The sequence below is a fragment of the Corynebacterium minutissimum genome (assembly GCF_000805675.1).
GTDB lineage: Bacteria > Actinomycetota > Actinomycetes > Mycobacteriales > Mycobacteriaceae > Corynebacterium > Corynebacterium minutissimum.
In genome coordinates this window covers 1-53,570 of record NZ_JSEF01000013.1, presented here as the reverse complement: position 1 = coordinate 53,570, position 53,570 = coordinate 1, and the positions used below count along the sequence as shown (strand labels likewise).

Sequence of the window (53,570 nt, the reverse complement as noted above, 5' to 3'; positions counted from 1 at the left end):
CCAAAAAGCCACTAGACATCCCGTCCAAAAACATCCTGGACTCCGTGTCCAAAAAGTCGCTAGACATCACACTGGTAGCAGCTTTCTAGCACTAGCCTTCTGGCGCGCACGCAGAACTGGTACAGGGTAAGCTCGCTGCCCATGGGGGTTCTTGTATTCCTGGCGTGGGGGTGCGCCTTAATCATCTATGACATCCGTTTCAAGCGGCTGCCCAATTACCTCACTCTTCCTGCAGCGCTGATATCGCTGTGGTGGTTCAGCCCAGTTGGGTTGATATGGCCTGGGCTCTATATCGCGCTGGCGCTTGCCACCCAGCGCGGCAGCATCGGCGGCGGGGATCTCAAGCTGGCGATCCCGCTCGGCATGGCAACAGCCCACGTTGGGGGAGTGATAGGGGTTCTGGGGGCGATCATGGGGGCGTCGATAAGCACGGTGCTGTGGGGCCTCGTGATGCGGGATCGCGCACCGGCACACGGCCCTGGCATGCTGATCGCCACTGGGCTTGTCCTGATTTTCAGCCCCGACACGGTGTGATACACAGCCCAGTGGCATCAAATCCACACCTGGCGTGCGATAATGTTGCGCATGCTTCGTTGGACTACCGCAGGTGAATCCCACGGCCAAGCGCTCATCGCCATGATGGAGCACATGCCGGCGGGGGTGCCTGTCTCTCAGAATGACATCGCTCTCCAGCTTTCTCGGCGGCGCCTTGGCTATGGTCGCGGCGCACGTATGAAATTTGAGGCTGACGATCTCACCCTGCTTAGCGGCATCCGCCACGGTCGAACTCTGGGCAGTCCCATTGCGATCATGATTGGCAATACTGAGTGGCCAAAGTGGACCACCATCATGTCTCCAGATGCGCTGGATATGGAGGATCCGGAGGTAGCCAAGGCGATGAATTCCGGCCGTGGCGCCCCTTTGACCCGCCCGCGCCCGGGGCATGCTGATTTTGCCGGCATGGTGAAGTTTGGACACGAGGAGGCGCGTCCTATCCTGGAGCGTTCCTCTGCCCGTGAGACGGCCGCTCGTGTGGCGGCCGCGACCGTGGCCCGTAATTTCCTGCGTGAGACCCTTGGTGTCGAGGTGCTCTCCCATGTCATTTCCATTGGTGCCTCTGAGCCTTACGAGGGTGCGCATCCCAGCTTTGATGCCCTTGAGGATATCGATGCCTCCCCGGTGCGTGCCTTTGATAAGACTGCCGAGGAGTCCATGATTTCTGAGATCGAATCCGCCAAGAAGCAGGGCGATACCCTTGGCGGCATCGTGGAGGTCATCGTCGAGGGTCTCCCCATTGGATTGGGCTCCCACACGTCCGGTGAGGACCGCCTGGATGCACAGCTTGCGGCAGCTCTTATGGGTATCCAGGCCATCAAAGGCGTCGAGGTCGGTGACGGTTTCGAGGAGGCTCGTCGTCGCGGCAGCGAAGCTCACGATGAGATGGTGCCTGCGGGTGGAGGCGTGGAGCGCGAAAGCAACCGCGCGGGCGGCCTGGAAGGTGGCATGACTAATGGTCAGACCCTGCGTCTGCGCGCGGCGATGAAGCCGATTTCCACTGTGCCGCGCGCACTCAAGACTGTCGATATGACTACCGGTGACGCCGCGACAGCTATTCACCAACGCTCAGACGTGTGTGCCGTGCCGGCAGCCGGCGTCGTGGCTGAGGCCATGGTGGCACTCGTACTCGCGCGCGCAGTGCTGGAGAAATTCGGCGGTGACTCCTTGGAGGAGACCAAGCGCAACATTGCCTCATACCAGGAGTATGTGGCGCGCCGCCTCGAGTGGGGTGAGGCATGAGCTCCCCACACGTTGTCCTCGTCGGCCCACCGGGTGCCGGGAAATCCACCATCGGCCGCCGCCTTGCCCGGGCATTGAATTGCGACCTCGTGGATTCAGATGAGCTTATCGAGGCGCGCTATGACAAACCTTGTGGAAAGGTTTTCTCCGAGCTGGGCGAACCTGCATTTCGCGAGGTCGAGGCCGAGGTTGTCCGAGAGGCATTGACGACCAAAGGCGTCGTCAGCCTTGGCGGTGGCGCCGTGCTGACTGAGTCCACGCGCACACTGCTGGCTAACCTCAACGTTGTCTTCCTTGATGTCACCCCAGAAGAAGGCGTGGCACGCACCTTGGGTGATAGCAACCGCCCGGTTCTCGACTCCGCAGACCCGCTTGCACATTATGCCCAGCTGCTCGAAACCCGCCGTCCGCTCTACGCGGAGGTCGCTGACCTCAAGGTGCGCACCGGAGTGCGCTCCCCGCAGCAGGTAGTGGGCGACATTCTGAGCTTCCTCGAATCGCTGTAATCCTTTCCCCGCGCCCGCATTCAACAAGGAGCGTCCCACCATGCACACCATCCCAGTCAACGGACCATCGCCCTACGACGTCACCATCGGCACGGATTTGAGTCAGAGCATCGTGGAGCGCGCCGCATCCATTGGCGCCGCTAAGGTAGCTATCATCCATCAGCCTCCGCTTACTGCTGCCGCCGAAGCTTTAGCCGCCGCTGCAGCCGAACATGGGCTGGAGGCCACTGTGGCCGAGGTTCCCGACGCCGAAGCGGCCAAGCAGCTCGACGTCTTGGCCGACCTCTGGGACGTGTTGGGCAAGGCAGGATTTAGCCGCCGCGACGCCGTCGTGGGTCTTGGCGGTGGAGCCGTGACAGACCTTGCCGGTTTCGCGGCAGCGACCTGGATGCGCGGTATCTCCGTCATCCAGGCGCCGACGACGCTCTTGGCCATGGTGGATGCAGCAGTGGGAGGGAAGACCGGCATCAATACCGCCGCCGGTAAGAACCTCGTGGGTGCATTCCACGAACCTGACTCGGTATTTGTGGATCTGGATCGGCTGCGCACTCTGCCGGAGGATGAAATCGTGGTGGGGTCAGCTGAAATCATCAAGACCGGCTTCATTCACGATCCCGTGATTATCGAGCGATACCTCGATAATCCAGTGTCTTGCCTTGATCCGGACGGTTTCCTGCCCGAACTAATTGAGCGTTCCATCGCCGTGAAGGCACACGTTGTGGGCCAGGACCTTAAGGAATCTGGCTTGCGGGAAACCCTCAACTACGGGCATACCTTCGGCCATGCCGTGGAGCGCCGTGAAAACTACATCTGGCGCCACGGACGCGCAGTTGCGGTGGGCATGATGTTCATTGCCCATCTATCGCGCGCTCGCGGTCTCATCAGCGCTGAGCTGGTCCAGACGCATCGCGATATCCTCACCTCTGTAGGGCTGCCCACGACGTATGAGCAAGGGCACTTCGAGGAATTGCTTGACGCTATGCGCCATGACAAGAAGAATCGCGACGGCCAGATCCGCTTTGTAGCCTTGACCGCTATCGGGAAGACGACGCGCATCGAAGACGCTTCCGACGACGAAGTGCGTGCCGCCTACGCGCAACTCAGCGTGTGAGACCACAGCCATCGCATCAACTACCGCATCCGCAGGAGAACATCATGACCATCCTTGTCCTCAACGGCCCCAACCTTAACCGCCTGGGAAAGCGCCAGCCCGAGATCTACGGCAGCGAAACTCTCGAGGACATCGAGAAGCGTATGCGCGCGGCAGCAGGGCAGGAGGACATTATTTTCTTCCAGTCCAACCATGAAGGTGAACTCATCGACCACGTTCACCGCGCGGCGGATGAGGGCTGGCCGGTCATTATCAACCCTGGCGGCTTTACCCACACCTCAGTGGCCCTGCGTGACGCATTGGCGGAGGTCGCCGATGGAGCAGGCTTCGTTGAGGTGCACCTATCCAATGTGCATGCACGTGAATCCTTCCGCCAGCATTCTTATCTCAGCCCCATCGCCCGTGGAGTCATCGCCGGTCTGGGTTCCTATGGCTACATCGCGGCTCTGAGGTACTTCGTGGCGGATTAGCTATCATGGAGTATCGCCTTTAGGAAGATTGGAGTGGTTCTCTCATGGCACTAGCCGATACTCGTTTTAGCAACCGCCGCCGTAAGCTGGCCTCAACGCTGGCTGGTCAGCGCATTGATGGCGTAGTGATTACGCACTTGACGCACGTGCGCTACCTGACAGGCTTTTCCGGCTCCAATGGTGGGCTGCTGCTACGCAAGGATCTCTCCGCGCTGATGGCGACTGATGGCCGCTACACCACCCAGATCGCAGATGAGGTTCCGGATATCGAGGCCGTGTTGGGCCGCGACGTAGGGCCGCATCTTCTTAGCCAACTGGACGGCGAAATGCGAGTGGGCTATGAGGCGGATTATGTGAGCGTGTCACAGCTCAAACGTATGGAAGAGGCTGCGCCTGAAGGCGTCACGTTGGTGCCAGTAAGCGGGGTTATCGAGGATATTCGCCTTATCAAGGACCACATCGAGCTGCAGAAGCTCGAAGAACTTGCCGCTTTGGCTAACCAGGCTCTTACCGAGCTCATCGAGGCAGGGGAGGTTGCCGCTGGCCGCACTGAGCGCCAGGTTGCCGCTGATTTGGAGTACCGCATGCGCATGCTCGGCTCGGAGCGCGTAAGCTTCGATACCATCGTGGCTTCTGGTGAGAACTCCGCGAAACCTCACCATGGTGCTGATGACCGTGAGCTACGCAATGGCGATCTTGTCACCATCGACTTCGGTGCCCACCTGCGTGGCTTCAATTCAGACTGCACCCGCACCTTTGTTATTGGTGAGGTGAGCGATTTCGCACAGGAAATCTACGACATCGTGCTGCGCGCCCAAGAGGCGGGCGTCAAGGCGTCGGTGCCAGGTGCCTCGCTTGTCGACGTCGACGCGGCATGCCGCGACATCATCACTGAGGCAGGCTATGGCGAGTATTTCGTTCACTCTACTGGCCACGGTATTGGCCTCGATGTTCACGAGGGGCCATCGGCCGCGAAAACCGGTAAGGGTGAACTGGCTGAGGGGATGACGCTGACCATCGAGCCAGGCATCTATGTCCCTGGTAGAGGTGGAGTGCGTATCGAAGACAGCCTCATCATCACCTCCGGTTCGCCGAAGATTATTACTGCCTACCCGAAGGACCTGCAGGTGCTTTAGGCCCTCTGGCAGGCGGGAGGAGCTGGAGACATTCTAGCGGCCCTACCTACAGTGCCCACATGCCGTACGGTATGCTTAGACACTGTTTTCATAGTTTCTACTTCAATGTATTCAGGAGAGTCATTTCATGGCAGATACCACTGACTTCAAGAACGGCCTCGTTCTGAAGATCGACAACAAGCTGCAGCAGATCGTTGAGTTCCAGCACGTCAAGCCGGGCAAGGGCCCTGCCTTCGTGCGCACTAAGCTCAAGGATGTCGTCTCCGGCAAGGTGACGGATAAGACCTTCAACGCTGGTGTCAAGGTGGAGACCGCTAACGTAGACCGCCGCGACATGACCTACCTGTACAACGATGGCCAGAACTACGTCGTCATGGATGACAAGACCTACGAGCAGTTTGAGCTGCCGTTTGACAAGTTCGGGGACGCTGGCAAGTTCCTGCTGGAGAACATGCGCGTGCAGGTCTCCTTCCACGACGGCGAAGCTCTCTTCGGCGAGCTGCCGATTTCCGTTGACCTCAAGGTCGAGCACACTGAGCCGGGTCTGCAGGGAGACCGCTCCAACGGCGGCACCAAGCCGGCCACCCTGGAGACCGGTGCTGAGATCCAGGTTCCGCTGTTCATTGAAATCGGCAACATCCTGAAGATCGATACCCGTACCGGCGAGTACCTCTCCCGCGTCAACAACTAAGATGACCCAACCTGAGCCAAACTATAAGCGCCACACGGCGCGCTACCGTGCGCGCCGTCGCGCTGCTGACATCCTCTTCGAAGCTGAGTCTCGCGACGTTGATCCAGTAGCTATCGTCGAAGACCGCGTGGTCCTTGCCCGCGACCCAGAGAACGGTGTTGCTCCCATTGCTGACTACACCCGCGTCATTGTGACGGGTGCTGCTGAGGAGCTAGACGCCATCGACGAGGCGATCGCCCGCTACCTTTCCGATGAGTGGTCACTGGAGCGTATCCCAGCAGTTGACCGTGCGATTATGCGTGTGGCTGTGTGGGAGATTCTCTTCAATGAGGATGTCCCGAACGCCACGGCACTCGTCGAAGGTGTGGAGCTTGCTTCGGAGTACTCCAACAATCAGGCCGCGCCGTACATTCACGCGGTGTTGGACGATGTTATCCAAGCACAGTCTGCTGATAACCCGATGACGTCCCACACTGAACAAGCGGAGGATGAGGACGCAGAAGAACCTGTGGACCCGACTGCGGGCCAGACCGAGGACCCCGCCGCGGATCTCGCCGAAGAGTCGTCGGATTCTTCCGATTCTTAAAAGCAAAAGTCCGGCCAGATCATGACGATCTAGCCGGACTTTGGTCGTTTTATTCCGTTTAGAGCAGCGAGGACAAGAAGTCCTTGGTGCGCTGGTGCTGCGGGTTGTCTAGGACCTCCTCCGGAGTGCCATACTCGACGACGGTGCCGCCGTCCATGAAGAAAATCTTGTCCGCAACTTCGCGAGCAAAACCCATCTCGTGGGTCACGACGAGCATGGTCATGCCATCGGCGGCAAGTTCCTTCATGACGCGCAGAACCTCGCCCACGAGCTCGGGGTCAAGGGCGGAGGTTGGCTCGTCGAAAAGCATAAGCTTGGGTTCCATAGCCACAGCGCGGGCAATGGCTACGCGCTGCTGCTGGCCACCAGACAGCTGCACTGGGTAAGCGTCAGCCTTGTGGGCTAGCCCGACCTTGTCCAGCAACTCCATGGCGCGGTCCTTGGCCTGCTGGGGATTCTGCTTCTTGACCTGGATAGGCGCTTCAATGATGTTTTCCAGTACCGTGCGGTGGCTAAACAGGTTGAACTGCTGGAACACCATGCCGATGTCCTGGCGCTGAATGGCGGCCTCCTTCTCGGAGATCTCATAAAGCACGCCATCGCGTTCGCGGAAACCAATGAGTTCTCCATCAATGTAGAGACGTCCCGCCGTGACTTTTTCCAAGTGGTTGCAGCAGCGCAAAAACGTGGACTTACCCGAACCAGAAGGTCCCAGCAGACATGCAACCTCACCAGGCATGACGGTGATGTCGATGCCTTTGAGCACCTCCAACTGACCGAAGGACTTGTACACGTTCTGTGCGGAAATCATGGGAGTCGTCATTACTTCTTAACCTCCGGGATGACGGACACGTTGCGGGGGATGGTGCCTTCGGCGTCAGCCAACGCCGCAAGCTGGCGGCCGGTAAGTTCACGCGTGGCGCCGCGCTCAAAGCGGCGCTCGAGGAAGTACTGGCCCACCATGAGTAGGGAAGTGATGACGAGGTACCACGTGGCAGCGACCATGAGGAGCGGAATGGGCTCGAAGAGAGCCGCCGAGATATCCGTGGCACGGCCAAAGATTTCTGCCGTGTAGGGGATGGCCACAACCAAAGAAGAGGTCTTGAGCAAGGAGATGAACTCGTTGCCGGTCGGCGGGATGATGATGCGCATGGCCTGCGGCAGAACCGTGCGGCGCATGGTCATCCACCAGCCCATTCCCAGCGCCTTGCAGGCTTCTTTCTGGCCTTCCGGAACCGAGGAAATACCGGAGCGCACAATCTCGGCCATGTAGGCAGCCTCATTGAGGCCCAAGCCCAGTACCGCGAGCAGGAATGCGTTGGTGAGCACGGCGGTAAGAGAAATCTCCGTAAAGCCCAAGTTGATGGACTGGTAGAGGGCAGACAGCAAGCCCCAGAACACCAGCTGGACATAAATAGGAGTGCCGCGGAAGAGCCACAGGAAGACCCAAGACACGCCTCTGAGCACCGGGTTAGGGGACATGCGCATAACGGCGAGGGCGGCGCCACCCACAACACCGATGATCATGGCCAAGATAGTAATGGCGATGGTGTGCAGGGCCGCCGTGGCGATGCGGGTGTCGAAGAGATACTGCGCATACGTGCCCCACCCAAAGGCCTCATTGCGGGCCGAGGCAATAATGAACCAGACGGCCAAGAGGATAAGAACAGCCGCGAAAACCCAGCGCCATGGGTGGCGGAGCGGGCGGGCCTCGATTTTAGGTGGGGGTGTAGCGGATGCCGGAGAGGAAGAGTTAGTCATTGATCGGCCTTTCATTAATCATGGCGTGCTCGACGAGGCCCTCGTCGACGCCCCATTGTTGAAGAATCTCTGTGTACGCGCCGGTGTCGATGAGGTGCTGGAACGCCGCGGCCACAGCTGGGCCCAAGTCGGAGTCCTTGGGCACGGCGAAGCCGTAGGGGGCGGCATCAAACATTTCGCCGACCATCTCCATGCGGCCGTCCGAGCGGTTCACCGACCAAGCAGAAACGGGGGAGTCGGCAGAAAGCGCATCGGCGCGGCCCATGAGGACGGCGAGGGCGGCATTGTCGCTCGTGTCATACGGCAAAATAGTGAGGTCACCGTTGCATGCTTCCTGCTTAGGGCGGAGGTCATCAGTCTCCGACACGGTGGTGCGCTGAACTGCAACTGTAAGGCCACAGGGGTTGGAGGGGTCGACCTCGCGGGGCCCATCGGCTAGGGCGGCCCACTGGATACCGGCGTAGAGAATATCGACGAAATCAAAGTTTTCTCGGCGCTCGGGAGTGTCTGTAAATCCAGAACCGCCGAGGTCAACTTGGCCTGACTGGACAGCCGGGAGAATCATGGAAAAGTCTTGCTCAACTGGCTGAAACTCTAAGCCCAATACCTGTGCTACGGCATGTGCCAGATCCATCTCGAGCCCGATGATTGAGCCATCTGAGTCCTTGAACTCAAAAGGTGCGAAAGGTGGGTTAGTACCCACAGTGAGGACACCGTCGGCGTCCTCATACATGGCGGCGATTTCAGGAACCTCGTCGACGTTGGGCGCGGTCCACCCCTCCGGAAGTGCGGGTTCCTCGTTGGTGACGCAGCCGGAGAGCATGGCTGTCACCGCTAGCCCGGCAGCGCCCACGACGGCCGTGGTTTTCTTCATGGCTTAACTCTCTTGATAGGTTGCGGCCTTGCGCCTGTCCGCAACGATGAAAATGGACACGATGACAGCGCCAACGACGAGCATGAGCAGAATCATCGGCGTGGACGCGTCTTGCTCAGCGCCCCACGGCCACAGCGTGCGCAAGGAGCCAAGCATGAAACCTGCCATGGCCGCGAGGGTGGGATTGCGGTGATTGTCCAGAAGGTAGTTGAGAACCTTGACAAAGGCCGCAAGGCCGCACACCGCACCCAGCGCAAAGACTCCGACGGTGACCATGTCACGGTCGGATACCGCGCCGATGACTGGTTCGTAGAGACCCATCGTTAAGAGGATGAGGGAGCCAGATACACCGGGGAGAACAAGTGCGCACACGGCGATCATGGCGGCGAAGAAAACCACGATGAGGTTGGGATCCTCCACGGGGGTGGAGGTAAAACCTGTGACAAAAAAGATCGCGACGGTGGCGGTGACAAACGCGACGATGGCTCCCGGCGAAAAGCGTGACATCATGCTCAGGGGCACGATGATGGACACGGCGACCATGCCAAGGAACAGTGCGCGGGAGAGGGAAACTTGGCCTTCTACGAAATTGTGCAGAAGCGTGGAGAAACCGAAGACAGCGGCGAACATGCCGACGGCGATGGATAGAAGGAAGCCCCACTCGACCTTCTTGAAGCGGCCGGAAATGAGGTCATTGGCGTTGTGCAGGGCGCGCTCATAAATACCGACGATGAGCGCGACGGTTCCACCGGAAATTCCGGGAACCAGCTCGGCCATGCCAATGAGGGCGCCGCGGATGGCGTTAAGAATAAAGTGCATAAACCGAAAGTATCGTTGACCACCCCCGCGGTGGGAATGCCGTGCCGTGGGGAGAGGAGGTGAGCAGATGACTCCCTATTCTTTCACTGAAGGACAGGCGTATGCAAATTATTCACTCGAAGGAAGGATATGCGCCTTAGGTTTAGAAGGGCAGGCGCTTGGCCAGCTCGCCGTACAGGGATCCGATGACAGCGAAGGCAGCGAGGCCAATGAGGCCGTCCAGCAGTACAACGTAGAAGCGGTTGAGATCTGGGTCGTTGGAGGATGCTGCAGACTCGCGAAGCTTCTGGTAGTAGGAAGAGTCCTCAGCCTTGGAAGAAATGGCAGAGGAGTTGGTGGTTTTCACGCTCGACTCCGCGGCAGTGGCTGCGGCTGTGCCAGAAAAGGTAAGGGCAACTGCGGTGCTGAAAGCGATGATGGTGCGACGCATAGGTAGGGAAACCTTTCGATAGGGAAAACGCTAACACCCCACAACATACTCTGTCGTGGGGTGGAATGGTGCCCCTGGTGAGACTCGAACTCACACTGGACGGGTTTTGAATCCGTTGCCTCTGCCAATTGGGCTACAGGGGCGCACTGGCAAAGATATTAGCGCAGCCGACTAACACAGACCTAATTGCCTGCCCGCGCGTGGTTTGAGGGCGGTATGAGTTGGCCTTGGGCTACCGAAAGAGGGCGAGCGGTGGCGAGTCAGACAACACGTTAGGATGGGCTGGGTGACTACTTCTCAGCCCCGACTTTTGCTTATCGACGGCCACTCCATGGCCTTCCGCGCATTTTATGCACTTCCCGCGGAGAATTTCTCCACCTCGGGAGGTCAGCACACCAACGCGGTGTACGGCTTCTTGTCCATGCTGGCCAATATTCTCAACGAGGAGAAGCCTGATTTCGTGGCCGTGGCTTTTGATGTTGGCCGCAAGACATTCCGCACCGAGATGTTCCCGGACTACAAGGCGCAGCGAGAAGCAGCCCCGGAGGAGTTTCGCGGCCAAGTCGAGCTCATCCGCGAGGTCTTGGGCACGCTAGGCATCACGACGTTGTCGCGTGAGAACTTTGAGGCCGACGATATTGTGGCCACGTTGTCCACGCAGGCAGGATCTGACTACGAGACCCTGCTGGTGACGGGTGACCGCGATTACTTGCAGTTGGTCGATGAGTCCACGACGGTTCTGTACCCGATGCGCGGCGTGTCTACTCTGCATCGCTTTACCCCGGCTGCAGTCGAGGAAAAGTATGGTTTGACTCCGCAGCAATACCCGGATTTTGCCGCCCTGCGTGGAGATCCCTCTGACAACCTGCCTAGTGTTCCGAAGGTGGGGGAGAAGACCGCTACGAAGTGGATTACGCAGTATGGGTCCCTTGACGAACTGATTGCCCATGCAGAGGACATCAAGGGCGTGGCCGGCCAGAACTTCCGTGACCGTATCGAGCAAGTCAAGCTCAACCGACAGCTCACACAGATGGTGACGGACATGGACCTTGAAGTAGGCCCGGCGGACCTAGCCTTTCAAGGGGCAGTCGCCAGTGAAGTTGCCGCGCGCTTTGACGAGTTGGAGTTTGGCACTAACTTGCGCGAGCGTGTGCTGAGCGCCATTCCGCACGACGTGGACGCTGAGGCCGCTGCGGCAGAAGAGTCGCCCGAAGTTGCAGTGTCCATTACTGACCTACCTCTCGCAGAATGGCTCAAGGACGGCGACGGTGCGCGCAAACACGTTGCGGTCTTCGTGCAGGGTGATGGCACTCCGGGTGCGGGCGATGCGGCAGCGCTGGCGCTTGTCGACGAATCCTTTGAAGGCCTCCAGATCGAACTTGCTGATCTCAGCGCGGAAGACGACGCTGCGCTTGCCGAGTGGCTGTCCTCGGACGCGCCGAAGTACTTTCATGAGGCCAAGGCAGTCTTCCACATGTTGGCTGGACGTGGCATCGAGCTACACGGCATCGCACATGACACTGCCCTCGCCGCATACCTCTTGCGGCCAGGCCAGCGCACGTACGAGCTGAGTGACGTCTACCAACGTCACCTCAAGAAGTCCTTGGGGCAAGCGAGCGAGCAGCTCTCTATCCTCGACGACAACCCGCTGGTAGACCAGGCAGGGGCGATTATGGAGCTCGCCGCGGAGCTTACGACCCAACTACAAGAGATTGATTCCTTCGAGCTGTATACCGACCTCGAGCTACCGCTGGTGTCCATCCTGGCCCGTATGGAGGCTGCCGGCATTGCCGTGGATAAGGACATCCTGGAAACCCAGCGCGATGCCTTCATTGAGCAGGTCAACGAACAAGAGCGCGCTGCACGCGAGCTGGCAGGGGATGACTCCCTCAACCTGAACTCGCCCAAGCAGCTGCAGGCAGTGCTTTTCGAGACCTTCGATATGCCGAAGACGAAGAAGACCAAGACCGGCTATTCCACTGCCGCCAAGGAAATTGAGCAGCTGGCTGCTAGCCACCCGCATCCTTTCCTCGACCATCTCCTGGCGCACCGCGAGTACCAGAAGATGAAGACTACGCTGGAAGGCCTCATCAAGACGATTCAGCCGGATGGCCGCATCCACACGACCTTTAACCAGACGGTGACGTCCACTGGCCGTTTGTCCTCGACGGAACCCAACCTGCAGAACATCCCGGTGCGGACGGAAGCTGGCCGCCAGATTCGGTCTGCCTTTGTAGTGGGCGAGGGCTTTGACACGTTGATTACTGCCGACTATTCCCAAATTGAAATGCGCGTGATGGCGCACCTCTCAGCAGACCCGGGACTTATTGAGGCCTACCGAGAGGGAGAGGACCTGCACAACTATGTGGGGTCGAGGGTCTTTGACGTGCCCGTCGATGAGGTCACTCCAGAGCTGCGCCGTCGCGTCAAGGCGATGTCCTATGGCTTGGTGTACGGCTTGTCGGCCTATGGCCTATCGCAGCAGCTGGGAATCCCGGCTGGCGAAGCCAAGCAGATTATGGAGAGCTACTTCGAGCGCTTTGGCGGCGTGAAGCGCTACCTCGACGAGGTAGTGGTCCAAGCTCGCAAGGACGGCTATACCTCAACCGTCTTTGGTCGCCGTCGCTACCTACCGGAGCTCAACTCCGACAACCGTGTGGCTCGCGAGAATGCCGAGCGCGCTGCTCTCAATGCCCCGATTCAGGGCACGGCGGCTGACATTATCAAGGTGGCCATGATTCGCGTGGACAAGGCACTTGAGGGCATGGAGTCGCGCGTATTGCTCCAGGTCCACGATGAACTTGTGGTTGAGGTCGCAGCCGGTGAGGTGGAAAAGGTGCATACCATCTTGGAACGCGAGATGGATAAGGCTATCGAGTTAACGGTGCCGCTGGAGGTTTCCGTGGGCCAGGGCAAGAACTGGGATGCGGCCGCACACTAGGAATTAGGTCAATCCCACCGCACGTTCATCCTCAGTGGGCGTGCGGCGCTCCACGAGACATCCAGCCAACAGGTCAAACGGCGTTTGGCCGATCAGCACGACGCTAAGGCCCAAAATGGCGAGAATGATGCCTTCGACCATGGGCAGCCCGGTGAGCGCTAGGAGCGTGAGCAACAGCCAGCTGTTGCGGATGGCGGCGCTGGCAATGCCGGGACGTTGCGCAATAACCTCCAGTTTGAGGGACCAATTGCCCAGCGATGTCTGCTTCGTGGTTTCGGCCCACACGCGGTAGATATAGAAAACCACAGCGAGGGCCGCGATGTCGTAGATTTCGCCGGCCCGTCCAGTCAGTACGCCATCGGTGGCGAGGTTGGTGAGCCACTTGATAACGAGGATGATAGCGGCGGCAAGGAAGGCATCGATCCACCACGCCACCACGCGGCGCAGCACAATGCCGAGGCGTTCTAGAACCATGTCTGCCAGCTTACGTCCCCCGCACCTCCTGTCTTTGCTGTGGGGAGTTACGGGTGGGCATCGACGGCCTGGCAGACGAAAATCGCGGTTCCGGGAAAGAGTGCGCCGCGCTCCGGCGACCACTGTCCCCACGTGATGTCGAGGCCTTCTGGCCACTCTGGTTCTATCTGGTTAAGAATCTTAAAACCCCCGCGGACCTGGAGAGCGCGCAGCCAATCACCCAATGTGCGGTGAAACTCGGCGTAGGTGAGCTCACCATTAGAGTTCTGCTCAAGGTACGCGCGGTCGAAGTAGGACAGCTCTGCTGTGAAGTTAGCCGGATCGTCGGGGAATACCCAGCGCATCGGGTGCGGCACGGAGAAGACGAAGCGGCCACCGGTGCGAAGGACGCGGTATACCTCAGCAAGCGCCGAGTCCAGATCTGCGATGAAGGGCAGGGCTCCAAAGGCAGAGAAGACGACGTCAAAGGCGTCGTCGCGATAGGGAAGTGCCAGGGCATCCGCCTGGACTAGTGGTAGACCGGGCTCGGCGTGGGAGAGCATTACGGCGGAGAGGTCGAATCCCGTCGCGAACTCCGCGCGTCCCTGCAGCCACTGCGTGCAGGGCGCAGAGCCGCAACCGAGTTCGAGGACGGTGGCCAAGGAGACGTCGCCAAGCAACTGCGCCTCAGCCTCATGAAGCATCTCCGGGCACCAATAAAAAGAAGAGAGATACTCCGGGTGGGTAGCGTGATATGAGTCAGCATCGGAGTCCCAAAAAGCGCGGTTGGCCGCTGAGGCAGAAAACATGGGTCCTTTCGCGTGGCACATTTGCCCTTGTAGCTGCATGGATGTAGTGTTGGACGAGCGTGTCTATGACTCGGGACGAACTGGGCTACTGTAGGAGAGTTCAGCCGGACCGCGAGTCGGGATTGAAATCCATCTTAAGCCTTGCGTATTTACGCTGCTTAATGACGCTTTTCAAGAGACGCGTAACTGTCCAATCACGATCTCCTACGTCTATTCGGAGCATAACTACATGCCAACTTCTAACACCCCTCAGGTTGCGATCAACGACATCGGAACCGCAGAGGACTTCCTCGCAGCTGTCGACGCCACCATCAAGTACTTCAACGATGGTGACATCGTCGAGGGCACCGTGGTTAAGGTTGACCACGACGAGGTCCTGCTCGACATCGGTTACAAGACCGAGGGCGTCATCCCGTCCCGCGAGCTTTCCATCAAGCACGACGTCAACCCGGATGAGGTTGTCGAGGTCGGCGACGAGATCGACGCACTTGTTCTCACCAAGGAGGACAAGGAAGGCCGTCTGATCCTGTCCAAGAAGCGCGCACAGTACGAGCGTGCTTGGGGCGCCGTCGAAGAGCTGCACGCCAAGGAAGAGCCGGTTACCGGTACCGTCATCGAGGTTGTCAAGGGTGGTCTTATCCTCGACATCGGCCTTCGTGGCTTCCTCCCGGCTTCCCTCGTTGAGATGCGCCGCGTTCGCGACCTGGAGCCGTACATCGGCCAGGAGCTCGAGGCCAAGATCATCGAGCTGGACAAGCAGCGCAACAACGTTGTCCTGTCCCGCCGTGCCTACCTCGAGCAGACCCAGTCCGAGGTCCGCTCCGAGTTCCTGCACCAGCTGCAGAAGGGCCAGGTCCGCAAGGGCGTCGTCTCCTCCATCGTCAACTTCGGCGCTTTCGTCGATCTCGGCGGTGTCGACGGTCTGGTTCACGTTTCCGAGCTGTCCTGGAAGCACATCGACCACCCGTCCGAGGTTGTCACCGTGGGCGACGAGGTCACCGTCGAGGTTCTCGACGTCGACCTGGACCGCGAGCGCGTGTCCCTGTCCCTGAAGGCAACCCAGGAAGATCCGTGGCGCGTCTTCGCCCGCACCCACGCTGTGGGCCAGATTGTTCCGGGCAAGGTCACCAAGCTCGTTCCGTTCGGCGCCTTCGTTCGCGTCGAGGAGGGCATCGAGGGTCTCGTCCACATCTCCGAGCTGGCTCAGCGCCACGTGGAGGTCCCGGACCAGGTTGTCACCGTTGGCCAGGAAGTCATGGTCAAGGTTATCGACATCGATCTCGAGCGTCGTCGTATCTCCCTGTCCGTTAAGCAGGCAGATGAGGACTACACCGACGAGTTCGATCCGTCCAAGTACGGTATGGCTGACTCCTACGACGAGCAGGGCAACTACGTCTTCCCCGAGGGCTTCGATCCGGAGACCAACGAGTGGAAGGAAGGCTTCGACGAGCAGCGCCAGGCTTGGGAGGCTCGTTACGCCGAGTCCGAGCGTCGCTTCAACCTGCACACCGCTCAGATCGAGCGAAACCGTGCAGCAGCTGCTGAGGCCGCTGAGTCCGCTGCGAACAACTCCAACTACTCCTCCGAGTCCCAGGATGCAGCTCCGGCATCCGAGACCGAGGCAGAAGTTGGCGGTTCCCTCGCATCCGATGAGCAGCTTGCTGCTCTGCGCGACAAGCTCGCAGGCAACTAAACTCAGCTCCTCGACGTTCCACGTGTCGTGCGCGTGAGCGTCTGAGTTCATAAGGCCGTCTCTCCCCGTAAAGCGGGAGGGGCGGCCTTAGTGCATTTAACTGGCGTATCGTGGGCCGGTATGAAACTCATTGGACTTACCGGCGGCATCGGTAGCGGCAAATCCACAGTGGCGCAGTTGTTGGTGGAGCAGGGCTGGGCGCTTGTCGACGCCGACCGGATCGCCCGCGATATCGTCGAACCTGGTCAACCCGCTCTCGCGGAGCTGGCGGAGGCTTTTGGGCAGGATATCCTGCGCGCAGACGGCTCGTTGGATCGAGGCTTGCTTGCCTCCCGTGCCTTTGTGAGCCGGGAGAAGACGGACCTTCTCAACTCCATAACCCACCCACGAATTCAGGAGGAAACGCAGGCCCAATTCGACGCTGCTCGCCGAGCCGGAGAGGAGTTCGTGGTCTATGACATGCCTTTGCTGGTGGATAATGGTCTGCATAAGGACATGGACGCGACCATCGTTGTGGATGTTGATGTGGAAGAACGCGTGCGCCGCCTCGTGGAGTTTCGGGGGCTTGCGGAAGACGACGCGCGCCGTCGTATTGCCGCGCAGGTTCCCGATGATGTCCGTCGTGCAGCGGCCGACGTCATCATCGACAACAACGGCCCCCGCGAAGCACTGGATGCGCAAGTTGCGGAGGCCGTTGAGGAGCTGAAGCGTCGCTTCTAGCTAGCGCGTTTCCACGACATCAGAGACGGCGATGTGGTCGTTGTTCTCCATGTCCTCGCCGGCGAAATCAAGGTCTGTGCGCATGAGCATGGTGTTGTAATCGCGCCAAGAAGTCAGCGTGTAGTAGAGGTGCTGGTCATCTTGGTGGGGCAGCACGTAGGGAGCGTACGTGTCATTGAGGGGCTCACCGCTAATGACCTTGGCCGTGGAAGCGTCGACAAGCTTGCGGCGTGCAGACCACGGGCCCTCGGGGGAATCAGCCGTGCGCATCACAATTCCCTCGCCCTCGACGCCGTACATCGTGACGAACTTGCCTAGGTAATCGTTGTAAGCAACGGAAAGCTCGGAGACCTTGCCATCCAGCATGACGCTCGCCTGGGAAGGATCCTCGACCCAGGACCCGTCAGCGTAGTAGGCGAAGGCATCTTCGTTGGGGAACTCGGACTTGAGCGCGCGGGAAAGGTAGGCCGGACCGCGGCGGCCTTGACCTGTAGTGAAGCGGTAGACGTAGTCGCCGTGTTCGACGTATGCCGACTGCTGGAGTTTCTCAAATCCGTCCTGGTAGTTTGCCCCGCCCGGAATGGGCGCGTTCGCACCGTGGCTGGCGTTGGTGCGGGTAGCCTCCGGAACCGCGTGCCAGGTAACACCGCCGTCGGTGGACTTCACCGTTGCAGCATAGTTGGTGGACCAGCCGGTCTCCGGGTCATGCCAGGAGCGTACCGACATGTAATCGATATAGTGCACGCCGTCGACCGCAATGCCCGCCGTAGGGATGGTCGTGCGCTCACCATTCGTGTCGGCATCGCCGACTTTCTGCGAGGGAATGAATTCTTTCGCGCGGCCGGAGCCTGACCAGCCGCGGTTGGTCAGTGCTTCATCGAGGCGCAGACCGTCACCGTAATCCTGGTCGGTGGTCCGCAGGATGACATTGGAGCGCCAGCCATCACCTTCGCCGACGCAATCCATGGTGTCACCAAAGACGTAGTAGGAACGCCCACCACCATCCGCGTAGGCAATGCCGAGGTCTGTACCGGAAACATCGAAGTCAAGGTCTGTACGGTTGGGCGAGCCGGCACCAGTAATGAGCTGCATGATCTGGGTAGGGCCGCCGGTGATTTGGCGCTGGTTATAGTTGCTGCGCTGGCCAGTAGTGGAGCGCTCCGACTGCGATGGCTTGGACGAGCCATTGAACAATGCACTTAGTCCGCCCAATGAGGAGCCGCCCGAGGGGCCGGCAGGCTTCGAGGTAAAGCTTCCGGACTTGGAGTATGGCGTGCAGGGAGCAGCGAGGGCCTGTGGGGCATGGGCAACGAGGGCAACGGGGAGGAGAGCAGTAACGGTTACTGTGCTAGCAAGGGAACGAAACTTCATGCCTGCCGATTCTAAAGCAGAGCAGCAACATTTAAAGGACTTGGTAGACAAAATTTACCTTTCGCTCCCGACTCGTTCATCTTCACTGCTTAATCTCATCCTCCATGGGAACCTGGGATGTTGGACCATTCGATAATCATGCCGCGTGCGCAGTGCTCGCGGAGATTCGTGATGGCTCCTTCGATCTCGAGAACTTCAAACGCACCTGTGTCGATACACCGCTTGACGTCGATGATGCGGAGGTCATCATTGCTCTTGGGGCCCTGGCCACGACGCCGCCTGATCAACTTCCCGCTGGCTTGAGCCTTGACGATGTGCACATGCTGCGCACCCCGCAAACTAAAGCCTGGTTGCGCAAGCGAATGAATAGAGCGATGGAACCTGATTCATCCCCGGTTTATGCTCTCTGGGAGACGACAGGTGAGCTGGAGGACTGGCTGCGCTCGACCCGTGCCGCTTTGCCCTAAAGACGCGTTAGACTGGTCGGTATGGCTTTCGCTGCGGAACATCCCATCCTGCCCGTTTCTGAACACCGCCCCGTCGGTGAAGTCGAGCGCCGATCCGGCGAGTTCAAGGTCGAATCAGAGTATCAGCCCGCTGGTGACCAGCCAGCTGCGATTGCAGAATTGGATGAGCGCCTCACGCGCGGCGAGCGTGATGTTGTTCTCATGGGCGCCACGGGTACGGGTAAATCCGCGACCGCCGCGTGGCTGATTGAGAAGCAGCAGCGCCCCACCTTGGTCATGGCGCCGAACAAAACACTGGCGGCGCAGCTGGCAAACGAGCTACGCCAGCTGCTACCTCATAATGCGGTCGAATATTTCGTGTCCTACTACGACTACTACCAACCTGAGGCCTATATCGCGCAGACCGATACGTACATTGAAAAAGATTCCTCTATCAATGAGGACGTGGAGCGCCTGCGTCACTCGGCCACCTCGGCGCTGCTCTCGCGCCGCGATGTCGTGGTGGTGTCGTCCGTCTCGTGCATCTACGGCCTCGGTACCCCGCAGTCCTACCTAGACCGATCCGTGGTGCTTGAAGAAGGCGAGGAGATCGACCGTGACCGTTTCCTCCGCCTGCTCGTTGATATTCAATATGAGCGCAATGACGTGGGCTTTACCCGCGGTACGTTCCGCGTTAAGGGCGACACAGTGGACATCATTCCCGCCTACGAGGAGCGCGCGGTGCGCATCGAATTCTTCGGCGACGACGTGGATGAGCTCTACTACATTCACCCGCTGACCGGTGATGTCATCGAGCGAGTTGACGAGGTTCGCATCTTCCCAGCAACCCACTATGTCGCTGGACCTGAACGCATGGCCCGCGCCATCGAAGACATCAAGGAAGAGCTGGCGGAGAGACTCGCGGACTTGGAAAACCGCGGCAAGTTGCTCGAGGCGCAGCGCCTACGCATGCGCACTGAGTACGATCTGGAAATGATCGAGCAGGTCGGCTTCTGCTCCGGAATCGAGAACTACTCCCGCCACGTCGATGGCCGCCCAGCCGGCTCGGCACCAGCAACGCTGCTGGATTACTTCCCCGAAGACTTCCTCACCATCATCGACGAGTCCCACGTCACCGTGCCGCAAATTGGCGGCATGTTTGAGGGCGATATGGCCCGCAAGCGCAACCTCGTGGAGTTCGGCTTCCGCCTGCCCTCGGCGGTGGATAACCGCCCGTTGACCTTCGACGAGTTCGAGGATCGCGTGGGGCAAACCGTGTACATGTCTGCGACCCCGGGTGATTTTGAGATGACGGCTTCCGGCGGCGAGTTCGTGGAGCAGGTCATCCGCCCGACCGGCCTGGTGGATCCGAAGGTGACGGTGAAACCCACAAAGGGGCAGATCGACGATCTTATTGATGAAGTCCGTGCCCGCACCGCCAAGCAGGAGCGTGTCCTTGTCACGACCTTGACCAAACGCATGGCGGAGGACTTGACCGACTATTTGCTGGAGCACGGCATTAAGGTGCGTTACCTCCACTCGGATATCGACACGCTGCAGCGCGTGGAGCTGTTGCGGCAGTTGCGTTTGGGAGAATTCGATGTGCTCGTCGGCATCAACCTGCTGCGTGAGGGCCTTGACCTCCCTGAGGTGTCCCTCGTGGCCATCCTCGATGCCGATAAGGAAGGATTCCTGCGCTCAACAACATCCCTCATTCAGACCATTGGCCGTGCCGCTCGAAACGTCTCCGGTGAGGTCATCATGTATGCAGACAAGATTACGGACTCGATGCAGGAGGCTATCGAGGAAACCGAGCGCCGCCGCGAGAAGCAGATTGCCTATAACACCGAGCACGGCATTGATCCTCAGCCACTACGCAAGAAGATCGCGGATATTCTCGACCAAGTCTATGAGGACGGTGATAGCGCCGAAGATGGTGCAGATGCGGATCCGACGGCAATCGTCGAGAAGCGCGATGTGTCCTCTATGGCGGCCGATGAGGTGCAGGCGCTTATCGACGATCTCACCGCCCAAATGCGAGACGCCGCGCGCGAGCTCAAGTTCGAGTTGGCTGGCCGTCTGCGCGACGAGATCGCGGATTTGAAGAAAGAACAGCGCGGACTCAAGGAAGCAGGAATTTAGGTGAAAATGAGCGCCCTCATTATGGACTGGCGTGTCATACTAGAAACAGATTAAACACTACTTATAAGGAGAATTATGCTGAGCTATAACGTTATCGCCGTCGGCACTGATGGTTCGAAAACGTCCCTGCGCGCGGTACAGTCCGCCGCATCGATGGCGCGTGCCTACGACGCCACCCTGATCATCGTTTCTGCGTTCTACAACCACTCAGGTTCCATGTTGGGCGCGCCAAACTCGGAGGATGCTCGTCTGCCAGTGGTCAGTGAGGAAATGTCCGAGAGCTACCTCAATAACGCTGCTGAAATTGCGCACAATGAGGGAGCGAAGCATATCGAAATCATCGCGAAGTCGGGCGACCCTGTCAACGCCCTCATTGAGGTGGGCCGCGATTACAACGTGGACCTGTTCGTCGTGGGAAATAAGGGCATCCATTCCGTGCGTGGCCGAGTCTTCGGCTCAGTGGCTACGGAGCTGACCCGCAAGGCGCATGCGGACGTCGTTGTGGTGAACACCACCGAGGACTAGTGTTCCAATCGACGTGGTAGCGCTCGCGTTGTTAGACTAGCGGGTGCGCGAAAACTTTATTTGATTGTCAACCGAGCCCCGTGTGCGTGAGGGGCTCGCGAAGAAAGGTCATCATGAGCGATTACAACAAGATCGTGGTCGGTACCGACGGTTCTAAGTCCTCCCTGCTTGCAGTGGAGCGCGCCGCCAAGATCGCCGCAGCCTTTGATGCCACTCTCATCATCGGCTGTGCTTACTACGAGAACCAGGAGCAAGCATCCAAGACTCTGCGCCAGGATTCCGTAACCATCCTTGGTGATGAGAAGGCCCAGGCCAACCTCACCGCTGGCAAGGAGCACGCAGAGCAGTTCGGTGCCACGAAGGTCGAGACCGCTGTTCGCCCGGGCACCCCGGTTCAGGCCTTGATGTCCATCGTCAACGACAACAAGGCTGACCTGCTCATCGTGGGTAACCGTGGTATCAACTCCCTGACTGGTCGCCTGCTGGGCTCCGTCCCGGCTGATGTGGCTCGCCAGTCTGACTGCGACGTGATGATTGTCCACACCGTCAACTAAGACGCAACATCCAGCGCGCGGTTCCCTTGACTAGGGAGGCCGCGCGCTGTGTCGTTTTGGGGGAGCAAGCCTACAGGCGGAGCTTGCGCAGAGCACGAGCGAGAACATGACCGTCGGCGCCCTGAATGAGCGGGATATCAAAGGACCCCGTCTCGTTTGCTTTGACGAGCGGCGCGAGCGAGCCGTGGGAGAGCAATTGCTCTTGCGGTGAAAGATTGCGAATCGCTACCGCTGCCACTCGGTCCGGGTGCTCGGCCGTTGCATCGGCGTAGGTCAAGGGATCGTGCTGGCCGTCGTCTCCAACGAGCAGCCACCGTAGTTTCGGGAAGGCAATGAACAAGTTGCGCAGCTGCACACGTTTGTGTTCCTGACCGTTGCGGAAGAGTCCGGTAGGGGTCGGGCCCCAGTCCGTGAGCAAGAGCGGGCCGCGAGGGAAGCCGTTTTCCTCCATGAAGGTCACCAAGGTGTCGTACGTGTTCCACGCACCGGTGGAGAGGTAGATGAACGGCACTCCAGGGTGCTTCTCCGCGATGTCCCGATAAAAACTGGCCATACCCGCTACGGGAGTGCGCTTATCGGTGCGCTTGACCCACGAGTTCCACGCAGCAATCATCGCGCGAGGTAACCACGTCACCATGATGGTGTCATCAATATCGCTCACCACACCAAGCTCTACGTCTTCCCCCACGATGAGCACGTCCGCGGTAACTTCATCTGCGCCTTTCGCGCGGATGGTGACCTCGTGCCAACCGGGCTCGAGGCCGTGATTGTGGACGAGGACGTCGATATATCCGTTGTGGTTGGTTGTTCCTGACACTGTCTTACCACCGACGGTGACCTCCACCTCGTGGCGCGGAACCTGGATGGTGAAGAACTGGCGGTAGCCGCGCTGCGCCCACGTTTCAGAGTTTTCCGATGCGGGATCGTGCATCAGCACGCGGCCCAAAACGTGCACAAAGTCGGCATTGCCGTACCCAGAGTAACCAGTGACGGACGGGCGCCAGCCTCGACGTGCCGAACGCTTCAACGTGAATGAGTTAGTGGAAAATTCAATCTTGCGGGCGATATCGGAAAGTGCCATGCGCACCAGATTATCGGAAAACCTTCGAGTAGCGCCCAGAGATAGTCAATGACTGCGTCGCACGCGTAATGGCCACATAGAGGTTGTGTACTCCTTGAGGCGAGGCTGCTACGATGTCATCGGGATGCACGACTTCGACGTGGTCGAACTCGAGGCCTTTGATTTCCTCCACATTGTCCGCGGTAATGACCGCATGTAAGCGGCCGTCAGCATCCGTAAACGTTCCTGGCGTGTCCTGTACCGTGTCTGCACTCTTCTCGCTGTCGCGCCAGATGACGTCGACGCCATCGCGCACCGCAACACTCGGCGTGGCCTCCGGGTTGATCTCTTCCAACAGCTGATTGGCCAGCTCGGTGATGGGCCGCGGCGTGCGGTAGTTGACCGTGAGTCCATGCTGCCGGAAGCGCTCGCCTACAAAAGGTTCAAGCGTTTCTGCCCATTCATCGACACCGGCTGGTGAACCGGTCTGAGAGGTATCGCCCACGAGCGTCATCCACCGCGACGGGCTGCGGCGGAAGATCATGCGCCACTCCATGGGGGTGAGCTCCTGTGCTTCGTCGACAATGACGTGGCCATAGGCCCACGTATAGTCCTCGCGGGCTCGCTGTGCAGTCGTACGAGAATCACGCACCTCCTGGCGGCGGGCGAGATGCTCGGCATCGATGACGTCGTGCGCGGAGAGAATCTCTGCCTCGAACATGTCATCATCGTTGTCTGTCGAATCGGAGGAACTCAAAATGTCGAGTGCATCCTCGGCTTCGGCGACCTGTTCACGCCACTGCTTGTCTTCGGCAGCGCGTTCAGCCTCCGGGTCCGGCATTCCGATAAGGACCGCGAGTTCGTCGAGAAGCGCCGCGTCCGACGATGTCCACGCGGTGCCGTCCTCACGGTAGAGAGCCTCACGGGTTTCATCATCATATGCGCTAGCTGCGGAGTCGATATGTGCAGTGCTGCTGAGCAGCTCCGCAAGCACCTCCGTAGGGGATAAGTGCGGCCAGAACTCCTCGATGAGTTCCGTGACGAGTGGCTCTTCAGCCAGATCGTCGTGGAGCTGGTCCACGTCCGCGCGGGAGAGGAGATTATCCCCACCTAGCGGATCCGCGCCGATTCGCTCCGCCATGTGCTGCGCCAAGGATTCGGTGAGGTGCTCAGCAAAGGCTGCTTGGGCGTCGTTATGGGGCTTGCGGGAGCGCCGGGCGCGGGTACGAGCTGCCTTGACCATGTCTGCGGTGACTACGAGCTCGAGGCCATCGATGTCGACAGTACGAGGTTCGTCCGGAAGGCGCTGGTAGTCCTTGACCGCATTCGACAGGATTTCCGCCATAGCGTCAGAACCTTTAATCTCGCGAGCCAGCAAAGACTCCGCGTGGGTAGCGTCGATTCCAGGGAAGAGAGACGCAATAGTGGAGAGCACGACACCGGTTTCACCAAGTTCCGGTAGCACCCGGGAGATGTAGTCGAGGAACGTGGAGTTCGGCCCCACGATGAGCACACCAGTAGCGGCGAGCTGTTCGCGGTAGGTGTACAGCAGATACGCCGCGCGGTGGAGTGCCACCGCCGTCTTGCCGGTGCCCGGACCGCCTTCGACGACCATGACACCACGAGTATTATCGCGGATGATTTCATCCTGTTCACGTTGGATGGTCTCCACAATGGACGGCATGTGCCCGGTGCGAGCGCGTTGCATCACGTGGTGTAGAGCAGATTCGCTAGCTACATCGCTGCTTTCACTTGCGGCTTCGCCTTCCAAAACCTCATCGCTGATGCCAGTGACAGTCCGACCGGTGGTGCGGATATGACGGCGCACGTGCACGCCTTCCGGGTGTGCGGTGGTGGCGAGGTAGAAGGGACGGGCCATCGGCGCACGCCAGTCCAGAAGAAGCGTGCGATAGTCTTCTTCGCGGGCATCCAGTCCCATGCGGCCGATATAGCGGCGATCCAGGCCTTCCGGTGTGGGGTTATCACCAGGCGCATCGATGTCGATGCGGCCGAACACGAGGCCGAGTTGAGCGACGTTGAGCCGGTCGAGCTTCGCTTGCAGACCGTGATATTCCGTTTCGCGGCGCACTAGAGCATCTGCATCTGGCGTATGCGGGTCCACAGCTGCCTGTACCTCGTTGAGGCGCTCATTCGCTGCCTGCACCTCGTTGTCGAGCCGTGCAAAAAGACTATCGACATAAGACTGCTCGGCGCACATCTCGGTGTGAGTGGCAGAGGAAGATTCAGACACAAGGCTCCTTGGATGCGTACGACGGCTTCTCGTGGAACAGAGACACAGAGAGGGACATGAAAAAAGACAACGGCCCAGCATACTCGCTGAGCCGTTGTCCTCTCTACCGCAACGAGAAGTGCAGTGTTTGTGCGGAGACTATCCGCAGCTTAGGCGTGACGTTTAGAAACGGTCACCAAACTTCTTGAAGGCCTTGTCCAACTTCTTGGTGGCTTCCTTCTGCAGCTTGTCAGCACGCTTACGCGCCTTCTTCTGTGCACGCTTGCTGTCGACGGAGTCGACCTGGGCCAGGGCAGCATCAGCGCGGTCTTGAGCCTTGCCAGCGGCCTTCACCAAACCCTTGCGAGCGGTTTCGGTGTCCTCACGAGCGGCATTGAGCCAGTCATCCTTGTTGTCATCGAAGAACTCACGAGCGGTTTCCGCGGTTTCTTCGACGAAGGAGCGGGCGTTATCGAGGAAGTCGCGGCCGGTGGACTCCCAGTCATCACGGTTGTCCTCGACATAATCCTTGGCGGTTTCGAACCAATCATTTGCCTTAGAAGTGACTTCAGAGGAGATGTCGCTAGCACGGTTGGATACGTCCTCAGCGAACTTCTGCTGCTCAGACTTGCCCGGCAGCGCGGCCTGAATCTTCTTATTGGCGCGCTCGGACGCCTTAGCGGTACGCCAGCGCAGGGAAGGCTTGCCCTCGGTGTCCTGAGTGACGATGGCGAGGGCACCAAGCAGAGCAGTGTTGGTGAGGAAATTAGTGCGCTGGGATTCCTTCTCCTCCTTGGAATCAGCAGACCAAAATGCATTGCCCACGAGGTTCGGAACATGGGTCAAAGCCAGCACAGCAGCCGATGTGCGCGGAGCCTTACCCAGCGCCAGGGTGGTGCCGGCAGCAGTCTTGGCGCCGCCCAGCGCGCGGGTAACGAGCTCCGGATCATTGGGGATGTAGCCTGCGTACTCTCGGGGCAGCACCTTGCGAAGGCGCTTGAGCACGGACTCGGTGTCCGCGACGTGCTCCGAGGTGTTGCGGAGGGTATCCACACCATCCCAGACAAACACAGAGGCCAGCATAGGACGGGCAAGCTTACGAATCATGACGTGCTCCATTCATTAGATATATAAAGACGTTCGCCACACTATAGTACGCGGATTAAACAACAATCGCTGTTACCACCGGCGCTCCCACCACTCTTCCAAGTGCGGGCGCTCAGCACCCACGGTGGTGGAGTCTCCATGGCCGGGGCGGACGATTGCCTCGTCCGGGTAGACATCAAAAATCCTTTGGGTGACATCCTTGTACAGGCGCACGAAGTCTCCCTCCGACGTCGTCTTTCCCACGCCGCCGGGGAAGAGCGAATCGCCAACGAAAAGGTTCGTCACGCCATCGATCTCTACTGCGATTGCGGCGCCACCGGGAGTATGGCCGCGGAGGATGAGCACAGGAAATTCGTGCCCGGCGAAGGGAAGGGTGTCGCCGTGCTCGAGTTCGACGTCGACAGGCGCAGGTAAAGCGGGGGAGTCGAGGAAAGATGCGTAGTGAGTCGCCCCAGTCTTGTCCAAGACCTCTTCCAGAGCGCGGACATGGTCCCAATGGCGGTGCGTGGTGAGCACAGCGGTGATGGTGACTCCGTGATCTTCAGCGAGCGAGAGGAGTGCGGGGGCGTCCGCTGAGGCGTCGACAAGCAATGCCTCATTACCTGCACAGAGCAGGTAACACTGGTTGTCCATCTCGGAAACGGAAATTTTATGAAGTTCAACCGCGTTGTTCATGTATCCCACCTTACGGGTAGATTCTGATCCAGAACTCCCCATAGCCAACGTTTACTTGTGTAGGAAGGCAACAATCAGTGGCTGATCGTTTGGTCGTACGAGGCGCACGCGAGCACAACCTCAAAGGCGTGGATATCGATATCCCACGCGACAAGCTCGTGGTGTTTACTGGCTTGTCGGGCTCAGGTAAGTCCTCCCTAGCCTTCGACACCATTTTTGCTGAAGGCCAGCGCCGCTACGTGGAGTCCTTGAGCTCTTATGCGCGCATGTTCTTGGGACAGATGGACAAACCGGATGTCGAGTTTATTGATGGGTTGTCCCCAGCGGTCTCCATTGACCAGAAGTCCACCAACCACAACCCGCGCTCCACCGTGGGTACGATTACGGAAATCTATGACTACCTGCGCCTGCTCTTCTCCCGCGCGGGTACCCCACACTGCCCGAAATGTGACGCGGTTATTGAGCGCCAAACCCCACAGCAAATCGTGGACGAGGTCTTGGGCCACGAAGAAAAGCTGAAGTTCCAGGTTCTGGCCCCCGTTGTGCGCCGCCGCAAAGGCGAGTTTGTGGACTTGTTCAAGGATTTGGCGGCGCAGGGCTACTCCCGCATGCGTGTTGACGGGGAGCTGCATCAGCTTAGCGATCCGCCTCAGCTCAAGAAACAAATCAAGCACGATATCGACGTTGTGGTGGACCGTCTGCAAGTCAAGGCCTCCCAGAAGCAGCGCCTTACTGACTCGGTAGAGACGGCGCTGCGGCTTGCCGACGGCCTCGTGACTCTCGATTTCGTCGACCGTGAAGAGCTGACCCACACTTACTCGGAGAAGGCCGCGTGTCCGAACGGCCACACGCTGACAGTGGAAGAATACGAGCCGCGCGCCTTTTCCTTTAACGCACCTTTCGGTTCCTGCCCGGACTGTGATGGCCTGGGCACTCGTCTTGAGGTGGACGTGGACCTGCTTATCCCAGACCCGGATGCCCCAGCGGTGGAGGCAATTCAACCGTGGACCTCGAGCCCGAATTCACGCTACTTTGTCAAGCTGGTGGAAGGTCTGGGAAAGACCCTAGGTTTCGATCCGAAGACTCCAGTTTCAGAGCTCACAAAGGAGCAGCGTCACGCACTGATTTACGGATCTGACGTTGAAGTGACGGTGCGCTACAAGAACCGCTACGGCCGCCAGCGCAACTGGTCCGCGCCTTTCGAAGGTGCCATTGGCTTCCTTGAGCGCAAATTGGAACAGACCGATTCCGAATCGCAGAAGGACCGCCTGTTGCAATACACGCGCCGGGTACCGTGCCCAACCTGTGGTGGTACCCGCCTGAAGCCGGAGATTCTCGCCGTGCGCTTGGCCTCGACCGCACACGGTGAGCAGTCCATTGCTGGTTTGAGCGCGCTGTCCATCGAGGACGCCGCTGAATTCCTCGACTCTTTGGTGCTGGGACACCGTGAGGAAATTATTGCAGGTGCTGTGCTCAAGGAGATTCAGGCGCGTCTGCGGTTCTTGCTCGACGTGGGGCTGAATTACCTCACGTTGGACCGCGGCGCCTCGACGCTTTCTGGTGGTGAGGCGCAGCGTATTCGCCTGGCTACCCAGATTGGTTCGGGCCTAGCAGGAGTGCTCTACGTGCTAGATGAGCCGTCCATTGGCCTGCATCAGCGCGATAATCAGCGTCTCATTAAGACACTGAAGCGCCTGCGCGATATCGGTAACACCCTCATCGTGGTGGAGCACGACGAGGACACAATCCGTGAAGCGGACTGGCTGGTTGACGTCGGACCCCGTGCCGGCGAGTTTGGTGGCCAGGTGGTGTACCAAGGCGAACCTGCCGGTATTGAGAAGGTGGAGGAGTCTCTCACCGGCCAGTATCTCTCCGGACAGAAAGTCCTCGCCGTACCGGATTCTCGCCGTGCGATTGACCGTGACCGCATGCTTAAGGTGGTCGGCGCGCGTGAGAATAACCTGAAGGGGATTGACGTGGAGATCCCGCTGGGCGTCCTTGTGTGCGTCACAGGTGTGTCTGGTTCGGGCAAGTCCACGGTGGTCAACCAGATTCTGGCCAAGACCCTGGCGAACAAACTGAACCGAGCCCGTCAGGTACCAGGCCGCGCCAAGCGCGTGGAAGGTACTGAGCACCTAGACAAGCTGGTGCAGGTGGACCAGAGCCCCATTGGCCGTACTCCGCGTTCCAACCCGGCAACGTATACGGGTGTCTTCGACAAGATCCGTAACCTCTTCGCTGAGACTCAAGAGGCCAAGGTCCGTGGCTACAAGCCGGGACGTTTCTCCTTCAACGTCAAGGGCGGGCGCTGCGAGGCTTGCCAGGGTGACGGCACCATCAAGATTGAGATGAACTTCTTGCCGGACGTGTACGTGCCGTGCGAGGTATGCCAGGGGGCGCGCTACAACCGTGAGACCCTCGAGGTTCTCTACAAGGGAAAGAACATCGCCGAGGTCCTCGACATGCCCATTACGGAGGCGGCCGAGTTCTTCGAACCGATCACCTCTATCCACCGCTACCTCAATACCTTGGTTGAGGTGGGTTTGGGCTATGTGCGCTTGGGACAGGCTGCCACGACCCTGTCGGGCGGTGAAGCGCAGCGTGTGAAGCTGGCCTCCGAGCTGCAAAAGCGCACGAAGGGCCGTACGGTCTACATCCTTGATGAGCCGACTACCGGTCTGCACTTCGAGGACATTCGCAAGCTCATGCTCGTTATCCAGAGTCTCGTCGACAAGGGCAATTCGGTCATCATCATTGAGCACAACCTCGATGTCATCAAGGCTGCCGACTGGATTGTCGACATGGGGCCGGAGGGTGGCTCCGGCGGCGGAACCGTCGTGGCTCAGGGCACCCCGGAAGACGTGGCCCAGGTCGAAGGTTCCTACACGGGCAGCTTCCTCAAGGAGGTTTTGTGACCTTCGAGGAAACGGAACGTGGCCGCCGCATCGGCGCCGCGCTGCTTACCGTGTGCCTTGCTGCTAGTGCGACGGTTTCCGGTTGCTCGAGACCGGAGGAGAACCCGCGAAGCGCTGAAGCAACCTCAGAGCAGCAAGCGAAAGACGTAGGGAAGGCTTCCGACTTTGATCTGAACGCTGCTTTGCGCAACGTGATCAACGAAGTCGAAAGCGAGTACAAAGAGTACGACATCCAGGCTGGTGTCGCTGTGGCCGATAGCGCTGGCGTGGTACAGGCAGGATTGCCAGGGGAGGAGCCGACGTGGTCCACGGTCAAAGTACCGATTGCCATCGCGGCGCTGCGCGACGGCGCAAGCCCTGACCTTGTGGACTTGGCCATCAAAGAGTCAGACAATGATGCTGCCTACGCGTTGTGGTCTCACGTGCAATGGAATGAGGGCGATGCCAGCAGCGCACTGAAGGAACTTCTGGGCGATTATGGCTCCACTGGTGAGCTGGAGGAGCCATTTGGATATTCGCGCTGGTTGCTCAAGGACCAAGCAGTGTTTGGTTCACACCTACCGTGCATACCGGAGGCTGAATACGTCTACGAGGCCATGGATGAGATCGTGGCGTGGCAGGACAATGGTTTGGACAAGCTACCCAACACTCGTGCCAAAGGTGGCTGGGGACTATCTGAGGAAGACAACGGCTATACGCACCGTCAGGTAGGTGTGCGCGATACCGGTAACGGCGGCTCGATTGGCCTTGCCATCGAAGTCACCATGCCCGGTGCGAGTGCAGAGAAGGCCATTCCCGCCTTAAACGTCTTGGCGGTCGGCGTGGATCGTGCCGTTACCGAGGCCCTTGATGGGGGAGCACTCACGCCTGTTAAGGAATGCGAGCCGAAGTCTGAGACTTCCGCGAGCGCTACGACGAGCAGCACAGCAACTGTAGGTGGCTCCGCCGCGACGAGTAGCACCGCTGCGACGACTAGCTCTGCCTCGACAAGAAGGACGGCGACTAGCGGGGCGCCGACCAGCTCCGCATCCGCACGTAGCACCGTTATGAGCACGCCGACACGCATGTCGACACCGCGATTTGGTTCTTAACTCTGTGGGTGTTAGTGTTGTGGGCACTACCGCCCGTAGCGCCTCCTCCAGGAGGTACTTGGGCCGCAAGCGGAGTTTCTCCCACCCGAAGCCGCGTTGCACAAGTGATTACACTCTGTGTGAGCGCAGGATAAAGGTAAAAGAGTAGGCACCACGTTGGTGGTGCGTGCTTGTTAGAGACTCCCGGTTGCCAGTGGCACCCGGGATTTATTCGTTTGTGGCCACGGTAGGCGCACTACTAGCCCCCACAATCGAGGAGAACCACAATCAGCGCTGAAGCTCGCATTAATGAGCGCATCCGAGTACCCGAGGTCCGTCTTGTTGGCCCCGGTGGTGAACAGGTGGGCATCGTCCGCACTGACGATGCTCGCAAGCTCGCATACGAAGCCGACCTTGACTTGGTCGAGGTGGCACCGAACGCGAAGCCGCCCGTAGCCAAAATCATGGATTACGGCAAGTTTAAGTACGAGCAGGCCCAGAAGGCCCGCGAGTCCCGTAAGAACCAGCAGCAAACTGTGGTGAAGGAACAGAAGTTCCGTCCGAAGATTGATGATCACGATTACGAGACCAAAAAGGGCAACGTGGTGCGCTTCCTGGAGAAGGGTTCCAAGGTCAAGGTGACCATCATGTTCCGTGGCCGCGAGCAATCGCGTCCGGAACTTGGTTTCCGCCTGCTGGAGCGTTTGGCTGACGACGTCGCAGAGATCGGCGTTGTGGAGTCGCGCCCCAAGCAGGATGGTCGCAACATGACCATGGTCCTGGGACCTGTCCGCAAAGGCAAGAAGTAGACCACGCTCCACTTAGGATTTAAGGATTTAATTCTCATGAAGCAGAAGACTCACAAGGGCACCGCCAAGCGCATCAAGGTGACCGGCTCCGGCAAGCTGCGCCGCGAGCAGGCTAACCGCCGCCACCTCCTCGAGGGCAAGCCGTCCAAGCGTACCCGTCGCCTGAAGGGCACCGAGGACGTTGCCAAGGCAGACACCAAGCGCATCAAGCGCCTCCTCGGCCGCGCATAGTCAGCGCGGAACTCCCCATCCCCACACACTCACAATCAAGATAAGGAAGTATTACTGTGGCACGAGTAAAGCGCTCAGTTAACGCCAAGAAGAAGCGCCGCGCGATTCTGAAGTCCGCCAAGGGCTACCGTGGCCAGCGTTCCCGCCTCTACCGCAAGGCTAAGGAGCAGTGGCTGCACTCCATGACTTACGCTTACCGCGACCGTCGCGCCCGTAAGTCTGAGTTCCGCAAGCTGTGGATCCAGCGCATCAACGCTGCTGCTCGTATGAACGACATCACCTACAACCGCCTCATCCACGGCCTGCGCCTGGCTGAGATCGAGGTCGACCGCAAGATGCTCGCCGAGCTCGCTGTCAACGACTTCGAGGCTTTCTCCGCTCTGTGTGAGGCTGCTAAGGCCGCACTGCCGGAGGACGTCAACGCTCCGAAGGCTGCCTAAGCACCTAGCGTAGAAGCGTTATCGAGCCCACCGCTCCCATTGTCTGGAGGCGGTGGGCTTTGTGCGTTGTATGGAGAGCCCCTCAGTGGGGCCGGGGTAGTTTCCTATTTATTAATCTCTTATAAATAGTCAAGACGCTGGGCGGTCATAAACAAAAACTAGTGTGTCGTGTGTTCATTGTCCTCCTATATTTCACAAGGAAATCTTTCACTGATGACACTCTCGCGTCTTGCCACCGCCGCCGTGGCTGTTGTTACTACTGCGTCCGTCGCATCCTTGGGCGTTAGCCCTGCGTGTGCCGAGGAAAGCACACACAGTGGTCCCAAGAACATCATCTACATGATCGGTGATGGTATGGGCTACGGCCACTTGGCACTCACCAACCTCTATGAAACGGGCCAATCCAAGTACCTCGTTGACGGCGCCTTTGGTGACGAAAATCTGAAGGAAATGGATGGCGACCCCGTCCAGTCCTACGAAGAATTCAACCGCTTGTCTATGGCGACCTTCCCGATGGGAGGCTCTTATGACCCGGAGCAGGCCTGGAAGACCCACGAGTACGTCATGGAAGGCAAGATTTCGGATTCAGCTGCGGCCGGTAGCGCTATGGCTACTGGTGTGAAGACAAACAATGGAGTCCTTGGCATGTCGCACTACGGCATGAAGGAAGAAAACATGTCCGAGCGCGCCAAGAAGCAGGGGAAGTCTGCTGGTGTTGTCTCCTCGGTCGCCTACTCTGAGGCCACACCTGCTGCATGGGCAGCACACAACATGGACCGCGACAAGTTGCAGGACATCACCAAGGAGATGTTGGACAGCGACCTCGACCTCGTGATGGCGGCCGGCCACCCTTTTCTACAACAATGACCACGAGAAACTTGATACTCCCGACTACGGCTTCATCTACGAGGATGATTACGCCAAGCTCTCTGAGGGCAAGCTGGACTGGAACTACTTCGAATCCAACGATGACTTCAAGAGCATGGCCGAAGGCGATGTTGAACCAGACAAGAAATACTGGGGCATCGCGCAGGTAGGTTCTACCCTTCAGAATTCCCGCACGGGCGAGGCAGAGGCACCTTATTCTGATGAGCTCAACGATGTCGTTGATCTCCCCACCATGACCACTGGTGCTCTTAATGCCCTGGGCCAAGACGAGGATGGCTTCTCTGTCATGATTGAGGGCGGCGCCATCGACTGGGCCGGTCACGGCAACAACCCAGTCCGCGATATCGAAGAGACTCAGGATTTCAACAAGGCTGTTGATGCGGCCATCGAATGGGTAGAGAAGAACTCCTCCTGGGAAGACACCTTGCTCATCGTGACTGCTGACCATGAGACGGGCTACCTTTCCGGTGCCAATGAGGTGCCGACGGAGAAGAACCCTGAGGCTGATAACAAGTTCAACGCTATGGCAGGTGCCAAGGATGAGGTGGCGCGTCACGGCTGGTACTCCGGTCAGCACACTAACCAGCTCGTCCCGTTCTTCTTCAAGGGCGCGGGTGCGGAGGACATCAAGGCGCATGCGGCTGGAACTGACCCGGTGCGTGGCGACTTCATTGACAACACCACGGTGGCCAATCTGGTCTTTGATCAGTGGTGGACCAACGACGTCGCCTCACCGAGTGAGGATTCCACAACTGAGAAGTCTCCTCAGCCGGCACCGTCTGAAGACAACAAGCCCTCCGAGCCCTCCAAGGAGCCAAAGCCGGGGAAGGACGCTGGAAGCAGCAAGAACTTCGGTGCCGGTGTTGCCACGGGTATGGGCATCCTTGCCGCTGTTGTAGCCGCACTCGCTGCGTTTGCACAGCAGGCAGGACTGGTTAACGTCAACGTGAAAGCGCTGACTGACCTTGCACAGCGTGTTGGACTGCGTTAAGTCGCACGAGTGAGTGAGGGGGACGGTGCTTGGCGCCGTCCCCCTCACTGTTACCCGCAGCTAGCGCGCAGTCAACGTGAGTGGAGGATAACTTTTCAATGCCAAGGCCGGTGGGTACCGTCAAAGCTATGGAACTAGATTTCTCGTCTGCGTTTACTGAACGCACCCCACGCGTGGTCAACGCCGCCAAACTACACCGCGCAGCCAACCGAAGGAAGGCTGATCGTTTCATCATTGAAGGCGAAAACGCTGTGGACGCAGCCGTATCTACGGGGGCGGCGACGGATGTCTTCGTGACGGAGAAAGCTGCAGAACGCTTCGCACACATCGTGACCACCTGCAGCTACATGGATGTCTACGTGCACGCGATTACTGACAAGGCCGCGAAACACCTCTCGGATACGGCGACGAGCACTGGACTCTTTGCAGTGTGCCGCCCAGTTCTGTGGACCGCCGGCAAGATTCTGGCGGGAAAGCCGAAGCTGGTATCTGTCCCGGTGCTAACCTCCGAGCCCGGCAACGCGGGAACTCTGATCAGAACGTCTGATGCGATGGGCGCTGACGGAGTTATCTTCGCCGGTGAAACCGTAGATCCCTTAGGCTGCAAGGTAGCGCGCGCTTCAGCAGGTTTGCTCTTCCACATTCCTGTAGCCCGTGACCCCAACATCAAGGACGTGCTAGGCAAGCTTCGTGCCTCCGGCATGCAGGTGTTGGCGACGGCTGCTGATGGCGAGGTTGACCTAGCCGATGCAGACCTGTCACAGCCCACGGCGTGGCTGTTTGGCAACGAAGCGCATGGTTTGGGGGATCTCAAGGATGAGGCGGACATGCGCGTGCGCATTCCCATCCTCGGCCGCGCCGAGTCTTTGAACCTCGCTACGGCAGCCAGCATCTGCCTCTACGAGTCCGCCAAGCAGCAGTCCAACTAGCCCCGTCAGCGCAGGAGGGCTGGTGGGCACACCTGTCAGGCTGCACGGTAAGATAGCTCCCGTTAGTTTTCGTGCGAGAAGAAGGTAATTTAGGCACGTGTCCGACACACCTCAGATCGAATTGACCGAAGAGGCCCTCGAGGCAGCCGCGCAGAAGGCCATTGCGGCCTTTGAAGCTGCACATGACCTTGAGGAGCTCACCGCCGCCCGCCGCGAGCACCTCGGTGACAGTGGCTATATCCCGCAGGCCCGTCAGTCCTTGGGGCAACTTCCCAAGGATCAGCGCAAAGATGCCGGCCGCGCGGTAAACATGGCACGCGGCAAGGTCGAGAAATCCTTTGCGCAGATTCGGGAAGTCCTCGAGCAGCAGGCCCGCGCCGCCCAGCTCAAGGCGGAGAAGGTTGACGTCACGATTCCGACGACCCGCGCGCAGACCGGTGCACTCCACCCCATTACCGCGTTGTCCGAGCGCATTGCCGACATTTTCGTGGGCATGGGTTGGGAAATCGCTGACGGCCCTGAGGTGGAAGCTGAGTACTTCAATTTCGACGCCCTAAACTTCAAGCCGGACCACCCAGCTCGTACACTGCAGGACACCTTCCACGTGGGCCAGGAAGGTTCTAAGCAGGTGCTGCGCACGCACACCTCTCCGGTGCAGGTACGGACCATGTTGGAGCGCGATGTACCTCTCTACATCGCTTGCCCCGGCCGTGTCTTCCGCACCGACGAGCTGGATGCTACCCACACTCCGGTCTTCCACCAGGTAGAGGGCCTTGCCGTAGATAAAGGCCTAACTATGGCGCACTTGCGCGGCACCCTCGAGCACTTGGCTAAGGTCCTCTTTGGCCCGGACACCACCACTCGCATGCGCGTGAACTACTTCCCGTTCACTGAGCCCTCCGCTGAGGTTGACGTGTGGTTCCCCAACAAGAAGGGTGGCGCCGGCTGGATTGAGTGGGGCGGCTGCGGCATGGTCAACCCCAACGTGTTGCGCGCCGTTGGCATCGACCCTGAGGAGCACACCGGCTTCGCTTTCGGCATGGGCCTGGAGCGTACACTGCAGTTCCGTAATGGCTTGACCGATATGCGCGACATGGTCGAAGGTGATGTCCGCTTCACCCTGCCCTTCGGCGTGCAGGCATAAGAACCCAGAAAGGATAGAGAAGAAACAATGCTTATTTCCCAAGACTGGGTCACCCGCATCCTGGGCTCCGCAAATTCTGGTTGGACCGTGTCCTCTGAGGATCTCGATTCCGGTTTTGTCCGCGTGGGCTTTGAAACCGAAGGTTACGAGGCGCTCCCGGAGACCACTGGTCCGCTTGTCATTGGCCAAGTTGTCGAGATTGAAGAACTTACCCAGTTCAAGAAACCAATCCGCTACTGCCAGGTAAATGTTGGCCAGGCCAACGGCACTGGTGAGCTGCAGGGCATTATTTGTGGCGCCCGCAATTTCCGCCTCAACGACTATGTTGTGGTCTCGCTGCCGGGAGCCGAGCTGCCGGGCGGCTTTAAGATTGCCGCACGTGAAACCTATGACCACATTTCGAACGGCATGATGTGCTCCGCCGCCGAGCTCGGTTTCGGCCCTAAGGCTGATGGCATCATCGTCCTGGGTGATGAAGTTGCAGACAAGGTAGGGGAGGACGCCCGCCCGATCATTGGTTTGGAAGACACTGCCTTCGACGTCAACATCACCCCGGACCGCGGTTATGCGCTCTCCGCCCGTGGCCTTACCCGTGAAATTGCCTCGGCCTTCGATCTCACCTTCCCGGACGTGGCTCAGGACCCGAGCGTGGCCGGTGTTGATACCTCGGCAGTTCCGGAGGTACAGGGCACGCTTATCGACGTTGACCTGCGCGACGAGACCAAGGCCCAGCGTTTTGGCCTGCGCAAGGTTTCAGGCATCGATCCGACCGCACGCACCCCGTTCTGGATGGAGCGTGAGCTCATGTTGTCTGGTCAGCGCAGTGTCAACGTTGCCACCGATGTCACTAACTACGTCATGCTGCTCCTTGGCGCCCCGATGCATGCCTTCGACGCCAACGTCGTGAGCGGCGATCTTGTGGTCCGCAATGCCGCGGAAGGGGAGAAATTCGAAACACTTGACCACGTCAAGCGCGAGCTGTCTGCCGGTGATGTGGTCATCTGCGATGACAACGGCATCCAGTCCTTGGCTGGTGTTATGGGTGGTACGACCTCCGAAATCTCCGATGAGACCACGGACGTTTACTTCGAAGCCGCTATCTGGGATCCGATTACTGTGGCTCGTACGTCGCGCCGCCACAAGCTGTCGTCGGAGGCCTCCCGCCGCTTCGAACGTGGTGTTGACCCGGCCATCGTGGAAATTGCCCTCGACGTGGCCTGTGCGCTGCTTCAGCAGATCGCAGGTGGCACTATCGAAGCTGGCCGTACACTCGTGGGGGACATCGCCAAGCGTGAGCCCATTAGCCTGCGCACCACCAAGCCCAGCGAGTACGCCGGTGTGGAGTACTCCCGCGAGACCGTCGTGGCGCGTCTCAAGGAGGTTGGCTGCTTTGTTGACGATAACGGTGAGACCCTCGAGGTCACCCCGGCGACGTGGCGCACTGATATCAGCATGGACGTGGACCTCATCGAAGAGGTTCTGCGTCTCGAAGGTTTGGAGGATATTCCCACCGTTCTTCCTACCCCGGCAGGTGGTCGCGGATTAACCCCAGCGCAAAAGCGCCGCCGCGCCATCGGCCACGGCCTGGCATATGCGGGTTATGCCGAAGTGCTGCCGTCGCCGTTCATCGCCAACGACACCTTTGATACGTGGGGCCTAGACAAGGACGATGCTCGCCGTCGGACCGTTGCGGTGCAGAACCCGCTGGAAGCAGACAAGGCAGTGCTGTCCACAACTCTGCTTCCCAACATGCTGGAAGCCATCGCCCGCAACGTCGCCCGTGGCCGTCACGACCTTGCGCTCTTCGGTCTCCAACAGGTGGCCTTTAAGCGCGCAGAAGCCTCACCGATGCCGTCGGTCGAATCCCGTCCATCTGATGAGGACGTAGCTGAGCTGCTTGACTCCTTGCCGGAGCAACCGCTGCACGTGGCTACCGTGGCTACCGGCAACATCGAGCACGAGGGCCCATGGGGAGCGGGACGTGCCTACAGCTATGCCGATGCCATTGAGTCTGCCCGTCAGGTGGCGCGTGCCGCTGGTATCGATGTCACCGTGATGGCAGCGGAGCAGCTGCCGTGGCACCCGGGCCGCTGTGCGGCCATCGTGGTGACCGGACAAGACGGTGAAGAGACCATCGTGGGCTACGCCGGTGAGCTGCACCCGCAGGTCCTTGAGGCGCTTGAGCTTCCGGCACGCACCTGTGCCATGGAGCTTGATGTCACCGCATTGCCTCTGGATGAGAAGTTCCCAGCACCGGTATTGTCTGCGTTCCCGGCGCTACACCAGGACATTGCTCTGGTCGTAGACGAGGAGACCCCTGCTGAGCAGGTTCGCCTTGTGGTTGAAGAGGGTGCTGGTGAGCTTCTGGAATCTGTGGAGCTCTTTGATGTCTTCCGTGGCGAGCAGCTCGGTGAGGGCAAGAAGTCCCTGGCGTTCCAGCTGCTCTTCCGTGCCGGTGACCGCACGCTAACGGATGATGAGGTTAACGAGCACCGTCTTGCCGCTGCGGAGCTGGCGAAGCAACGCTTGGGTGCGGAGATGCGCGCCTAACGCGAGGCCTGAGCTGCTGGTACGAGGCAGTCGGGAGAATCGCAGGGGACACGGTTAGTTGGGGAGCGATCCCCTTCCGGTGGCGCAGGTGTGGTCTGCGCCATAACCTGGGTGGCACAGCGTTTCCACACCGAAAGGATTATCCTCACTATGCGATTCATTTCTCGTCTTGCCGCTACTGCGGCAATCGGCAGTGCTTTGGCTGTGGCGCCATTGGCCTCAGCCAACCCCACGCACGGTTTCTCAAACGCCGACGGCACAGTAACCTGCGACGCCACCAACATTGACGGCACCTACATCAGCTGCCTTTCCTCTGGTGCACGAGCCACCCGCCCAGAGTGCAACCCGCCGAACGAGTTGGTTCCACAGTTCAGCTACTACGCCGGCCGTTCCCATGCCGGCTGCTGGAACCAAGGCATGGTGGCTGAGCAGTTTAAGCACCTGCAGCCAGGCCAGATTCACCAGTTCAACGAGGTGACCGTTGTGGCCGATAATCAGGGTGGCCTGCACTTTGTGGGTCCAAAGGGCTACCTGGGCTACGCCGGCAAGAAGGCTGTTTCGGGACCAGAAGGTATGGGTTCCATCTCTTCCCGCGCCCTCTAGCCCTCCTTATTCATTCCTTCTTTTTATACCTCCTTCCTTTCCTTCACTAACACCCGGGAAAATCCACGCTCAAAGTGGGGATTTCCGGGTGTTGGTGATTTTAAGATGAGGTAAAGAGGGAATTCCCTCCCTGAATAACATACGGTCCACTGCATTATTTGCTAGGGTGGGCTCCATGACTATTTCAGTAGCAATCGCAGGAGCCACAGGGTACGCAGGCGGCGAAATCCTCCGCCTGTTGCTCTCTCACCCGGCCTATCTGTCCGGCGAGCTGCGTATCGGCTCACTCACCGGACATTCCAACGCCGGACAACGAGTATCTGAACTTATGCCGCATCTGCCGCAGTTGGCGGATCGTGTCATTGAGGACACCACACCGACCAATCTTGCCGGCCACGACATTGTTTTTCTCGGTCTGCCTCATGGTCACTCAGCAGAGATTGGTCGGCAGCTAGGGGAGTCTGTCACTGTGATTGACTGTGCGGCAGATTTCCGGCTGCGCAATAAGGCTGATTGGGATGCCTACTATGGCGGGGACTATGCCGGCTCATGGCCTTATGGAATTCCGGAGGTTCCCGGCAACCGTGAGAAACTTCAGGGCAGCAACCGGGTTGCCGTGCCGGGGTGTTTTCCCACTGCGATAACCCTGGGCGCCTTGCCGGCAGTGGCGAAGGAGCTCATCGAACCAGAGCTTTCCACAATTGCCATCACGGGCGTTTCCGGAGCAGGTAAGAAGGCGTCAGTAGCCCAGCTGGGAGCGGAAACCATGGGCAACCTCAAAGCCTATAAACCAGGTGGTACCCACCGTCATACACCCGAGGTGGTCCAGAACCTGCAACCTTTTACCGACGACACTGTGTCGGTGAGCTTCACTCCCGTCCTCGCCCCGTTGCCTCGTGGCATCTTGGCAACGATCACTGCGCCGCTCAAGGGGGACGTCGATAAGCACAGCGCCAATGAGGTCTTCCGCGACTTCTACGCTGACGAGCCATTCTGTCACGTGTTAGACGAAGGAAAACAGCCGGAAACGCAGAACGTGGTCGGCACCAACATGGTTCATATCCAGGCGCACGTGGATGAGAATGCTCAGCGCCTGATTATTACCGCTGCGCTGGACAACCTATGCAAAGGCACTGCGGGTGCGGCCGTGCAGTGCATGAACCTGACCCTGGGATGGGAAGAAATCCTCGGTCTCCCGCAAGCTGCCGTGGCACCTTAAGCCCTTCCGCAAAGACTCGACTACTACCTCTCACGTAACCAAGGAGACACACTGATGATTACCGCCCCCGCTGGTTTCATTGCTGGAGCAACAATTGCTGGAATTAAGCCTTCCGGCAAGCCTGATATGGCGCTCGTTATTAACCAGGGTCCCAATTTCGATGCTGCGGCCGTGTTTACCCGAAACCGCGTGGTTGCTTCACCCGTGAAGCTTTCCCGTGAGGCGGTGGCGAGTGGTCAACTGCAGGCGGTCATCTATAACTCGGGAAATGCTAATGCCTGCAACGGCGTGCAGGGCGATAAGGATGCTGCGGCCATGGTGGCGGCGGTATCCGAACGAACTGCTATCCCGGCGGCTGACATCGCTGCATGTTCGACGGGGCTGATTGGTGAAGTGCTGCCGATGGACAAGGCTCTGGCTGGTATTGACGATGTGGCGGGCAACCTCGGTGCGGATAAGGCACATGGGCACGCAGCCGCGGAGGCCATCATGACGACCGATACGGTGGTTAAGGAAGCAACCTTTTCCGGCACCGGCTGGAGCATAGGTGCGATGGGCAAAGGCGTGGGCATGATGGCGCCGTCTCTCGCCACCATGTTGGTGTGCCTGACTACCGACGCTGCCGCGAGCCCGCAAGCCCTACAGTCAGCGCTGCGCAAGGCATGTGACCTGACCTTTAATACGCTGGATGTGGATGGTTCGACCTCGACCAATGACACGGTCATCATTATGGCTTCGGGTGCATCGGGAGTGGAGCCCAGCCAGGAGGAATTGGATGCTGCGGTTTTGGCTGTGTGTTCCGATATTGCGGATCAACTGCAGGCCGATGCCGAAGGCGTGACCAAGCGCGTCAAGATCACGGTGGAAGGCACAGCTAACGACGAACAAGCACTCAACGCGGCGCGCACCTTGGGACGCGACAACCTTTTCAAGTGCGCCATGTTCGGCTCTGATCCGAACTGGGGCCGCGTACTTGCAGCAGTTGGCATGGCAGACGCCGACATGGATCCAGACAATATTTCGGTGTTCTTCAACGAACAGGCGGTGTGTCTTGGGTCCACCGGTGCGCCCGGTGCCCGCGACGTGGACCTCTCCGGCGCAGATATTGATGTCCGCGTGGATCTCGGCACTGGCGGCCCAGGTTCGGCCTTTGTACGGACGACTGACCTTTCCCATGATTACGTACAGATCAACTCCGCGTACAGCTCGTAGCGGCCTGAAGAGGAGGAGTGATGATTCCAGGATTAACAAGTGCGGACCGCGCCACTGTGCTTGCAGAAGCACTACCGTGGCTGCAGCATTACCGCGACAAGATTGTCGTGGTGAAGTACGGCGGTAACGCCATGGTGGACGAATCCCTGAAAGCAGCCTTTGCCGCTGACATGGTATTCCTACGTACCGTCGGTGCGAAGCCTGTTGTGGTGCACGGCGGTGGTCCGCAGATCAATGAGATGCTGGGCAAGCTGGGCATTGAAGGCGAATTCAAAGGTGGGTTCAGGGTCACTACACCAGAAATCATGGACGTGGTGCGCATGGTGCTCTTTGGCCAAGTGGGGCGCGGCCTAGTCAACCTCATCAACTCCCATGGTCCCTATGCCGTGGGCACGTCCGGTGAGGATGCAGGATTATTTAGTGCGCGCAAGCGCCTCGTGGACGTCGATGGCGTGCCGACCGACATCGGAATGGTGGGCGAGATCGTGGACGTTAACCCCGAAGCCGTCAAGGACATTATCGAAGCCGGGCGGATACCGGTGGTCTCCACCATTGCGCCCGGTCAAGATGGCGAAGTCTACAACATCAATGCAGACATCGCGGCGGGTGCCTTAGCCACAGCATTGGGCGCGGAGCGCCTCGTCATCCTCACCAACGTGGAAGGGTTGTATACCGACTGGCCCAACCGCGATTCACTGGTGTCCAAGATTGAAGTTGAGAAACTCAAAGCGCTGCTGCCGGGGCTGGATTCAGGAATGATTCCCAAGATGGAGTCCTGCCTGATGGCGGTCGAGGGCGGTGTTAATGCCTCCCATGTCATCGACGGACGCATTGCCCACGCCGTGCTTCTGGAGCTGCTCACCATGGGCGGTATCGGAACGATGGTGTTGCCGAATGAGTACAAACGCGAGGATTACCCCGAGGGAACGGTCTTTAGGAAGGACGATACACAGTGACCGAGCACAGGAAACTCACTGAACGGTGGGGCGAGGTTCTGAGCAACACCTATGGCACTCCGCCGGTAGCCTTGGTATCCGGTCGCGGCTCCACAGTCACTGATGAGGACGGCAAGGACTATATCGATCTGCTGGCGGGCATCGCGGTGAGCTCCTTGGGCTATGCCCACCCCGCTGTCGTGGAAGCAGTAAGCACACAAGTAGCCACCCTAGGGCATGTCTCCAATCTTTTTGCCAGCCCTCCCGTGGTCGAAACGGCCACCAAGCTGCTCGACAAGGTGGGGGATAGCGATGCCCGCGTGTTCTTTTCTAACTCAGGCGCTGAGGCAAACGAAGCAGCCTTTAAGCTCGCACGCCTGACAGGGCGCCGCCGCATTCTCGCGGCGCACCACGGCTTTCATGGCCGCACAATGGGATCGCTGGCCATGACTGGTCAGCCGGGCAAGCGCAAGGCCTTTGAACCTTTTCCGGGCGGGGTGGAGTTCTACACCTATGGTGATATTGACTACCTCACTACGTTGGTAGAGCAAGACCCAGAGAACACTGCCGCCATCATCCTGGAGCCTGTACAAGGAGAGACCGGCGTGATTCCGGCACCTGAAGGCTTTCTGACTGCTGTGCGAGAGCTGTGCGACCAGCACGGCATCCTCATGATCGTCGATGAGGTGCAGACTGGTGTGGGGCGTACCGGAGACTTCTTTGCTTTCCAGCACGAAGACGTCCTCCCCGATGTCATCACTATGGCCAAGGGCCTGGGCGCTGGTATGCCGATTGGCGCCACGATTTCACGTGGTCAAGCACAGGGGCTGTTTAGCCCTGGAAGTCACGGAACCACCTTTGGAGGAAACCCGGTGTCCTGCGCGGCGGCGTCGGCGGTACTGGACTGCGTCGATGAATCCTTCCTCGCTGAGGTCACGCGAAAGGGCCAGTGGTTGGCCCGCGAGGTAGGAAACTCCCCAGTGGTCTCCTCTGTGCGAGGTCGAGGGCTTATGCTAGGTGTTGTATTAAATAAACCGGTAGCGAAGGAGGCTGTGGCCGTGGGATTGCACCACGGTCTCATCCTCAACGCACCAAGCAGCGATGTCGTGCGTTTGACCCCGCCGCTGGTGATTACTGATGACGAACTCGCGCAGGCAGTTGAACGCCTGCATAAGGTATTGGAGGAAGTTGGATGAGTCCACGCCATTTCTTGGCTGATGACGACCTCACACCGCAGGAGCAGGCCGAGGTTCTTGACCTCGCTCTGAAACTCAAGCAGGACCCCTTTTCCGCGCGCCCGCTTGAAGGGCCGAAGTCGGTAGCGGTGCTGTTTGACAAGACGTCGACCCGCACGCGCTTTTCCTTCGAGGCGGGTATCGCCGCATTGGGTGGCCACGCTATCGTCACCGAAACCAAGTCCACCCAAATGGGTAAAGGTGAGACCTACCAGGATACCGCTGCGGTGCTTTCTCGTTTCGTGGAGGCCATTGTGTGGCGGACCTACGAGCATCAGAATCTGCTCGATATGGCGGAAACCGCCACTGTTCCCATCGTGAATGCTCTCTCTGATGACCTGCATCCGTGCCAGATCCTGGCGGACTTGGTGACCTGCCGCGAGAACTTCGGGAAGCTAGCCGGCCGCAAGGCCGTGTACTTGGGTGATGGTAATAACAACATGGCGAATTCCTACATGCTCGGCTTCGCCACTGCCGGCATGGAGATGGTCATCATTGCTCCTGAAGGTTTCCAGCCGCAGCAGAAGTTTGTTGACCGCGCACGCCAGCGCGGTGACGTAACGGTGACGGATTCCCTCGCGGCGTTGGAAGGCGCTGACGTGGTCATTACGGATACGTGGGTATCGATGGGGCAGGAGGATGACGGCAAGGATCGCCGGACCCCGTTCTTGCCGTACCAGGTCAACGCTGAGGCTATGGCCCGCGCCAAGGATGACGCCATCTTCTTGCACTGCCTGCCGGCGTATCGCGGAAACGAAGTGACTGCGGAAGTCATTGATGGCCCCCAGTCCCGTGTCTTCGATGAGGCGGAAAACCGCCTTCATGCCCAGAAGGCGCTGTTGGTATGGCTTCTGGCGCATCAGGAGGAGAACTAAAACCTATGACCACCACGCCCACGACTCGCAATGCGCGCCAAGCCAAGATTTTGGAGATTCTGGACCGTACCCGGGTGACCAGTCAGGTGCAGCTCTCAGAGCTGCTTCTTGACGAAGGCATTGATATTACCCAAGCCACCCTGTCCCGCGACCTCGATGAATTGGGCGCCAAGAAGGTCAAACGGGATGGCGGCCGCTCCTTTTATGTCGTGGGCGGAGAATTGGAACAATTCGAAGACCAGCTCAATGGCCCGCGAGAAAAGTTGCGTCGCATGCTCGACGAACTGGTGGTCTCCCATGACTACTCCGGGAATATTGCGATGCTGCGGACGCCGGCTGGTGCGGCGCAGTACCTTGCTTCGTTTATTGATCGCGTGGGTTTGCCCGATGTTGTGGGCTGTATTGCCGGCGATGACACCATCTTTATCCTCGCGCGTGAGGACGTAGGGGGTCGCGAGCTGGCGGAGAAACTCACCAACCGCAGCATTTAACATTTATACGAACGTCTGTATAATATAAATTCGATCGACGTGATCGCACCCTGTATGACTCTAAGGAGTAACTCACTATGACTGCACGTGTTGTGCTTGCCTACTCTGGCGGACTGGATACTTCCGTTGCCATCCCTTACCTGGCCAAGATGACCGGTGGTGAGGTCATTGCCGTGTCACTCGACTTGGGTCAGGGCGGCGAGGATATGGAGTCCGTGCGCCAGCGTGCTCTCGACTGCGGTGCTGTCGAATCCATCGTCGTTGACGCCAAGGACGAGTTCGCCGAAGAGTACTGCCTGCCTACTATCAAGGCCAACGGTATGTACATGAAGCAGTACCCGCTGGTGTCTGCCATCTCTCGTCCTCTCATTGTCAAGCACCTCGTGGAGGCTGCACAGGAGCACGGCGGTACGCACGTCTCCCACGGCTGCACCGGTAAGGGCAACGATCAGGTCCGCTTTGAGGTGTCTTTCCGCGCACTCGACCCGGCTCTGGAGATCATCGCGCCCGCCCGTGACTACGCCTGGACCCGTGATAAGGCTATTGCCTTCGCAGAGGAAATTGACCTGCCCATCGAGCAGTCCGCTGCCTCCCCGTTCTCCATTGACCAGAACGTGTGGGGCCGTGCGGTGGAAACTGGCTTCCTGGAGGATCTGTGGAACCCGCCGACAAAGGACCTCTACGCCTATACTGAGCAGCCGGATCTGGGCAACGCTCCGGATGAGGTCACCATTACCTTTGACAAGGGTGTCCCGACTGCCATCGACGGCAAGCCAGTCACCGTGCTTGAAGCCATTGAGGAGCTCAACCGCCGTGCGGGTGCCCAGGGCATCGGCCGCCTTGACATGGTGGAAGACCGCCTCGTGGGTATTAAGTCCCGCGAGGTCTACGAGGCCCCAGGCGCCATGGTGCTCATCAAGGCTCACGAGGCTCTCGAAGACGTCACTGTCGAGCGCGAGCTGGCTCGCTACAAGCGCCTGACGGACGCCCGCTGGTCTGAGGAGGTCTACGACGGCCTGTGGTTCTCCCCGCTCAAGCGCTCCCTCGATGCCTTTACCGAGTCCACCCAGGAGAACGTGACCGGCGATATCCGCATGGTTCTCCATGCTGGTACTGCAACCGTGAACGGTCGCCGCTCCGGCCAGTCTCTGTACTCTTTCGACCTGGCCACCTACGACACGGGCGATACCTTTGACCAGACCGCTGCCAAGGGCTTTGTCCAGCTGCACGGCCTGTCCACTCAGATCTCCAACCAGCGTGACCGCGACGGCGGTTTTCCCACCGGCAAGTAACCACACCTAATCCAAGGTAAAGAAACAATGCACAAGACCAATGAGGGTGCCCTGTGGGGCGGCCGCTTCTCTGGCGGCCCCTCTGAGGCGATGTTCGCCCTGTCCGTATCTACCCACTTCGACTGGGTTCTTGCCCCGTATGACGTGTTAGCTTCCAAGGCTCATGCCAAGGTGCTGCATAAAGCCGGGCTGCTTTCCGACGCTGACCTGGACACCATGCTCAGCGGCCTCACCGAGCTAGGGGAGAAGGTGGCCTCGGGCGAATTCGGCCCGCTGCCTACCGACGAGGATGTCCACGGCGCTATGGAGCGCGGGCTTATCGACATCGTTGGTCCCGAGGTTGGCGGCCGCCTTCGCGCCGGTCGCTCCCGCAACGATCAAGTGGCAACGTTGTTCCGCATGTGGGTCCGTGACGCTGTGCGCGATACCGCCCTTCAGGTCGCTGACTTAGTCGATGCGCTCGTTAGCCAGGCGGAGGCGCATCCGGATGCCATTATGCCGGGCAAGACACACTCCCAGGCAGCACAGCCGATTCTTCTTGCACACTCGCTGCTTGCTCATGCCCAGCCACTGCTACGCGATATTGAGCGCCTGCAGGACTTGGACAAGCGCTTGGCTGTCTCGCCATATGGCTCCGGCGCGCTGGCGGGGTCCTCGCTGCACTTGGACCCTGAGGCCATTGCGGAGGAACTAGGCTTCGATGCGTCGGCCGAGAACTCTCTCGACGGCACTGCCTCCCGCGACTTCGCGTCGGAGACTGCCTTCGTCCTTACCCAGATTGCCGTAGACATGTCTCGCCTTTCGGAGGAGATTATCTACTGGTGCACCCCGGAGTACGGCTACGTCACTTTGGATGATGCTTGGTCGACGGGGTCGTCGATTATGCCGCAAAAGAAGAACCCGGATGTTCCGGAACTGACCCGCGGCAAGACCGGCCGGCTCATTGGTAACCTCACCGGTTTGCTGTCCACACTCAAGGCGCAGCCGCTGGCCTACAACCGTGACCTGCAAGAAGACAAGGAACCCATCGTGGATTCCGTGGCGCAGCTTAACCTTCTCCTTCCGGCCATGACGGGACTCGTGGCCACGCTGACGTTCCACGAGGACCGTATGCGTGAGCTGGCCCCGCGCGGTTTTACCTTGGCTACCGACTTGGCTGAGTGGATGGTGCGCCAGGGTGTGCCTTTCCGTGAAGCTCACGAGGCTTCCGGCGCCTGCGTCCAGCTGGCGGAAGCCCGTGGCGTGGATTTGGTGGATCTCACGGATGAGGAGCTGCAGGGCGTCGACAAGCGCCTGCTCCCCGAAGTCCGCGAGGTGCTCACCATTGATGGGGCAGTGGCATCGCGGGCTACCAAGGGCGGCACCGCCGGTGTGCGTGTAGCCGAACAGCGCGAGCGCGTCAAGGAGCTCTCCGCTGAAGCACGTGAGTGGGCGACAACTCCACTGCGATAGGCACAACAGCTTCTGCAACCGCATGGTCCTTGTGGCCATGCGGTTCTTGTGTTGGGGGACTGTTGTGGGGGTGAGTGCGTGTGAAGTTCAGCGGTGGTGCCCGCCACTCCTTATGATTTAGGTCATGAGCAGTCCATCGTCGAAAGGACGCAGCAAGTCTTTCGTGGCCGCCGTGGTTTTCCTGGTGATTGCTGTGGCATCAATCGTCATCGGCCGTGGGGGATTCTCGCTGCCGCGATTTGGTACCTCTGGGGACGTGCAGCACATTACGGGCGCCATTAGCCCGGAGCAGGAGGTCTACTTCAAGGACCCAGACACCATTAAGGCCCTCGAGAAGCACGATATTGAGCTTGAATTGGATGTGTATCCAGCGCAGAAGATGATGGGGCTTATTGATGGCTCAGGCAAACAGTATGACTTCTATATGCCGGAGCTCGATGGAGCAGCTCGTACCCTTGAAGTCTGGGACGTGAATTCGGCAAACTCTAAGCCGGACGGACCCTCGAAGGAGGTCTTTTCCACTCCGATTATTGCACTCGTGCATAGCGACCTCGTCGAGGACATGAAGGCGCACGACCTTGTGAAGGATACCGGCGGCCAGAAGTCGTTGAACCTGTACACACTCGTAGAGATGTCCCAGAACGGAACCCGGTGGCGGGATATTAGCCCATCCTTTGGGTCACCCCGAGTGGTGGACGTAGCGGTACCTCGGATAACCGAGTCTAATGCGGCGCTGCGCTATGCCAGTGTGGTGCGTTTGGCGGGTATGGCAGTGGCCGCACAAGAGCATGGTAAGGGAGACACCGCACGGCTGGACGAGCTAGCTCAGGAGAGCATGCATCGACTTATCGCGGACCAAGGCTACGGCGAGACCACGTCCCAGGGAATGCTTGATGCTTTCTTGCGTGTGGACAAAGGGGAGATGCCGATGGTGCTGACGACTGAGGAACAGTATCTGCGCCAAGTTAGCGGTGGCAAAGACATGTCGAAGTACACGCCGTTGCTGTTGAGCCCGCCGGCGTCGCTTATCAGCACGGTGGTTCCTCGCACGGAGAAGGGTGCTGTGCTTGCTGATGCACTGGGGGATGACAAGGCGCAGGAGGCGGCGGCCCAGCTGGGCCTGAGGACAAAGACAGCCAGATTCTTTGCCCAATTTGCCGAGAAACAGGACTATGACATTCCCGTGATAGTCAATGAGGACAGTCCTAAAATGTGGGATTATTATGAGGAAATCCTGCAGGAATTCGGATAGCTACCGGCAGTGACATCATCAGGAAGGTTGATGCGAATGTTTCGCCCAGTAAAAGTGCTGATTGCTGTGATGAGCGCGATGGCATTGACAGCATGCGGTATGGGGGATTTGCTCGACGATCCATTAACGCCAGGATCCGGTTCTTCCTTTAACGGCGATCTCAGCATCGTAGCGGCAACGGAGTTGAAGCCTTTGGAGCCGGTGCTTGATGACGCCTCCCGGGACCTCGGCTTCGACATCTCCATGACGACCGAAGACGGCACCCTTGCCAATTCCCGCACGCTGAAGCAGGGCGGGTTCGATGGCTCCTACGATGCCACGTGGTTTGCCACAAACCGCTATGCGCGCATCATTGGCGCCGACAGCAAACTGGGCAAGGAATTCAGTGTCGCGCGTTCCCCAGTTGTTCTTGGCGTGCAGTCTTCCGTGGCCAACGAGAAAGGCTGGACCACCACGCAACCAACATGGCAGGACATCGCAGATTCTGGCATCACCTTCGGAATGACTGATCCGACGACGTCCAATTCAGGCTTTTCCGCGCTGTCTGCGGCGACAACGGCCTTTGCTGATACCGGCCGGGCTCTTTCAGAAAAGGACATCCGCCAGGCCACGGGCAAAGTGCAGAAGCTCTTTAGTAACCAGACTTTGACATCGGGATCCTCAGGCTGGTTGGCGGATCGTTTCCGCGAACATCCAGAGCAAGCAGACGCGATTTTCAACTATGAGTCCGTGCTGTACCAGCTGAAAGATGAAGGCGCCGACCTCGAGGTGGTTATTCCTTCCGATGGCGTCATCTCTGCCGATTATCCTTTGTCTGCTCTAGCTAGCTCGAAAAATAACGACGCCGAAGGAAAGGTGCAGGCGCTAGCTGAATGGTTCGGTGAGCACCCAGAAAAGCTCAAGGATTACCACCTGCGAGTCGATGATTCGGACCTACCCGGCACAGTCTTTGAGCTGCCCTATCCGGCGAACGAGAAGACTGTGGACGCCCTTGGTGACGCGTTTGCTCACGAACTGCGAAACCCCGGTAATACCGCCTTGGTTCTCGATACTTCGGGTTCGATGGAAGGTGAGCGCATCGACCTGCTGAAGAGCAGCTTGCGCCCGCTTATCGACGGATCCGCTGACGGTTCCCCAGATGGCGAAGGCCAAGTAGCCTTCCGAAACCGAGAACAGATCAAGCTCATCCCGTATTCGTCCGAGCCCCAACAACCCACGCGCGCACGGGTAGACAAGGACAACCCCGCGACGACCAAGGAGCTGGCTGACCGCGTCGACCGTCTCGTTGCCGATGGCGATACCGCCACGTTCGAGGCTGTACTCAATGCGTTTGACGAGGTAGACACCGCCAATGGTGATATTGGAACCGTGGTCCTCATGACGGACGGGGAAGTCACGCGCGGGCGTACATTCGCCCAGTTTAAGAACGATTACGAGCAGCTTCCTCCGGAGAAGCAGGAGATTCCTGTCTTTGTCATCTTGTATGGTGAAGCCAATATCCAGGAGATGCAAGAACTGGCAGAACTCACCGGCGGCAAGACATTCGATGCGCTCAACGGCGATCTTGCCGCGGCCTTCGAAGAGATTCGCGCCTACCAGTAGACCCACTCCGCCTAGTCCCAGGAGGATCTCAATCTCATGAACGCCCTTAACTCACGCAAAATCGTCGTCGGTGTTGTGGTGACCGCACTTGTCGTGGTCCTGCATGTTCTCACCGGTGGTGGCTTGGGCTTTCTCTGGCCAGTTGTGGCCGTCTGCTCCGGTGCGGCAGCAGGACTGGTAACGCACCCGAAGCAGACAAAGGCTATCGAAGCTCCAAAATCGGGGCCGGGGGAGCTCACCAGTACGTTGGAGGGAGTTCGGTATGCATTGGGGCGTCGCCAAGTACCAGGCCCCGTGCAACGCGCGTGGGAATCGTTTGATGATTCGGCGCTGTGGGTGCTGAACAACTGGCGCCGACTCAATGACGCGCCACACCAGCAAGCGCTGGTGCGGGACATGATCGAAGAGCACTCCACAGAGCTGGTCAAGTCCTACCTTGAGGTAACGGATTTGAAGAACCCGGCAGCGGTGAAAGAGATGAGCGAATCGCTCGACATTCTCGCGCGGGAAATGCGGGAGATTCGCGACGCCATCTCACAAAACTCGGTACGCAACCTACGCAACCATTCCATGGCGCTCAAACTCGAGTATGGCGGGATACTTCCCTCCGTCGAATCTAAGGAGGTGTAGGGTTAGCGGTTATGAGTCTCGATCCGAAGCTGCTTGACATACTGGTGTGTCCGCAGGATAAAGGTCCGCTGAACTATCTGGCCGAAGAACAGGTCTTGGTGAACGAACGCCTTGGCGTGGCCTATCCCATTGAGAACGACATTCCTGTCATGCTGGTAGACCACGCAACCCCGTGGCCGACCGAAAAGTAACGCTTAAGAGCACCGAATTTAATTCCAAAGGAGACTTCATGAACATTATTGATGAGCTGCAGTGGCGCGGACTTATCAACCAGTCCACCGACCTTGACGCACTCCGCGAGGCCTGCCAAGAACCCATTACCCTATACTGCGGTTTTGACCCCACCGGCGATTCTCTGCACGCCGGACACCTCGTTCCGATGATCATGCTGCGCCGCTTCCAGGAAGCTGGCCACCATCCCATTGCCTTGGCAGGCGGTGCAACGGGTCAGATTGGTGACCCGCGTGATGTGGGGGAGCGTTCCATGCTCTCGCAGGAGACCATTAACGAGAACATGGTCGCTATCAAGAAGCAGCTGCGCCAGTTCATTAACTTCGAGGGCGAGAACGCTGCGACCATGGTCAACAATGCTGACTGGACTTCGCAGATGTCCGTCATTGACTTTCTGCGTGACGTAGGCAAGAACTTCTCGCTCAACACCATGCTGGACCGCGATACGGTTAAGCGCCGCTTGGAGTCTGACGGCATCTCCTACACCGAGTTCTCCTACATGCTCTTGCAGTCCAATGACTACGTGCACCTCCACAATGAGCTTGATTGTGTCTTGCAGATTGGTGGTGGTGATCAGTGGGGCAACATCGTCTCGGGCGTTGACCTTAACCGTCGCGTCAATGGTGCCAAGGTTCACGGTCTCACTGTTCCGCTCGTGACTGATGCGCAGGGCCAGAAGTTTGGTAAATCCACCGGTGGCGGCAAGCTATGGCTGGACCCAGAGAAGACTTCCCCGTACTCTTGGTACCAGTACTTCCTCAACGCTGGCGACTCCGTTGTCGTTGATTACCTGCGTTGGTTTACTTTCTTGAGTCAAGAAGAGATTGCTGAGTACGAGCAGAAAGTTGCCGATGAACCTTTCCGCCGTGAAGCTCAGCGCCGTCTTGCCCAAGAGATGACCAACCTTGTTCACGGCGAAGAGGCTACGAAGTCGGTCGAGCTCGCTGCACAAGCACTCTTCGGCAAGGCGGAGCTTGCTGACCTCGATGAACAGACTTTGGCCGGTGCGTTGTCGGAAACTACCGTGGCCGAGATTGCTCCCGGGGAACCGCGTACCATCATCGACTTGTTGGTCGCTGCTGGCCTGGCCGATTCCAAGGGTGCTGCACGCCGAACGGTGAAAGAGGGCGGCGCTTATGTCAACAACCAGCGCATTGAAACTGATGACTGGGAGCCAACCGAGGACGATCTACTTCACGGTGCGTGGCTGGTTCTTCGCCGTGGCAAGAAGAACTTTGCCGGTGCCAAGCTTGGTTAACTAGCGCGAGTAGATAGTCGCGCCTCTTTATGCAGGCCTGCTTTCTCATGACCCGCTGCTTTTCGCGGCGGGTTTTATCGTTTTAGACACGACCTCCCATCGGGAGGTTCCTCGAGTGAGCTCCCAACGCCAGATATGTACGCAACGACGTACGCCCAAAAGCGGTGTTGAGCTGGAGATTTGTCGAAAGATGTAGGTGTGCGTATATTTATCCCAGTCGCCGCGACAAGCGGATGACGCGGAGATGAACTCCTAGTTGACAAAGAATAAACTTGTTAGCTAGAGTATGAACTCCAGCCGCTCAGAGCAGTGAATTTAACCTTTCACCTGCGAAGAACGTGCGGATGATGTGTGAGAACTCAATAGTGTGCCAATGTACTTTTTTGTGTTGGTTGATTGTAATCATTGT

General features: G+C 58.9%; 51 protein-coding genes and 1 tRNA gene. 39 read left to right on the top strand and 13 right to left on the bottom strand.

Annotation, left to right across the window (positions count from 1 at the left end):
• The first annotated feature begins 141 nt into the window (after nucleotides 1–141).
• The 8 genes from NX84_RS07935 (at nucleotide 142) to nusB (ending at nucleotide 6,297) form a co-directional block, all read left to right on the top strand.
• The gene (locus NX84_RS07935; protein WP_039675644.1) at nucleotides 142–534 is read left to right on the top strand and encodes a prepilin peptidase; all 393 of its coding nucleotides are present in this window, start codon (nucleotides 142–144) and stop codon (nucleotides 532–534) included.
• A gap of 51 nt (nucleotides 535–585) precedes the next feature.
• Nucleotides 586–1,797, top strand: a complete 1,212-nt coding sequence (aroC, locus tag NX84_RS07930) for a chorismate synthase (RefSeq protein WP_039675652.1) — start codon at nucleotides 586–588, stop codon at nucleotides 1,795–1,797.
• The gene (locus tag NX84_RS07925; protein ID WP_039675642.1) at nucleotides 1,794–2,303 is read left to right on the top strand and encodes a shikimate kinase; all 510 of its coding nucleotides are present in this window, start codon (nucleotides 1,794–1,796) and stop codon (nucleotides 2,301–2,303) included. The genes aroC and NX84_RS07925 overlap by 4 nt, the downstream gene beginning before the upstream one ends.
• Nucleotides 2,304–2,343: 40 nt before the next feature.
• Nucleotides 2,344–3,414, top strand: coding sequence for a 3-dehydroquinate synthase (gene aroB / locus NX84_RS07920; RefSeq protein ID WP_039675640.1), 1,071 nt, complete (start codon nucleotides 2,344–2,346; stop codon nucleotides 3,412–3,414).
• A 44-nt stretch (nucleotides 3,415–3,458) separates the two neighbouring features.
• Nucleotides 3,459–3,884 carry a type II 3-dehydroquinate dehydratase gene (gene aroQ, locus NX84_RS07915; protein ID WP_039675639.1) on the top strand — a complete coding sequence of 142 codons (426 nt, stop codon included), beginning with the start codon at nucleotides 3,459–3,461 and terminating at the stop codon, nucleotides 3,882–3,884.
• Between the two features lie 44 nt (nucleotides 3,885–3,928).
• Complete coding sequence (locus NX84_RS07910; protein WP_039675638.1) at nucleotides 3,929–5,020, top strand: M24 family metallopeptidase; 1,092 nt, start codon at nucleotides 3,929–3,931, stop codon at nucleotides 5,018–5,020.
• A gap of 127 nt (nucleotides 5,021–5,147) precedes the next feature.
• Nucleotides 5,148–5,711: an elongation factor P gene (gene efp, locus NX84_RS07905; RefSeq protein ID WP_039675637.1), complete on the top strand. Its 564-nt coding sequence runs from the start codon at nucleotides 5,148–5,150 to the stop codon at nucleotides 5,709–5,711.
• 1 nt (nucleotide 5,712) lies between these two features.
• The gene (gene nusB, locus NX84_RS07900; RefSeq protein ID WP_052319714.1) at nucleotides 5,713–6,297 is read left to right on the top strand and encodes a transcription antitermination factor NusB; all 585 of its coding nucleotides are present in this window, start codon (nucleotides 5,713–5,715) and stop codon (nucleotides 6,295–6,297) included.
• Nucleotides 6,298–6,355: 58 nt separating this feature from the next.
• Here nusB and NX84_RS07895 read toward each other — a convergent pair whose 3' ends face one another.
• From NX84_RS07895 to NX84_RS07870, 6 genes are all read right to left on the bottom strand, one after another.
• Nucleotides 6,356–7,120: an amino acid ABC transporter ATP-binding protein gene (locus NX84_RS07895; protein ID WP_039675636.1), complete on the bottom strand. Its 765-nt coding sequence runs from the start codon at nucleotides 7,118–7,120 to the stop codon at nucleotides 6,356–6,358.
• Nucleotides 7,120–8,058 (bottom strand): amino acid ABC transporter permease, encoded by a 939-nt coding sequence (locus NX84_RS07890; protein ID WP_039675634.1) that lies wholly within the window; start codon nucleotides 8,056–8,058, stop codon nucleotides 7,120–7,122. The genes NX84_RS07895 and NX84_RS07890 overlap by 1 nt, the downstream gene beginning before the upstream one ends.
• On the bottom strand, nucleotides 8,051–8,932 hold the full coding sequence (locus tag NX84_RS07885; protein ID WP_039675632.1) for an ABC transporter substrate-binding protein: 882 nt from the start codon (nucleotides 8,930–8,932) through the stop codon (nucleotides 8,051–8,053). Before NX84_RS07885 ends, NX84_RS07890 begins: the two co-directional genes overlap by 8 nt.
• Nucleotides 8,933–8,935: 3 nt before the next feature.
• Nucleotides 8,936–9,751: a DUF368 domain-containing protein gene (locus tag NX84_RS07880; protein ID WP_039675630.1), complete on the bottom strand. Its 816-nt coding sequence runs from the start codon at nucleotides 9,749–9,751 to the stop codon at nucleotides 8,936–8,938.
• 142 nt (nucleotides 9,752–9,893) lie between these two features.
• Nucleotides 9,894–10,181 carry a hypothetical protein gene (locus tag NX84_RS07875; RefSeq protein ID WP_039675628.1) on the bottom strand — a complete coding sequence of 96 codons (288 nt, stop codon included), beginning with the start codon at nucleotides 10,179–10,181 and terminating at the stop codon, nucleotides 9,894–9,896.
• A 66-nt stretch (nucleotides 10,182–10,247) separates the two neighbouring features.
• Nucleotides 10,248–10,324, bottom strand: a tRNA-Leu gene (locus NX84_RS07870).
• Between the two features lie 134 nt (nucleotides 10,325–10,458).
• Here NX84_RS07870 and polA point away from each other — a divergent pair.
• Nucleotides 10,459–13,122 (top strand): DNA polymerase I, encoded by a 2,664-nt coding sequence (gene polA, locus NX84_RS07865; RefSeq protein WP_039675626.1) that lies wholly within the window; start codon nucleotides 10,459–10,461, stop codon nucleotides 13,120–13,122.
• Nucleotides 13,123–13,125: 3 nt separating this feature from the next.
• On the opposite strand, the gene NX84_RS07860 is transcribed toward polA, so the two are convergent.
• Nucleotides 13,126–13,596 carry an RDD family protein gene (locus NX84_RS07860; protein ID WP_039675624.1) on the bottom strand — a complete coding sequence of 157 codons (471 nt, stop codon included), beginning with the start codon at nucleotides 13,594–13,596 and terminating at the stop codon, nucleotides 13,126–13,128.
• Between the two features lie 47 nt (nucleotides 13,597–13,643).
• Nucleotides 13,644–14,384: a class I SAM-dependent DNA methyltransferase gene (locus NX84_RS07855; protein WP_039675622.1), complete on the bottom strand. Its 741-nt coding sequence runs from the start codon at nucleotides 14,382–14,384 to the stop codon at nucleotides 13,644–13,646.
• A gap of 229 nt (nucleotides 14,385–14,613) precedes the next feature.
• On the opposite strand from NX84_RS07855, the gene rpsA reads away from it, so the two are divergent.
• Both rpsA and coaE read left to right on the top strand, forming a co-directional pair.
• Complete coding sequence (gene rpsA, locus NX84_RS07850) at nucleotides 14,614–16,077, top strand: 30S ribosomal protein S1 (RefSeq protein WP_039675620.1); 1,464 nt, start codon at nucleotides 14,614–14,616, stop codon at nucleotides 16,075–16,077.
• Nucleotides 16,078–16,197: 120 nt separating this feature from the next.
• Complete coding sequence (coaE, locus tag NX84_RS07845; protein ID WP_039675618.1) at nucleotides 16,198–16,797, top strand: dephospho-CoA kinase; 600 nt, start codon at nucleotides 16,198–16,200, stop codon at nucleotides 16,795–16,797.
• Here coaE and NX84_RS07840 read toward each other — a convergent pair whose 3' ends face one another.
• Nucleotides 16,798–18,168 carry a glycoside hydrolase family 183 protein gene (locus NX84_RS07840; RefSeq protein ID WP_039675616.1) on the bottom strand — a complete coding sequence of 457 codons (1,371 nt, stop codon included), beginning with the start codon at nucleotides 18,166–18,168 and terminating at the stop codon, nucleotides 16,798–16,800.
• A gap of 104 nt (nucleotides 18,169–18,272) precedes the next feature.
• Here NX84_RS07840 and NX84_RS07835 point away from each other — a divergent pair, with 104 nt between their 5' ends.
• The 4 genes from NX84_RS07835 (at nucleotide 18,273) to NX84_RS07820 (ending at nucleotide 21,835) form a co-directional block, all read left to right on the top strand.
• Nucleotides 18,273–18,635: a DUF4259 domain-containing protein gene (locus NX84_RS07835; protein ID WP_052319713.1), complete on the top strand. Its 363-nt coding sequence runs from the start codon at nucleotides 18,273–18,275 to the stop codon at nucleotides 18,633–18,635.
• A gap of 21 nt (nucleotides 18,636–18,656) precedes the next feature.
• A complete protein-coding gene (uvrB, locus tag NX84_RS07830; RefSeq protein ID WP_039675612.1) occupies nucleotides 18,657–20,756 on the top strand; it encodes an excinuclease ABC subunit UvrB in 2,100 nt (699 codons plus the stop codon).
• Between the two features lie 75 nt (nucleotides 20,757–20,831).
• Nucleotides 20,832–21,281: a universal stress protein gene (locus tag NX84_RS07825; RefSeq protein ID WP_039675610.1), complete on the top strand. Its 450-nt coding sequence runs from the start codon at nucleotides 20,832–20,834 to the stop codon at nucleotides 21,279–21,281.
• Nucleotides 21,282–21,394: 113 nt separating this feature from the next.
• Nucleotides 21,395–21,835 (top strand): universal stress protein, encoded by a 441-nt coding sequence (locus tag NX84_RS07820; protein ID WP_039675608.1) that lies wholly within the window; start codon nucleotides 21,395–21,397, stop codon nucleotides 21,833–21,835.
• 70 nt (nucleotides 21,836–21,905) lie between these two features.
• On the opposite strand, the gene NX84_RS07815 is transcribed toward NX84_RS07820, so the two are convergent.
• The 4 genes from NX84_RS07815 to NX84_RS07800 all read right to left on the bottom strand — a co-directional run bounded on the left by NX84_RS07815 (nucleotide 21,906) and on the right by NX84_RS07800 (nucleotide 26,907).
• Nucleotides 21,906–22,916 carry an App1 family protein phosphatidate phosphatase gene (locus tag NX84_RS07815; protein WP_039675606.1) on the bottom strand — a complete coding sequence of 337 codons (1,011 nt, stop codon included), beginning with the start codon at nucleotides 22,914–22,916 and terminating at the stop codon, nucleotides 21,906–21,908.
• Between the two features lie 10 nt (nucleotides 22,917–22,926).
• On the bottom strand, nucleotides 22,927–25,113 hold the full coding sequence (locus tag NX84_RS07810) for a HelD family protein (RefSeq protein WP_169744710.1): 2,187 nt from the start codon (nucleotides 25,111–25,113) through the stop codon (nucleotides 22,927–22,929).
• 195 nt (nucleotides 25,114–25,308) lie between these two features.
• Nucleotides 25,309–26,232, bottom strand: coding sequence for a DoxX family protein (locus tag NX84_RS07805; RefSeq protein WP_039675603.1), 924 nt, complete (start codon nucleotides 26,230–26,232; stop codon nucleotides 25,309–25,311).
• Nucleotides 26,233–26,304: 72 nt separating this feature from the next.
• Complete coding sequence (locus tag NX84_RS07800; RefSeq protein WP_039675600.1) at nucleotides 26,305–26,907, bottom strand: MBL fold metallo-hydrolase; 603 nt, start codon at nucleotides 26,905–26,907, stop codon at nucleotides 26,305–26,307.
• Nucleotides 26,908–26,984: 77 nt separating this feature from the next.
• Here NX84_RS07800 and uvrA point away from each other — a divergent pair, with 77 nt between their 5' ends.
• The 24 genes from uvrA (at nucleotide 26,985) to tyrS (ending at nucleotide 53,161) form a co-directional block, all read left to right on the top strand.
• Nucleotides 26,985–29,822, top strand: coding sequence for an excinuclease ABC subunit UvrA (uvrA, locus tag NX84_RS07795; protein ID WP_039675598.1), 2,838 nt, complete (start codon nucleotides 26,985–26,987; stop codon nucleotides 29,820–29,822).
• Complete coding sequence (locus tag NX84_RS07790; RefSeq protein ID WP_174519895.1) at nucleotides 29,819–30,913, top strand: S-adenosylmethionine synthetase; 1,095 nt, start codon at nucleotides 29,819–29,821, stop codon at nucleotides 30,911–30,913. Before uvrA ends, NX84_RS07790 begins: the two co-directional genes overlap by 4 nt.
• Before the next feature lie 266 nt (nucleotides 30,914–31,179).
• Nucleotides 31,180–31,701, top strand: coding sequence for a translation initiation factor IF-3 (gene infC / locus NX84_RS07785; protein ID WP_082013933.1), 522 nt, complete (start codon nucleotides 31,180–31,182; stop codon nucleotides 31,699–31,701).
• A 36-nt stretch (nucleotides 31,702–31,737) separates the two neighbouring features.
• The gene (gene rpmI / locus NX84_RS07780; protein ID WP_039675593.1) at nucleotides 31,738–31,932 is read left to right on the top strand and encodes a 50S ribosomal protein L35; all 195 of its coding nucleotides are present in this window, start codon (nucleotides 31,738–31,740) and stop codon (nucleotides 31,930–31,932) included.
• Nucleotides 31,933–31,988: 56 nt separating this feature from the next.
• Entirely contained in the window at nucleotides 31,989–32,372 is a 384-nt protein-coding gene (gene rplT, locus NX84_RS07775) for a 50S ribosomal protein L20 (protein WP_039675591.1), read from the top strand.
• 213 nt (nucleotides 32,373–32,585) lie between these two features.
• A complete protein-coding gene (locus NX84_RS13180; RefSeq protein ID WP_082711002.1) occupies nucleotides 32,586–33,239 on the top strand; it encodes an alkaline phosphatase in 654 nt (217 codons plus the stop codon).
• Between the two features lie 115 nt (nucleotides 33,240–33,354).
• Entirely contained in the window at nucleotides 33,355–34,251 is an 897-nt protein-coding gene (locus tag NX84_RS13175; RefSeq protein WP_082711003.1) for an alkaline phosphatase, read from the top strand.
• A gap of 128 nt (nucleotides 34,252–34,379) precedes the next feature.
• Nucleotides 34,380–35,180, top strand: a complete 801-nt coding sequence (locus tag NX84_RS07765; protein ID WP_039675646.1) for a TrmH family RNA methyltransferase — start codon at nucleotides 34,380–34,382, stop codon at nucleotides 35,178–35,180.
• Nucleotides 35,181–35,277: 97 nt separating this feature from the next.
• Complete coding sequence (pheS, locus tag NX84_RS07760; protein ID WP_039675589.1) at nucleotides 35,278–36,324, top strand: phenylalanine--tRNA ligase subunit alpha; 1,047 nt, start codon at nucleotides 35,278–35,280, stop codon at nucleotides 36,322–36,324.
• Nucleotides 36,325–36,351: 27 nt separating this feature from the next.
• Nucleotides 36,352–38,874 carry a phenylalanine--tRNA ligase subunit beta gene (pheT, locus tag NX84_RS07755; protein WP_039675587.1) on the top strand — a complete coding sequence of 841 codons (2,523 nt, stop codon included), beginning with the start codon at nucleotides 36,352–36,354 and terminating at the stop codon, nucleotides 38,872–38,874.
• Nucleotides 38,875–39,024: 150 nt separating this feature from the next.
• Nucleotides 39,025–39,477, top strand: coding sequence for a hypothetical protein (locus NX84_RS07750; protein WP_039675584.1), 453 nt, complete (start codon nucleotides 39,025–39,027; stop codon nucleotides 39,475–39,477).
• A 175-nt stretch (nucleotides 39,478–39,652) separates the two neighbouring features.
• Nucleotides 39,653–40,696, top strand: coding sequence for an N-acetyl-gamma-glutamyl-phosphate reductase (argC, locus tag NX84_RS07745; RefSeq protein ID WP_039675582.1), 1,044 nt, complete (start codon nucleotides 39,653–39,655; stop codon nucleotides 40,694–40,696).
• A gap of 54 nt (nucleotides 40,697–40,750) precedes the next feature.
• Nucleotides 40,751–41,908, top strand: coding sequence for a bifunctional glutamate N-acetyltransferase/amino-acid acetyltransferase ArgJ (argJ, locus tag NX84_RS07740; protein WP_039675580.1), 1,158 nt, complete (start codon nucleotides 40,751–40,753; stop codon nucleotides 41,906–41,908).
• A 20-nt stretch (nucleotides 41,909–41,928) separates the two neighbouring features.
• On the top strand, nucleotides 41,929–42,864 hold the full coding sequence (argB, locus tag NX84_RS07735; protein WP_039675578.1) for an acetylglutamate kinase: 936 nt from the start codon (nucleotides 41,929–41,931) through the stop codon (nucleotides 42,862–42,864).
• A complete protein-coding gene (locus NX84_RS07730) occupies nucleotides 42,861–44,039 on the top strand; it encodes an acetylornithine transaminase (RefSeq protein ID WP_039675576.1) in 1,179 nt (392 codons plus the stop codon). The genes argB and NX84_RS07730 overlap by 4 nt, the downstream gene beginning before the upstream one ends.
• The gene (gene argF / locus NX84_RS07725) at nucleotides 44,036–44,953 is read left to right on the top strand and encodes an ornithine carbamoyltransferase (protein WP_039675574.1); all 918 of its coding nucleotides are present in this window, start codon (nucleotides 44,036–44,038) and stop codon (nucleotides 44,951–44,953) included. The genes NX84_RS07730 and argF overlap by 4 nt, the downstream gene beginning before the upstream one ends.
• Nucleotides 44,954–44,958: 5 nt before the next feature.
• Nucleotides 44,959–45,444: an arginine repressor gene (locus NX84_RS07720; protein ID WP_039675572.1), complete on the top strand. Its 486-nt coding sequence runs from the start codon at nucleotides 44,959–44,961 to the stop codon at nucleotides 45,442–45,444.
• A gap of 77 nt (nucleotides 45,445–45,521) precedes the next feature.
• On the top strand, nucleotides 45,522–46,736 hold the full coding sequence (locus tag NX84_RS07715) for an argininosuccinate synthase (RefSeq protein ID WP_039675570.1): 1,215 nt from the start codon (nucleotides 45,522–45,524) through the stop codon (nucleotides 46,734–46,736).
• Nucleotides 46,737–46,763: 27 nt separating this feature from the next.
• The gene (gene argH, locus NX84_RS07710; RefSeq protein WP_052319712.1) at nucleotides 46,764–48,188 is read left to right on the top strand and encodes an argininosuccinate lyase; all 1,425 of its coding nucleotides are present in this window, start codon (nucleotides 46,764–46,766) and stop codon (nucleotides 48,186–48,188) included.
• 124 nt (nucleotides 48,189–48,312) lie between these two features.
• Entirely contained in the window at nucleotides 48,313–49,440 is a 1,128-nt protein-coding gene (locus tag NX84_RS07705) for a hypothetical protein (RefSeq protein WP_039675566.1), read from the top strand.
• A gap of 36 nt (nucleotides 49,441–49,476) precedes the next feature.
• Nucleotides 49,477–51,042: a vWA domain-containing protein gene (locus NX84_RS07700; RefSeq protein WP_039675564.1), complete on the top strand. Its 1,566-nt coding sequence runs from the start codon at nucleotides 49,477–49,479 to the stop codon at nucleotides 51,040–51,042.
• Nucleotides 51,043–51,078: 36 nt separating this feature from the next.
• Nucleotides 51,079–51,672, top strand: coding sequence for a hypothetical protein (locus tag NX84_RS07695; RefSeq protein ID WP_039675562.1), 594 nt, complete (start codon nucleotides 51,079–51,081; stop codon nucleotides 51,670–51,672).
• Between the two features lie 11 nt (nucleotides 51,673–51,683).
• Nucleotides 51,684–51,863, top strand: a complete 180-nt coding sequence (locus NX84_RS07690) for a Trm112 family protein (protein ID WP_039675560.1) — start codon at nucleotides 51,684–51,686, stop codon at nucleotides 51,861–51,863.
• A gap of 38 nt (nucleotides 51,864–51,901) precedes the next feature.
• Entirely contained in the window at nucleotides 51,902–53,161 is a 1,260-nt protein-coding gene (tyrS, locus tag NX84_RS07685; RefSeq protein WP_039675558.1) for a tyrosine--tRNA ligase, read from the top strand.
• The last annotated feature ends 409 nt before the right edge of the window (nucleotides 53,162–53,570 follow it).

Coding starts and splice junctions, on each gene's coding strand:
- rpsA (WP_039675620.1), top strand. CDS start 14,614: ATGCCAACTTCTAACACCCCTCAGGTTGCGATCAACGACATCGGAACC.
- NX84_RS07750 (WP_039675584.1), top strand. CDS start 39,025: ATGCGATTCATTTCTCGTCTTGCCGCTACTGCGGCAATCGGCAGTGCT.
- NX84_RS07815 (WP_039675606.1), bottom strand. CDS start 22,916: ATGGCACTTTCCGATATCGCCCGCAAGATTGAATTTTCCACTAACTCA.
- NX84_RS07805 (WP_039675603.1), bottom strand. CDS start 26,232: ATGATTCGTAAGCTTGCCCGTCCTATGCTGGCCTCTGTGTTTGTCTGG.
- NX84_RS07825 (WP_039675610.1), top strand. CDS start 20,832: ATGCTGAGCTATAACGTTATCGCCGTCGGCACTGATGGTTCGAAAACG.
- nusB (WP_052319714.1), top strand. CDS start 5,713: ATGACCCAACCTGAGCCAAACTATAAGCGCCACACGGCGCGCTACCGT.
- NX84_RS07925 (WP_039675642.1), top strand. CDS start 1,794: ATGAGCTCCCCACACGTTGTCCTCGTCGGCCCACCGGGTGCCGGGAAA.
- NX84_RS07820 (WP_039675608.1), top strand. CDS start 21,395: ATGAGCGATTACAACAAGATCGTGGTCGGTACCGACGGTTCTAAGTCC.
- NX84_RS07690 (WP_039675560.1), top strand. CDS start 51,684: ATGAGTCTCGATCCGAAGCTGCTTGACATACTGGTGTGTCCGCAGGAT.
- NX84_RS07700 (WP_039675564.1), top strand. CDS start 49,477: ATGTTTCGCCCAGTAAAAGTGCTGATTGCTGTGATGAGCGCGATGGCA.
- argJ (WP_039675580.1), top strand. CDS start 40,751: ATGATTACCGCCCCCGCTGGTTTCATTGCTGGAGCAACAATTGCTGGA.
- NX84_RS13180 (WP_082711002.1), top strand. CDS start 32,586: ATGACACTCTCGCGTCTTGCCACCGCCGCCGTGGCTGTTGTTACTACT.
- NX84_RS07800 (WP_039675600.1), bottom strand. CDS start 26,907: ATGAACAACGCGGTTGAACTTCATAAAATTTCCGTTTCCGAGATGGAC.
- NX84_RS07840 (WP_039675616.1), bottom strand. CDS start 18,168: ATGAAGTTTCGTTCCCTTGCTAGCACAGTAACCGTTACTGCTCTCCTC.
- NX84_RS07715 (WP_039675570.1), top strand. CDS start 45,522: ATGACTGCACGTGTTGTGCTTGCCTACTCTGGCGGACTGGATACTTCC.
- rpmI (WP_039675593.1), top strand. CDS start 31,738: ATGAAGCAGAAGACTCACAAGGGCACCGCCAAGCGCATCAAGGTGACC.
- uvrB (WP_039675612.1), top strand. CDS start 18,657: ATGGCTTTCGCTGCGGAACATCCCATCCTGCCCGTTTCTGAACACCGC.
- argF (WP_039675574.1), top strand. CDS start 44,036: ATGAGTCCACGCCATTTCTTGGCTGATGACGACCTCACACCGCAGGAG.
- NX84_RS07880 (WP_039675630.1), bottom strand. CDS start 9,751: ATGCACTTTATTCTTAACGCCATCCGCGGCGCCCTCATTGGCATGGCC.
- NX84_RS07895 (WP_039675636.1), bottom strand. CDS start 7,120: ATGACGACTCCCATGATTTCCGCACAGAACGTGTACAAGTCCTTCGGT.
- NX84_RS07810 (WP_169744710.1), bottom strand. CDS start 25,113: ATGTGCGCCGAGCAGTCTTATGTCGATAGTCTTTTTGCACGGCTCGAC.
- argC (WP_039675582.1), top strand. CDS start 39,653: ATGACTATTTCAGTAGCAATCGCAGGAGCCACAGGGTACGCAGGCGGC.
- tyrS (WP_039675558.1), top strand. CDS start 51,902: ATGAACATTATTGATGAGCTGCAGTGGCGCGGACTTATCAACCAGTCC.
- polA (WP_039675626.1), top strand. CDS start 10,459: ATGGGCTGGGTGACTACTTCTCAGCCCCGACTTTTGCTTATCGACGGC.
- NX84_RS13175 (WP_082711003.1), top strand. CDS start 33,355: ATGGCCGAAGGCGATGTTGAACCAGACAAGAAATACTGGGGCATCGCG.
- NX84_RS07855 (WP_039675622.1), bottom strand. CDS start 14,384: ATGTTTTCTGCCTCAGCGGCCAACCGCGCTTTTTGGGACTCCGATGCT.
- NX84_RS07875 (WP_039675628.1), bottom strand. CDS start 10,181: ATGCGTCGCACCATCATCGCTTTCAGCACCGCAGTTGCCCTTACCTTT.
- argB (WP_039675578.1), top strand. CDS start 41,929: ATGATTCCAGGATTAACAAGTGCGGACCGCGCCACTGTGCTTGCAGAA.
- NX84_RS07890 (WP_039675634.1), bottom strand. CDS start 8,058: ATGACTAACTCTTCCTCTCCGGCATCCGCTACACCCCCACCTAAAATC.
- NX84_RS07885 (WP_039675632.1), bottom strand. CDS start 8,932: ATGAAGAAAACCACGGCCGTCGTGGGCGCTGCCGGGCTAGCGGTGACA.
- NX84_RS07705 (WP_039675566.1), top strand. CDS start 48,313: ATGAGCAGTCCATCGTCGAAAGGACGCAGCAAGTCTTTCGTGGCCGCC.
- efp (WP_039675637.1), top strand. CDS start 5,148: ATGGCAGATACCACTGACTTCAAGAACGGCCTCGTTCTGAAGATCGAC.
- NX84_RS07720 (WP_039675572.1), top strand. CDS start 44,959: ATGACCACCACGCCCACGACTCGCAATGCGCGCCAAGCCAAGATTTTG.
- NX84_RS07695 (WP_039675562.1), top strand. CDS start 51,079: ATGAACGCCCTTAACTCACGCAAAATCGTCGTCGGTGTTGTGGTGACC.
- coaE (WP_039675618.1), top strand. CDS start 16,198: ATGAAACTCATTGGACTTACCGGCGGCATCGGTAGCGGCAAATCCACA.
- aroC (WP_039675652.1), top strand. CDS start 586: ATGCTTCGTTGGACTACCGCAGGTGAATCCCACGGCCAAGCGCTCATC.
- aroQ (WP_039675639.1), top strand. CDS start 3,459: ATGACCATCCTTGTCCTCAACGGCCCCAACCTTAACCGCCTGGGAAAG.
- NX84_RS07935 (WP_039675644.1), top strand. CDS start 142: ATGGGGGTTCTTGTATTCCTGGCGTGGGGGTGCGCCTTAATCATCTAT.
- pheT (WP_039675587.1), top strand. CDS start 36,352: ATGCTTATTTCCCAAGACTGGGTCACCCGCATCCTGGGCTCCGCAAAT.
- NX84_RS07860 (WP_039675624.1), bottom strand. CDS start 13,596: ATGGTTCTAGAACGCCTCGGCATTGTGCTGCGCCGCGTGGTGGCGTGG.
- NX84_RS07765 (WP_039675646.1), top strand. CDS start 34,380: ATGGAACTAGATTTCTCGTCTGCGTTTACTGAACGCACCCCACGCGTG.
- argH (WP_052319712.1), top strand. CDS start 46,764: ATGCACAAGACCAATGAGGGTGCCCTGTGGGGCGGCCGCTTCTCTGGC.
- NX84_RS07835 (WP_052319713.1), top strand. CDS start 18,273: ATGGGAACCTGGGATGTTGGACCATTCGATAATCATGCCGCGTGCGCA.
- aroB (WP_039675640.1), top strand. CDS start 2,344: ATGCACACCATCCCAGTCAACGGACCATCGCCCTACGACGTCACCATC.
- NX84_RS07910 (WP_039675638.1), top strand. CDS start 3,929: ATGGCACTAGCCGATACTCGTTTTAGCAACCGCCGCCGTAAGCTGGCC.